Raw genomic sequence first — 57,030 nt, forward strand, 5'->3', positions numbered from 1 at the left:
GATTTGATAATAAGTAAGTTGCCGAATAAACCAGTCTAGCAGGGCCATGATTTTACGGGCCACCGGCTCTTGTGGCTGGGCGTGGGGCCGCGTGAGCTGGCGCAACAGATTCAGTCCGTAGCGGCTCAGGCTTGTGGCCCGGCAGCCGTGATTTTTGCGTGGAATGGCCTTGATTTTGCCGTGGGCCATCGTGCCCACGCCCAGACATAGCGCGTAGGCCAGGCTGACCAGAGCCACGAGCTTGCGCAGCTTCTGGTGGCAGCATAAGTGGGTGGCTTCCAGGTTAAAGCCGCGTCCTTTCAGGTTCTGAAAGCACTGCTCAATCGTCCAGCGGCTGGCGTAGAGGCCGCCCAGGTTGCGCAAGCCGGGCGCGGCGAAGAGAAACAGAAACTCCGTGTCGGCCAGCCGCTTGACCCAGACCTGTCCCCAGACCCCAGCCACTTGGCAATGCAGAAAATGCCGCTGCTGCCCTACGGCAAGGCCCAGGGCCGTGACGGCCTGCCGTCGGCCACTAGCAAAGGTGATTTGGTGGTGCTTGGGCAGGCGCATTACAAAAGGCAATTTATTCTTCCGTAGCCAGTTAAGCCAGACATGGCCCACAAACTCCCGGTCCCCCACCACCAGCCCGATGCGGTCGCGGCCCAGCACCTGTACGCAGATTTTGAGCAGGGCAATACGGTCGGCCGCACTGGAGTTCCCGCTGCGGTTGTCGAGCAGTTCCCAATAGAGCGGCAGTTGAAAGTCGCCTCGGCCTACGGTCACGAGCAGGATATTGACCTGGCAGCGGCCGAAGTCCCATTCGGTGCGGTCCAGGCACAGGCGCAGTTTGCCCGTGGCGGGCAGCAAGCGCAGCAGCAGGTGGGCCAGCACCAGATAATTCAGGTCCACCTGCCGAAAAAAGTCCTGAATGCGGGTTTCATTCGAAGCGATTTTCACCGCGTCATTCAGGTGCTGGGCTACCTCGCAAAATTGGACGTTGCGGCTTTTGAGCAGGGCGATAACAAACTGGCTGACAAACTTTTGCCGGGACAGATGGGGCACTAGCTGGACGCGACGCAAAAGCGTCGTAATTTTGGCAATGAGGCTTGGCTTCACGGGGCAGGACGGACAATGGTGTGTAGGAACCCCAAAGGTCGGACTGCCCCGTTTTTATGCCCTAAAGTTTAGTAGGGTAGAGTGCTGCTACGTATAACAAGCGGGCGCGCGTCTGCGACGTGCGCCCGCTCCGTTTTAGTGGTTAGTAGTTTTTAATTATCTGACCAACAACTAGAAAATAACAACCTGTTCGCTTTTGCACGACTACTTAAACTAGTGCGGCTCAAAACCCAATCAGTGCCCGGAATCCCAGTCGTAGCCCTTTTCGGCCCAATAATCATCGGGGCGAGTGTCGGAAAAGGCGATGGTTCCGATTCGCTTCAGGTGCTTGGTACCATACTTGAGCGGCGTTACGAGGCGGAGCGGGGCACCGTGCCCGGCGGTAAGGGGTTGGTCGTTCATTTCGTAGCACAGCAGGGTTTGCGGGTGCAGGGCACTGGGCATGTCCAGGCCCACGTAGTAGGCGTCGTCGGGGGTACGCAGGCCCACGTAGCTGGCCAGCGTTTCGGCTGCACCAGCACGGGCAGCCAAGGGGTAGCGCGCCAGAAAATCACTCAGCCTGGCACCGCCCCAGTGCACCACAATGCTCCAACCCTCTATGCACTTGAGCTCGGTGGTCATGGAGGTTTTGGGGAGGGCTTTGATATCGTCCAGGGTAAATTCCTGGGTGTTCCCGGTAGCAAAGTCCTGCACGCGCAGACGCCAGGTCACGGGGTTCAACTCAGATTTGAGACCCACCTTGCCATTGATTCGCGGCGCGCGGGCACGGCTGCGGGCGAATTCCGGAGCAAGCCGGGTTTCCTTGAAATAGGCGCCAGATAAGCGGCCGTTGGCGTCGAGCACCCGGCGGAGCGGTCCGGCGACGCCTGATTCCTTGGGCTGCGAAATCAGCCAGCTCCAGCCGCCGAGGCCCGCCAGCCCGGCCAGCCCCAGCCCGATAAATGCCCGGCGCGAGCGCTGCCGCGCTTCGGCCAGCACCGCAGCTTCGGGTTGCAGCGGCGCGGGTTGGTGGCCAACCGGATTGGGGGTTGATGATTCGTCAGACATATTTACGAAGGCTTAATTTGACGAGAGGGGGGCATCGGCGGCGGGCAGCGGTGGCGGGCCGGCCGGGAGCGGCTGGGAAGCGGGGTTCACTTCCACGATTTCAAACCCGGCCACCATGGCGCGGAAATTATTCCAGCCCGCCCGCACTACCTGCGCGATGTGCACGATGAAAAACAGCACGTAGCCGATGGTGAGCGCAAAATGGAGGATGCGGGCAAACTCGTAGCCGCCCAGCAGGCCCGTAAGCCAGGCAAACTGCGTGGGCTTGTAGATGGCTAGCCCAGTCAGTACCGACCCCACGCCCATGAGCACGACGCTGGTGTAGGCAATCTGCTGCGCGCCGTTGAACTTGCGCACCGGCAAAGGCCCTTTGCGCAAACCCAAATCGTGCAACGTAACCTGGATGGCTTCTTTGAAGGAGTGGCGGTTGGGCAGCAGGTAGCGCCACTCGCCCGAGAAAATGGTGTAGCCCACGTACAGTACCCCATTAAGGAAGAAAACCCACATTAGCACGAAGTGCCACGCCATGCCCTTGGCCAGCTGGAAAGGAACGTTGAAAGCCTCATAGAACGACTGCGGAAAGAATTTGAACAGCGTGGTATCGCCCCAGCCTAGCCGGTACACGTCGTTGGCCCAGTAAATCCAGAGGCCGCTCCATATCATCAGGCTCAGGACCGGGAAATTCACCCAGTGAAACCAACGAATTGCTAGGGAGTGTTTTTCGATAAGCTGCTTCATAATCAACGAAGTGAAACGTAAACGGACGCAAGGCACGCCTTCCCAAACCGGCTCCTTGTCCCGCTTGACGTTCTTGCTGCCCACTCCTTACACCAACAAAAAAAAGAGGCAACCCAAAGGGATGCCTCTTTCCGTACCAAAACACCTTAAAAAAACTATTCTTTCACGGGAGCAGTAACAACAACTGCGCCAAAAGATTCCTAAGTGGTCGGTTTTTCTTCGAAACCCTCTTGTAGTAAACCGCTTTAATCAAACACTTTAATCATCCGACACAGGCCGTTTTGGCCGTGCGCTTACTCCTTCGCAACCCGCGTCACCAACCTTGTGCTGCCCACTTCCAGGGTTAGCAGATAGATACCAGGGGCAGCGTTGGGCAGCGCCAGCGGCAAGGAATTGGCACCGGGCCGCACCACTACGGTTTGAGTGGCCACGGGCCGGCCCAGCACATCCGTGAAGCGGAGCAGGCCGGTGCCGGCCACGCGGGCCTCGAAAGCCAGGGTTAGGGCGGCAGCGAAGGGGTTGGGGACTACCCCGAAGGAGCCCGCCACCAACGTCACCGGCTGGGTCGACAGGATGGTCTGCAGGTTGCGAGCGCCGCGGAACACCTGCCCGCGGATTTCGCCGCTGGGATTAGCGGCCGTGTGAATGTTAAGGTACACGCTGTCGCGCCGGAACTGGAGCGAGCGACGGGCAGTGAAAGGAGCCGCGTTGTCGTTTTTCCAGTAGCCGTACAGGGCGGTGGGCGCGGTGGCGTTGTCGAAGAAAGGCGTTAGGTTGAAGACCACGCCGCCGGATTGCGTAGCCAGGCCGGTATGAAAGTGGCCCATGGTGGCGGGACCGCTCAGAGCGCCCCACACGCTCATGAAATGGGCGTTGGTTTGGTCGCGGTCGATGCTGACGGTGCCCACGCCGTAGCCGCTGCTCACCACGGGGTTGGGCCGTTCCTGTGCGCCGTTGAGGGAGAAGGTGTAACCTTCGCGCGCCAGGCGCAGCACTTGCCCGCGAATTTCGCCCGCTGGGTTGGCGGCCGTGGTAATCACCACGTTCAGGCCGGTATTGAGCAGGAGGTCAACTATGGCGGGCGTGAGCACAGGAGCCGCAATCCGGAAGAAAACGACATTACCAGTCGTGTTGCCAGCGGCACCCGAAACCACCGGAACGGTAGCCAGCAAATTGGCCACCGTATTAGCCTGGCCGGCCAGCGCGCTGTGAATATTGATGGCCACCGGCGGTCCGCTCAGGCCCGTGTAGGCGACCCGCATGTACACGGTATCGAGGGTGCCGACCAGCCGGCCGGTGGCTACCCCTTTGGCGGCAGAAGCGCTGGCGGGCACCATCTGCGCCCCGTCGAGGCGGGCGTCGAGCGCCAGGGAGTTGGAATCGTTCAGCAGCTGGCCCCGGATTTCGCCGCCACCGTTGGTGGCAGTGTGCACATTAATGTAGATGAGTCCTTGGGTGAGGGACGTGACCACCGCCGCCGTGGGCACAATTTCGCCCTCAATCACATTGCCCGACCGAAACGGCAGCAGGTCCACCACCACGCCGCCGTTGGTGCCGATGGCACCGGTGTGCAGGTGCGTCACGGTGAGGGCGCTACTCAGGTTGTCGAACACCACCTGGAACTTAAGCTTGTCCTGGCTTTGGCTCAACGAAAAAATACCCAGGCCGGTGGCAGGAGTGGTTACGGCCGGATTTTGCTGGCCGCCGGTGAGGTTGGCCACAAAGGCGGCGTCGGTTTCGAGCAAAATCTGGCCCCGAATTTCCCCGCCGGGGTTGGCCGCCGTGTGAATGTTGAGGTAGTAGAGCCCGCGCAGGTATTTGGCGATGCGGTCGGGCGCAATGTCGGCCCCGGTCAGGTAGCCCGAAAGCCGGTTGCCGCGCAGCATGAAGCGCAGGCTGGTCCGGACCGGGCCAGCCACGCCCGCGGCCCCTTCGTGCACGTGCGCATCGGTGATGGGGCCGCTCAGGCCGCTCGCAGCGGCCTGCACAAATAAGGTATCGCGCGTTGCGTTGAGAGTGAAACCGGCCACGCCCTGGCCGTCGGTGGTCACGGCCGGCACTTCCTGAGCCCCGCTCAGGCGGGCCGTGAGCAGCAAATGCGGGCGCAGATGGTCGGCCGAAGCCAGCAGCGGGGTGGCCAGCAGCGCAGCTGCCGAACACAGTCGGAGTATGGTTCTCAACATGATGATTTTGAAAATGGGTTGATGAGGATAACGAAGTCAACGTAGCATTTCATGGCACCACGTTGCCAAAAACTCGCACCTAAGCAATATGGAGGCACACCCTGTTGCTTAGGTACATAGCTAGGACCTCAGTAAGAGCAAAATGTTTGGCGACCCTCGCGCCTTCCCTTTCCCAAGTATTAGCACGGTCGCTGCGCCCTGAGGGCGGTAGCGTTGCTAAATAACTATTCCAAATTGCACACGCAATGCGTTTATCACAGCTTCCTGTTGGTGTGCAAAAAAGCCAATGGCTCAGTCCTTGGCCGCTTTTTGAGCAGATTTAAAACAAGCAGCCCGGACCATCTGGCTCTTGTTCTTACCCCAAAGCTTTTTCCGATTTCCCAGAAGTAACGCAAGGGCCTTTTTTTACTGGCAGCAACTGCCTGAAAAGTGGTAAAGCGGGTAGTCAACCGCGCAAAAAAAGCCCTTCCGACTACATGGTCGGAAGGGCTTTTGAGTTTTGGGTGAGGCAGGACCACGGGTCCGAACTTTTCATCCTTTATTGGCCGAGGCCCGTGACGGCGGCTTAGCGCATCATGCCGCCGGGGCCGCCTTTCATGCCACCCATCATTTTCTGCATCTGAGCCATGCCGCCCTTGGTCTGGCTCATCTTGTTCATGGTGCGCATCATTTTGCGCATGTCGTCGAACTGCTTCATCAGGGCGTTTACCTGCTGAATATCAGTGCCGGAGCCCTTGGCCAGGCGCTTCTTGCGCGAGCCGTTGATGAGGTCGGGATTGGCCCGCTCCTGCTTGGTCATGCTCTTGATGATGGCCTCGACGGGCTTGAAGGCGTCGTCGTCGATTTCCACGTCCTTCATGGCCTTGCTCATGCCCGGAATCATGCCCATCAGGTCCTTGATGTTGCCCATCTTCTTGATTTGCTCCAGCTGGGAGAGGAAGTCGTCGAAGTTGAACTGGTTTTTGCGGATTTTGGCGTTGATGCGCTTGGCTTCGTCGTCGTCGAACTGCATCTGGGCCCGCTCTACCAGCGAAATCACGTCGCCCATGCCCAGGATACGCTGGGCCATGCGGTCGGGATAGAACAGGTCGAGCGCGTCCATCTTCTCGCCCGTCGAGATGAACTTGATGGGCTTTTCCACCACGGCCCGGATGCTGAGGGCCGCGCCGCCGCGCGAGTCGCCGTCGAGCTTGGTGAGCACCACGCCGTCGAAATTCAGCCGGTCGTTGAAGGTTTTGGCGGTGTTCACGGCATCCTGCCCGGTCATGGAATCCACCACGAACAGGGTTTCGCTGGGGTTGATGGCCGCTTTCACGGCTTCAATCTCGCGCATCATCTGCTCGTCCACGGCCAGGCGGCCGGCGGTGTCGATGATGACGACCTTTTTATTGTTCTTCTTAGCGAACTCGATGGCGTTGCGCGAGATTTCGACCGGGTTCTTGTTCTCGACTTCCGAGTACACTTCCACGCCGATTTGCTCGCCCAGCACCTTGAGCTGGTCGATGGCGGCGGGGCGGTACACGTCGCAGGCCACCAGCAGCACGGTGCGGTTCTGCTTCTTCACGTAGTTGGCCAGCTTGCCCGCAAACGTGGTTTTGCCCGAGCCCTGCAGGCCTGAGAGCAGAATCACCGCCGGGTCGCCCTTGATGGTGATGTCCTTTTTTTCGCCGCCCATGAGCTCGGTGAGCTCATCGTACACGATTTTGACCATGAGCTGGCCCGGCGACACGGCCGTGAGCACGTCGCGGCCCATGGCGGCCTCTTTTATTTTATCGGTTACATCCTTGGCAACCTTATAGTTAACGTCGGCATCGACCAGCGCGCGGCGAATTTCCTTGATGGTGGCCGCGACGTTGATTTCCGAGATGCTGCCCTGGCCTTTGAGGGTCTTGATGGCCCGGTCGAGCTTGGTGGAGAGATTATCGAACATGAATCGCTGATTTGGCGCTGATTGAACGGATGAAGATAATTGGGAGACGGCCCGCGGCCGGGGAATCAGGCTGAAGCTGAACCTCAAAAGTAACCACAAATGCCCGAAAACCGGCAAGCGGCGTACCTTCGCGGTCTGCTTTCCGAACCCGCTTTCCGTGCCCGCTCCCGCCCCGCTCCGCCTGCTCGTCATCACCTACTACTGGCCGCCTTCGGGCGGGGCCGGCGTGCAGCGCTGCCTCAAGTTTGTGAAGCATCTGGGCCGCTTCGACGTGGAGGCCACCGTGCTGACCGTGGACCCGGCCCAGGCCACGTACCCGGTGCGCGACGAAAGCCTGCTGGCCGAGGTGCCCGCCGGCGTGCGCGTCATCCGCACCAACACTTCAGAGCCGTTTGAGAGCTACAAGAAACTGACCGGCCGGGCCGTGCCCTACGGCGGCTTTGCCAATGAGGGCAAGCCGGGTTTCATGCAAAAAGTCCTGCGCTTCGTGCGCGGCAACCTATTCATTCCGGACCCGCGCCGGGGCTGGAATCGCCACGCTCTAGCTGCCGTGGAGGAACTGCTGGCCGCCGGCGAAACCTTTGATGCCGTGCTCACTTCCTCGCCGCCGCACTCCACCCAGCTCATCGGCCTGGAGCTAAAAAAACGGTTCGGGCTGCGCTGGCTGGCCGACATGCGCGACCCCTGGACCGACATTTATTATTACAAAGACCTGCATCACACGCCGCTGGCCGCCTGGCTCGATGCCCGCTATGAGCAGCAGGTCCTCACCCAGGCCGATGCCGTGCTGGTGACCTCGCCCGAAACCAAGCGGCTGTTTCTGGCCAAGCTGCCCACGCTGCCCACCGCCAAGTTCCACGTGCTGCCCAACGGCTACGACGAGTCGGATTTCCAGGAGCAGTCCGCACCGCCCGCTGATTGCCTGCGCATTACTCACACGGGCACCATCACGGAACTGTACCACATTGGCCACCTGCTGGAAGCCCTGGCCGCCTGCGCGGCCCGCCACCCCGAAGTGCCGCTGCGCCTGCGCTTCGTGGGCCAGGTATCGGCTGGGCTGCGCGAGCAGGTGGAGAAGGCTGGACTCCTTGAGATGACAGAGTTTTTACCTTTTGTCCCGCACGACGAATCAATTCGGCACCTGCTGAGTGCCTCGGCCCTGCTGATGGCCATCCCAGACGTGCCGCGCAACTTCGGGATTTTGCCGGGCAAAGTATTCGAATACCTGGCCGCGAACAAGCCGATTCTCTGCGTGGGCCCGGCCGGGTCCGACGCCGACAACCTGCTCCAGGAGTGTGCCGCCGGACAGGCCCTCCCCTACGACGATTTCGCCCTGATGCTGGAGACCCTGGAAGGCCTCTTTGCCCAATGGCGCATCAACCCCAACCTGGACCTGCCGGCAATCAGCCACAAACGGTACTCGCGGGTGGAATTGACCGGGAAACTGGCGGAAATTGTGAGCGCCCGAAGATAGCAAGCCCGTTTCCCATCATGTAAACGCTGAAGTACAGCTACCAGAGCTTCTTCAAGTCCTCGGCCAGCTGCTGGCTGAATGCTTTGCTGGCGGCCTTTTGCAGGTGGTTACCATCGGTGGTGGCGTAGGGCTGCGCGCTGTAATCGAGGTACGGCACCGCCGAAGTAGCCGCCAGCCGCCGCATAAGCTGGTCGAAACCGGGCTGGTAGGTTTGCTCCAGTTGGAGCAGGCCGGGCCCCACCGGCAGGCGCACCACGTACACCCGGCCGTGCTGCTTCAGGAGCTGAATGGTTTGGCGCAGGGCCTGCAACCGGCCCGCCGAGAGGTGCTGCGCGGCGGCCAGGCGGCGGTAATCCAGCAGCTTGCGGGCGGTGCGGGCCCGTACCTGGGCACTGTCGGTGCCGATGTTCACTTCCAGCCAGCCGTCGGGGTGCAGGCGCTCGGTGGCAGTGGCATAGTCCAGTAGCAGGCGGTAGAGCGGTTTGGTCTGGAAGCGGGCCAGGTACGCCAGATTGGGATTTTGGCTCACCTCGTCGAGCTGACCGATGAAGGAATTATCTTCCGGGAAGGCACCTTCCGGGCCGGTCAGGGACAAGGACCACGGGTCGACGGCCACGATGAAAAGGCCATTTTTAGCATCGGGACGAAGCTTGAGCGTGATGCTGCGCAAATAAGCGGGGCCGTAGGGCGAGTGCGTGAGCGTGAAAGCATAATTCAGCAGCGGGCCCTCAAACCTACTGCCCAGTCCGGCTGCCAGCACGGCGGGCTGAATGCCCTGCGCAGCCCGCGATGTGCCAACGATGAGCCCGCCGGCCGGAGGGCTGGTAAAGCGGCCGTAAAACGCATCGACGCGCCCTCCCAGTACCACTGGCCCCAGCAAAAGCAGGCCCACGCCGCTCACCACCACCAGCAGCAGCAGGCGGAAAATCAGGCGCCATCCGGCAGGTGAGAGCGAGGGTTTCAGAACTGAAAGTAGATAAAGGAGGTGCTGTTGAAAACGCCCAGGTACAGCGTCAGGAGCGCGAGGGCCGCGTAGCCGGTCCAGCGCACGCCAAACGGCTGCGCGGCCACCCACGCCTGCAGGCTGCGGTGGCGGCCAAAGTACTCCACCCCCAGCATCAGGCAAACGGCGAAGGCTACGATTGCCAGCTCGGGGCGGTAGTGCTGCGAAAAGTCCAGCAGCAGCGTGGCCACCTGCCGCCCGTCGAGGCCGCCCCAGCCGCTGCCCAGGTGCTGGCTGATGAACACGGCATCAGCCAACGAATTGGCCCGGAAAAACACCCAGGCATACGCCACCAGCCCAAACGTGACCCCGACGCCCAGCACCCGCCGCAAGCCCGGCCGGGCCGCCAGCCCCGTAAGTTGGGCCAGCCACTCGCGAGCCGGCCGCGCCCAGATGCTAGCCACCAGATACAGGCCGTGCAAGCCACCCCAGACCAGAAACGTCCAGTTGGCGCCGTGCCAGAGGCCACTGATGAGAAAAACGGCCATCAGGTTGCCGTAGGCCCGGACCGGCGCCACGCGGCTGCCGCCCAGCGGAATGTACACGTAGTCGCGGAACCAGCCCGAGAGCGAAATATGCCAGCGCCGCCAGAATTCCGGCACCGAGGCCGACAAGTAAGGCTGCCGGAAATTGAGGTTAAAATCGAAGCCCAGCACGCGGGCCGCGCCACGGGCCATGTCGGTGTAGCCCGAAAAGTCGCCGTAAATCTGGAAGGTGAAGGCCAGCGTGGCCAGCAGCAGCACCGGGCCCTCGGGGTGTTCGCGCGGATTGTTGAACACCGGGTTGACCAGCAGCGCCAGCCGGTCGGCCACCACCACTTTCTTGAACAAGCCCCAGGCCATCAGGCGCAGGCCGCTCACCACCCGGCCGTAATCGAAGGGATGCGTGCGGCGGAACTGGGGCAGCATGTGGGTGCCGCGCTCAATAGGCCCGGCCACAAGCTGCGGAAAGAACGCCACGAACAGCGCAAACCGACCCAGATTCCGCTCGGCCTCCAGACGGCCCTGGTACACATCAATAATATAGCCCACCGACTGGAACGTGTAGAACGACACGCCCACCGGCAGCAGCAGCTCGAACGCCGGCAGCACCGTGGCCGGCAAATCCAGGGTCCCGGCCACTTGCACGGCCGTATCCCGAAAGAAATTGAAGTACTTGAAAACGAACAGCGTACCCAGGTTGCTCACCAGGCTCAGGTAGAGGTAGGGCCGGCGGGCCTGCTTGCTGGGCAACTGGCTCATGCGGTAGCCGCTGTAGTAGTCGACCAGCGTGGTGGCCAGCAGCAGCAGCGCGTAGGCCGCCCGCCAGCTCATGTAGAAATAGTAGCTGGCCAGCAGCAGCAGAGCGCCGCGCCAGCGCGGCGCCAGGCCATAATAAAGCCCGACGATTATCGGGAAGAACACCAGAAAATGAAGGGAATTGAATAGCATTCGAACGCGCGGAAGCAGCTCCGGGGGCCAAAGGTCGGGAGTAAGGGCCATTTCCGGGCTGGAATTAAGCAACCGACTTTCCGACGAGTTTTCTCGCAGAGGTTCGCGGAGGTAAAACGCAGAGGTCCGCAGAGATTGCTGTCTGTCCTCCGCGAACCTCTGCGTTTTACCTCTGCGAACCTCTGCGAGAAACAACCGTGCATAAGTCCTATCAGTGTATCGGCCGCCTCGTAGCCCCACATTCCACTACTTTTGCAGTCCTGTTTCGGCTTTTCTATTTTCATGGCGCTCGACCTCAACCACAAATCCATCCTCGTTACCGGCGGCACCGGCTCCTTCGGCAAGCAATTCGTCCGCACGGTTTTCGAGAAATTCCCAGAGGTAAAACGCCTCGTAGTGTTCTCGCGCGACGAGCTGAAGCAGTACGAAATGAGCCAGGAGTTCAGCCCCGCCAACTACCCGGCCATCCGCTATTTCATTGGCGATGTGCGCGATGAGCAGCGCCTGCACCGGGCCTGCGAGGGCATCGACATCGTGATTCACGCCGCTGCCCTCAAGCAGGTGCCCGCCGCCGAGTACAACCCGATGGAGTGCATCAAAACCAATATTTTTGGGGCCGAAAACGTCATTAATGCCGCTCTGGATTGCGGCGTGAAGGAAGTGGTGGCCCTGAGTACCGACAAAGCTGCGGCGCCCATCAACCTCTACGGCGCCACCAAGCTGTGCTCCGACAAGCTGTTTGTGGCGGCCAACAACATGAAAGGCAAGCGCGACCTGCGCTTTTCGGTGGTGCGCTACGGCAACGTAATTGGCTCGCGCGGCTCGGTGGTGCCGTTTTTTATGCAGCAGCGCAGCACCGGCGTGCTCCCCATCACCCACCCCGACATGACGCGCTTCAACATTTCGCTCGAAGAAGGCGTCGATTTGGTGCTTTATGCGCTGGAGCATTCCTGGGGCGGGGAGATTTTCGTCCCCAAAATCCCGAGCTACAAAATCACGGAAGTGGCCCGCGCCATCGGCCCGGACTGCGAACAAAAGATTGTGGGCATCCGCCCCGGCGAGAAGCTGCACGAGGCCATGATTACCGAAACCGACGCCCTGAGCACCGTCGAGCTGGACCGCTACTACGTCATCCTGCCATCGATGCCGACCTGGGACGTGGACAAATTCATTCAGCACTTCAACGGCAAGCGCGTGCCGCTGGGCTTCCAGTACGACTCGGCCAACAACGAAGAATGGCTGAATGCCGAGCAGATTCGCGAGGAAATCCGCCGACATGTCGATGCCGATTTCCAAGCATAATTTTTTCAAGCTATTTAGCTGACATCTGTTGGCTAATAGCTGTTTTCAAGTAACAAGCTAACAGCTACCAGCCAATGGCTAACAGCTTATCAATTCCCACCCGCCCCCTGCCCTACGGCCGCCAGCATATCACCGACGCTGATATTGCGGCGGTCACAGCCGCCCTGCAAAGTGATTACCTGACCCAGGGCCCGATAGTGGCCGAGTTCGAAAAGCAGTTTGCGGCCTACGTGGGCGCCCAATACGCCGTGGCCGTGAGCAACGGCACGGCTGCCCTGCACCTGTGCGCCCTGGCGCTCGATGTACAGCCCGGCCAGCGCGTTATCACCACGCCGCTCACATTTGCGGCCTCGGCCAACTGCGTGCGCTACTGCGGCGGCGAAGTGCACTTTGCCGACATTGACCCGGCCACGGGTCTGATTGATTTGGCCAAGGTTCGGGCCTTGCTCGAAACCCGCCCGAAGGGTTATTTTACGGGGCTGATTCCGGTGGATTTTGCCGGGCTGGCCGTGGATTTGGAAGCCGCCCGAACTCTGGCCGACGAGTTTGGTCTTTGGGTTATTGAGGATTCCTGCCATTCCCCCGGCGGTTTTTTCCTCGACTCCCAGGGCCGGGAGCAGCAGTGCGGCAACGGCAGCTTTGCCGATTTGGCCATCTTCAGCTTCCACCCCGTGAAGCATATTGCCACCGGCGAGGGCGGCATGATTACCACCAACGACGAGCGACTGTTTCAGCGCCTGCTGCGCCTGCGCACCCACGGCATCACCCGCGACCCGGCCGACCTGCTGCGCGAGGCCGACGGCGGCTGGTACATGGAAATGCAGGAGCTGGGCTACAACTACCGCCTGGCCGACCTCAACTGCGCCCTCGGCCTGAGCCAGCTCGCCCGCGCCGACCAAGGCCTGGCCCGGCGCCGCCAGCTGGCCGCCCGCTACGACGACGCCTTTGCCCAAACGCCCGGCGTAACGCCCCTCGCGCCCGGCCGCCCCGGCCACGCCTACCACCTCTACGTCATCCAGATAGCCGACCGCAAAGGTCTCTACGACTTCCTCAAAACCCGCCAGATTTTCGCGCAGGTGCACTACATTCCCGTGCACCGCATGCCGTATTACGAAGGACTAGGCTGGCGGGCCGGCGACTTCCCCGAAGCCGAAAAATACTACGCCCATTGCCTGAGCATTCCGCTCTTTCCCACCCTCACCGACGAGGAGCAGGACTATGTGGTGGCAAGCATCAACGAGTTTTCAACTCGAATCAAAAATTAAAAATGAAGAATTAAAAACCCGGAATTGCACCTTACGCACACTGGACCCACTCATTTTTAATTTTTAATTCTTAATTCTTAATTGACTTTGCACACCCAACAAGAAGACTTCTGGTCCGGCGATTTTGGCCGCGAATACACCGACCGTAACTCCCGCCCGCTGGACGAGTGGAACGCGTTTTACCGCGGCATTTTCGGGCACACCAAGCTGGAGATGAACGCCGAATTCCTGGGCGACCTGCCCCGCGACGCCCGGATTCTGGAAGTGGGCTGCAATACCGGCATGCAGTTGGTGGGCCTGCAAGCCGCTGGCTTTGACAACCTCTACGGCGTCGAGCTTCAGCCCTACGCCGTGGAGAAAGCCCGCGAGTTTGTGCGCGGCGTGAACATCCTGCAAGGCAGCGGCTTCGACTTGCCCTTCAAAGACAACTACTTTGATGTGGTATGCACCAACGGCGTGCTCATTCACATTGCCCCGGCCGACTTGCCCCGCATCATGGCCGAGATGGTGCGCTGCTCGCGCCGCTACCTCATGGGCTTCGAGTACTACGCGCCGGAAACCACGTCCATCCCCTACCGCGGCAACGAAGGCTTCCTCTGGAAAGCCAATTTCGCCCAGCTTTTCCTGGATAATTTCCCGGAGTTGCGTTTAGTGAAACAGCAGCTGTACCCCTACGTGAACGAGGCCGAGCGCGGCAACCAGGACGTAATGTTTATGCTCGAAAAAACGGTCTGATGCAGCGCGCCGGCATTATTTCGCAGGTGCGGATGGGCAGTACGCGGCTGCCGGGCAAGGTGCTGCTGCCCGCCGCCGGGCGGCCCCTGCTCGATTACCACGTGGCCCGACTGCGCCAAAGCGGCCTGCCCGTGCTGCTGGCCACCACCACCGAGCCGGCCGACAATGAGCTGGCCGCCTACGCCGAAGCGCACGCCCTGCCCTGCCACCGGGGCAGCGAAACCGACGTACTGGCCCGCTACTTCGAAACGGCCCAGCGCTTCGGGCTCGATGCCATCGTGCGCGTCACCAGCGACTGCCCGCTCGTGGACGGCCACCTGATTGGGGCCGCCGTAGCCCGCTACCTGGCCGAGGACAACCCACTGGCATACCGCTCCAATGCCATCGTCCGCACCTTTCCGCGGGGGCTTGATTTTGAGATTTTTTCCATGCAAATGCTGGCCGAGGCCCACGCCAACGCCACGTCGCCCTACGAGCGGGAGCACGTCACGCCCTACCTCAAGGCCAACCCGGCCACGGCCGGCCGCGTGGTTTACCGCAACGAGGTGTGGCCGGGCGGCGATTTCAGCCGCTTCCGCATCACCCTGGACACGGCCGAAGACTACGCCGTGCTGCGCGCCCTGATTGAGCAGCACGGAGCGGCTGATTTGGGCGCCGCTGACCTGCTCAGCCTGTTGGCGGCCCACCCCGAAATCATGGCTCTGAACGCCCACATCGAGCAAAAAACCGCATGACCTTGCCCGATTCCCTGCGCCTGAACACGTATGGTTTTTACGAAATCAGCGAAAAACCTGCGCCGGAAGCTTTGCAGAAATATTATGAGCAACGCTACTATCAGGAGGCGCTAACCACCTATACGTCAGTATATTCACCCGAAGAGCAGGAGCACTTTACTGGCATGCTGCGCCTGCGTCACTGGGTGCTGGAAAATCTACCCACGGCAGCCGCAATTCCGGGCGAACCGCTACCCAAGGCCGCATCCTGCTCGCAGCGATTTCTTGATATTGGCTGCGGGGAAGGCTGGGCGCTGGCTTATTTCAAGCATCAGCAATGGGAAGTAACCGGCTTGGATTTCAGCAACTTCGCCCTCGCGCAGTTCCATCCCGATTTACTACCCCACCTGCGCACCGGCGACTTATTTGAGAGCCTGCGTCAGCTCGTGGCGGAAGGGCAGCGCTTCGAGATATTATGGCTGGATAACGTGCTGGAGCACGTGCTGGAACCGGCCGAGCTGCTGCGCTTGTGCCGCCAGCTGGTGGCGCCGGGCGGAGCCCTATTGGTCGACGTGCCCAACGATTTTTCGGCCCTGCAACAGCATGCGCTCAGCACCGGAGCCATTGACCGCCCTTTCTGGGTGGTCCTGCCCGACCACCTCTCCTACTTTAATGCAAACGGCCTGCGCAACCTGGCCGAGGACACCGGCTGGCAGGTTGCCCGGCTGCTGGGCGACCACCCCATCGACTTCAACCTGCTCACTCCACACAGCAACTACGTGATGAACCGCGCAGTAGGTAAGGCGGCGCACCAGGCCCGCGTTGCGCAGGACAATTTCTTACTGCGTACGGCACCGTTGCCAGCCATTGCTACTTATTACGAAGCGCTAGCCGGTATGGGGATGGGCCGCAGCATTGTTGCATTTTTGCAGCCGGTTTAAAGTAGTGAGCCATGAGCTACAAGCTGCAATTCACAAGCTTTACTTTTGATTATCAATTGGTTGCCAGCCATCCAATGTATGTTTACTTTTGGCTGACTTCTTAAACAGGACTTACGCCCTCAGCCGCTGGCGCGCCTTTGACGCGTGGCTTGCTGGCTTGGCGTTTCCAAACGCCTCCGTTCGCCCCGGCTGGTCTCTTTGGCCCCGCGCGTCAGAGACGCGGAACCAGTGGGCAACGCGTCGGAGACGCGCGCCAGCGGCTGAGTGCGTAAGGCCTATCAAAGTAGCTAGGTAGCGCTTGATGCCCTTCAACAACTGCCTGCCTAACCTCATCAACCACTAACCACCACTATGTCCGCTATTTCCGTGCTCAGCGGGGCCTCGGCGCCCGAGCAGACCCGCCGCGAAGGCTTTGCCCAGACCCTGCGCGAGTCGCCCATTCCCAACGCCGAGCTGCTCAACAACCTGGGCCTGTATTTGAACCGCCAGACGTTTTCGCGGCTGCTGTTTTTCACCGAGCTCTACCAGCAAATTATCCCGGTGCACGGCGTGGCAATGGAGTTTGGCGTGCGCTGGGGCCAGAACCTGGCGCTGATGCACGCGCTACGCGGCATCTATGAGCCGTTTAACTACAACCGCAAAATCATTGGGTTCGACACCTTTGGCGGCTTCCCGTCCGTCGATGCCAAGGACGGCGACCGGGTGAAAGCCGGCGACTACGGCGTGACGCCCGAGTACCAGGAGTACCTCACCCAAATTCTGGCGCTGCACGAAGCGGACAGTCCCATTCCGCACAAGCGCAAGTTTGAGCTAGTGGCCGGCGACGCCTCCGAAACCGTCCCGCGCTACCTGCGCGACCATCCCGAAACGGTCATCGCCTTCGCGTATTTCGACTTCGACATCTACGCCCCTACCAAAGCCTGCCTCGAAGCCATTCGCCCCCGCCTCACCAAAGGTGCCATCGTGGCCTTCGATGAGTTGAACTGCCCGGAATTTCCCGGCGAAACCCTGGCATTTGATGAGGTATTTGGCGTGGCCAATTATGCCCTGCGCCGCAGCCCGTTGAATCCGCTGATTTCGTATCTGGTGGTGTAGAAACGCGCTTTGGCGCATAGAGTCGCATTATTTCCACTATCAGAACTTTAGAACTGCTTCCTAATAACCATATTCCCCGCAGAGTTGCGCAGAGGTTAAATCGCGGAGGTTCGCAGAGCCGACCGTAAAATTCTGCGAACCTCTGCGATTTAACCTCTGCGCAACTCTGCGGGAAACACTCGTACAATGGCCCCACGTAAGTCATGACAACCTATAAATGCCTGCTGCAGCGCGAATTTACCTGGGAAAACTACCGGCTGATTCCCATTCGCTACGACGACCGGGAGGCCATTCGGGCGTGGCGCAATGCGCAGCTGGACGTATTGCGCCAGGCCGCGCCGCTGACGGCCGCGCAGCAGGAAGCGTATTTCCAGCGCGTGGTGCTGCCGTTGTTCGACCAGGAGCAGCCGGGCCAACTGCTGTTCTCGCTTTTGCACGATGATGAATTAGTGGCCTACGGCGGGCTGGTGCACATTTCATGGCCCGACGGCCGGGCCGAGGTGTCGTTTCTGGCCGACCCTGTTCGGGCGGCCGAGCCGGCTACTTACCGGCAGGATTTTCGGGCGCACCTGCGGCTGCTGGGCCAGGTGGCGTTTGAGGCACTGCAATTCAACCGCTTATTCACTGAAACTTATGACATCCGGCCGGCGCACGTGGCCATTCTGGAAGCGGCCGGATTTCGGTTGGAAGGCCGCTTGCGGGAGCATGTGCAGCTAAAGCCGGGTACTTTTGCCGACTCACTGATGCACGGCCAGCTGGCCGCCGACTATGCCACAACCTTTGATTCTGCCCTTTAAACGAGTTTTCATCAGCGGCGGCGCCGGCGTGATTGGCCAGGAAATGGTGCGCTGCCTGGCCGCGCTGCCCGCCGATATTCAGGTGCTGGTGGGCGACCTTAAGCCCCGGCCGGCTGATTTTCCGGTCCGCTTCCAGTACCGCCAGGGCGACCTGAACCTACTGACCGAAGCAGAAATCGGCGCTTTTGCCCCCGACCTGTTCATTCACCTGGCCGCTACCTTCGAGCGTTCCACCGAAACCTACGGGTTTTGGGAGGAGAACTTTCAGCACAATGTGCGCCTCAGCCACCATTTAATGACGGTGCAAAAGGACCTGCCTTCGCTGCGGCGCGTGGTATTTGCCTCCAGCTACCTCATCTACGACCCGGCGCTGTACAATTTTGTCGAGGTGCCAGCCCAGCCCCGCAGCCTGCGCGAAGACGACCCCATTGCGCCCCGCAACCTCACGGGTATGGCCAAGCTGGCCCATGAAATTGAGCTGCGCTTCCTGCAAACCTTCCGGGCCGGGCAGTTCAGCACCGCCATTCCGCGCATCTACCGCGGCTACGGGCGCAACGGGCGCGACATCACCTCGCGCTGGGTGCGCATGCTGCTGGCCGGGGAGGAAATCACCGTTTATGGGGCCGAATCGTACTTCGACTACCTCTACGCGGCCGACACGGCCGAGGGCCTGCTCCGGCTGGCGGCGGCCGAAACCGTTACGGGCATCATCAATTTCGGTACCGGCATGGCGCGCCGCGTGGCCGATGTGGTGGAGGTGCTACGCCAGAATTTCCCCGACCTGCGCGCCAATTACGTGGCTTCCGACATTCCCTTCGAAGCCTCGCAGGCCGACATGACCCTGTGGAAAAGCCACGTCGACTGGCTGCCGCCCACGTCCTTGGAAATGGCCATCCCCGAAATCATTGCCTACGAAAAAAGCCGCGCAGCCACGGCCACAATAGCCCCGGTGCCCGGCCATATCCTCGTCAGCAGCGCGGCGGCCAAAGTGCCATTGGTGCAGGCCGTGCGTGCGGCGGCCCAGCGCCTGAACCCCGCGATAAAAGTGGTGGCCGGCGACCTGAACCCGGCCTGCCTGGCCCGGCACGTGGCCGATGCCTTCTGGCACATGCCGACCACGACCGACGAGCACCTGGCCAATATTATTGCCTATTGCCAGACGCACGGCATCGGCTACGTTGTGCCGACCCGCGATGGCGAGCTGCCTTTCTGGAGCCGGCACCGCGCCGCCCTGGCCGAGGCCGGGATTGCGGTGCTGGTGAGTGCGCCCGAGGCCGTGCAGCGCTGCCTCGACAAGCTGGAATTTGCCACGTTTGGGCGCGAAAACGGCCTCCCCGTTATTACCACTGCGCTCTCGCTGGATGGCCTGACCGATGGCGGGCGGCAGCCGGGCCTGGTGCCCGCCGGTTTCGTAGTGAAAGAACGCAACGGCGCCGGCTCCCTCAGCTTGGGTCTGAACCTGTCCGAAGCCGCCGCGCTGGCCCACGCACGAGGCCTTCAAGCTCCTGTCTTCCAGCCCTTCATCAAAGGTCAGGAAATCAGCGTGGATGCCTACGTGGGGCGCAACGGCCGCGTCCACGGCCTCGTGCCGCGCACCCGCGACGTAGTGGTGCGCGGCGAATCGCAGGTAACCACCACGCTCCCGGACGCAGCGCTCATCGCCCGCCTCGTGCCCCTCGTCGAAAAGCTGGGTTTGTACGGGCCACTGGTGCTCCAGGCCCTGCTCACCGACGATGGCGCGCTGCAAATCATCGAGTGCAACTGCCGCTTCGGCGGGGCTTCCACCCTGGGCATAGCGGCGGGGGTTGATTCGTTTTTCTGGTTTTTGCAGGAAGCCGCCGGGGCCGATTTACAATATTTCCCGTTCCGCCCGGCAGCGGGCCCGCTGCGTCAGGTGCGCATGGCTTCTGATTTAGTCGTCAGTTGTTAGCACTCAGGCGCCAACCTCACCCCCTAGCCCCCTCTCCCCAGGAGAGGGGGAACTAGTTTTTAGCTTTAGGCGCTGGTGACTAGTTTTTTAGAACTAGTGTTAGTTCCCCCTCTCCTGAGGAGAGGGGGTTAGGGGGTGAGGTTGGCGTCTGGGTGCGCCCATATGAATAACCAGAGACAACCAAACCCTGCTCAACCATGCCCGTTCTCGTTTTCGACCTCGACGACACGCTCTATCCCGAGCTGAGCTACGTGCACAGCGGGTTTCGGGCCGTGGCCGCCATGCTGAGCCCGCTGCTGGCAGTGCCGGCCGAAACCCTGGCCGCAAGCATGATAGCCGAAGAAGCCACGCAGGGCCGCGGCCAGGTATTCGACAACGTGCTGCGCCAGCACGACCGCTGGAGCAAAATTTTGGTGGTCACCTGCTTGCGCACGTATCGGCAGCACCAACCCACATTGGCCCTCTACCCCGATGCCGCGCGGTGCCTGGCCCGATTTGCGGCCGAGCCGCTCTACCTCGTCACCGACGGGCACAAGGAGGTGCAGGCCCGCAAAGTGGCCGCCCTGGACGTGCCCGCCCGCGTCCGCCACGCCTACCTCACCAACCGCTACGGCCGCCACCGGGCCAAGCCCAACCCGCACGTATTCCAACTCATTTGCCAGCGCGAGGACGTGGCGCCCGACCAGGTGCTGTACGTAGGCGACAACCCCCGCAAGGACTTCGTAGGCATCAAGCCCCTGGGTTTCAAAACCGTCCGCATCCTGCGCGGTAATTACGCGCATCTCGAAGCTGATGCCGCCCACGAAGCCCACCGCCGCATTCAAACCCTGGACGAGCTGACGGAGGAGTTTCTAACGTCGCTTTTCGCGCAGCCGGCGGGGTTGGTTGCGTGAGGTGTATGTTCGAATTACCGTTTTCGTAAACCCATGCTCGTATAGCCGACCAATGCTTATTGGATTTGGTATATCATTTCGTCCAAGGCCAGGCATACATTCTGTTTGCTGTCGGGCGATAACCGCAGGCTGTCTTGCAGGCAACCTATTTTCACCCTGTTGAGCACGCGAACCGCTTCTTCGTAGCTGCTGACTGCGAAAATGGTCGCATCCAGTCCCGGTCCGGGAGAAATCCTGAAATACAACGCTCCTTTCTGGTCTATGGGCGTGTAAGCCGTTGTCGTGAAGGGATGGCCAACCAGGCTCGTTTTCAAGAGGAAGGCAATAGAGTCGAACTCGGAACTGGACACGGTTGCCACCTCATCCAACGACCCTAAAAACAACTGGCTTCCGTTCCCACTGTGGACCACTATCCTTGCACCAATCCTCACACTTTGAGGGTCGCCTAAGATGAGGATGTACCGCTTATCCGTCTGCGATTGGCTTAGGGGTATGGTTCCTGCCTGTTTCGTCGCTTGGCAGCTAATAAGTAGGATGGCTATTATTACAGGGAGGGCACACCGTTTGGCCAGTGCTGTGCAAGCCCTAGACAGCGTGCGTAATAACATCTTAAAAGTTGGCGTTGAGTTCGCTAATGATACGAACAAAAACCCTACTTTCCCCAAACTACCAACAGCTGCCCAACCACAGGTACGTACAGGTTTAAGAAACCAGTCTACGAATCAAAGTTTACGAAACGAACCAACCAAATGATTTTTCAAAAACTTAAATAGGCAATTCTAACCACCTGCAACGGGACTGGACAGTTTTGGATTGCAGTTCAAAAGCCGTTTCCCGTACGCAGCGCCGCTGGGAAAACCCAGTCCCTACCTTTGCGGGCCTGATTGGCTTTCCCTGAACATGACTGAAATTACCATCGGCGGCCGGCCCGTCGGCCCCGCGCACAAGCCGTTTATCATCGCCGAAATGTCGGGCAACCACAACCAGAGCCTGGACCGCGCTTTGGCGCTAGTGGATGCGGCGGCGGCGGCCGGCGTTGATGCCCTCAAGCTGCAAACCTACACGGCCGATACCATCACGATGGACACCGGCTTTGCCATTGATGAGGAAGGGCAGTCGCTGTGGGAAGGCAAGAATCTGTACCAGCTGTATCAGGAAGCCCACACGCCCTGGGCATGGCACGCCGAGCTGTTTGCCCGCGCCCGGCAGCACGGCCTGCTGGCGTTCAGCTCGCCGTTTGATGAAACGGCGGTGGATTTTCTGGAGACGCTGGACGTGCCCGCCTACAAAATCGCCTCGTTTGAAAACGCCCATTGGCCGCTGCTGCGCAAGGTAGCCGCTACCGGCAAGCCCGTGATTGTGAGCACCGGCGCCGCCACCCTGGCCGAAATCGACGATGCCGTGCGGGTGCTGCGCGAAGCCGGTTGCCGCGAGCTGGTGCTGCTCAAATGCACCAGCACCTACCCCGCCTCGCCGGCCAACACCAACCTGCGCACCATTCCGGTGCTGGCCGAGACCTTCGGCTGCCCCATCGGCCTGAGCGACCACACGATGGGCGTGGGCGCGAGCGTGGCCGCCGTGGCCCTGGGCGCCTGCGTCATCGAAAAACACTTCACCCTAAGCCGGGCCGAGGGTGGCGTAGATGCCGCGTTTTCGCTGGAACCGCACGAGCTGAAAGCCCTGGTGGAGGAAACCGAGCGCGCCCATCAGGCCCTGGGCACGGTGCAGCTCTGCATCCAAACCGGCGAGGAGAAAAGCCGCCTCTACAAGCGCAGCATCTACGTGGCCAAACCCATTGCCGCGGGCGAGAAATTCACCGCCGACAACCTGAAAATCATCCGCCCCGGCGACGGCCTCTGGCCCCGCCACTGGGAAACCGTGCTGGGCCGCACCGCCACCCGCGACCTCAAACCCGGCACGCCGTTGACGTGGGAAGTGGTTTAGGGTAAGAGGGTAAGAGGGTAAGAGGGTAAGAGGGTAAGAGGGTAAGAGGGAGCTACTTTCAGCTGGGATTTTAGGTTTCGTACGCATGTCAACTTCACCAACGACGACAACTCCTACCTTCCCACCCTCATACCCCCAAACCCTAATCCCCCGCCTGCGCGACATTTTGCAGCTGCGGTTTACGGCCATTTTTGCCGCGTTGCCGCCGGCCGCGCTGGCTGGTATTTCGCCCGCCAACCCGGTGAAGCGCTTGGCGCGGGTGCTGGGCTACGCGGGCCTGCGGCTGGTGGGCAACGTGTTCCGGCCCGTGCATTGCCCCGAAAACCTGCGCGGCGCCGTGTGGCTCTACGTGGTGAGTGCCAACAACTACGACGCCCTGGAATTTATCCGTCAGGCCCGGCCCGATGCAGTGCTGGTAGCCGGGCAGGCGAAGAACATCGGGCGGTATAATGGTTCGGTAAACCGGCTGTCGCTGCGGCGCAAGCTGCTGTACTACTGGCAGTTTCCGGTTGCTTTTGCGGGCTTGCTGCAAACGGAGGGCAAGCGGGCGTGGCGGTTTTTTGATTTTATTTTTTACGCCATCGGCTACTACGAGGTGTACCGGCGGGCCCTGCGCCAGCACCGGCCCCGCGCCGTGGTGTTTTCCAACGACCACAACGACGACACCCGCTCGCTGCTGCTCGCCTGCCGGGCCGAAGGCGTGCCCACCGCCTACGTACAGCACGCCAGCGTAAGCGCCAATTTCCCGCCCCTGGGCTTCGACCTGAGCCTACTGGAAGGCCAGGACGCGCTGGACAAATACCGCCTCTGCGGCCCCGTACACGGCCGCGTCGAGCTGGTGGGCATGCCCAAGGCCGATGCCTACCTGGCCCGCCGCAACACCGCGCCCGCCGTGCGCCGCGTGGGCCTGGCCTGCAACATTCACGACCCGCTGCCGGCCCTCACGGCCGCGCTGGTGCACCTCACGGCGGCCCTGCCCGAACTCACCTTCACGCTGCGCCCCCACCCCAGCGACGGCCGCGACTTTGCGCCGCTCCGGCAGTTGCTGCCCGCGCTGGAATGGTCGGATGCGCGGCAGGAAAACGTGTTCGATTTCCTGCTGCGGCAGGATGCCTTGGTGGCCGCCGACACCTCCACGCACCTCGAAGCCACGCTGCTGAACGTGGCCAGCGTGTATTTCCGCTTCGGCACCAACCCGCTCACCGACGACTACTACGGCTACGCGGCCAGGGGCCTGGTAGCGCGGGCCGATACCCTGGAAGAGTTGGCCGACCAGCTGCGCACCTACGCCCGACACAAGCCCACCGACTTGTACCGCCGCGCCGCCTACTACAATGCTACCCTCGGCACCCCCGACGAAGGCCGGAGCCAGCCCCGCACCCTGGTCCTGCTCAACAACTGGCTCGAAAACCCGCAATAGCCCGCGTGAGGTCGGGCCGGCACCGCCGTACTTTTGCCGCTATGCCCGCCAATTCATCGCCTGCCGTTATACCGCCGCCAGCTGCCGCGCCCGTTTCCGGGGAAGTGCGGCTGGCGTACGTGCTCCGGCATTTCAGGCTGGCGTATGAGAACGTACCGGACGTGGAAATTGGCTACGCCGGGGCCGCTGCCATTACCATAGCGGATGGGGCAGCAGGATTTTTCCAGCAGCAAGCGCCCTATCCGCCCGCGCCCAATTTCCGCGAATGGGCCGGGCAGCTGGTGCCTTTCTTCTTCGATAACCAGCCGGAAGCCGTGCTTCTGGGAAAATCACCTGGCAAGGCTCGCATTGGAGTTGATGTCATCTCGGCGGCATTTTATCTGCTTAGTGGCTGGCAGGAATATTTCTCGGAGGCACGCGACCAGCACGGGCGGTTTCCCTACGCCGCCAGCGTGCAAAAGCAGTACAGTTTCGTGGCGCTACCCGTGGTCAACTATTACTTTGAGGTGCTGAAAACCGCCGTGGAGCACGTCACTGGGCAGGTACTACGGCCCAAAATTTGGCAGGAAGGCGCACCTTTCGCGGCCTTCGTCACGCACGATATCGACAACCTGCGGAGCGGCTGGAAAGCCCCGGCCAAAGCGGCTTTGCGGCGTGGGCAGCTCCTGAAATTCGGGCAGCTAGCCTGGCAGCATCTGACGCGGCCCGACGCCTGGGACAATCTGGAAGCCGTAGCGAATACCGTTGCAGCATACGAGGCCAAATCCACGTTTTTCATACTGCCCAGTCAGCAAACCGGTGCCAACGGCGTGCGGAATGCGGATTATCAGCTAACCCCACGGCTGAGGCGCCAGCTGCAAACCCTGGCGGCTCAGGGCTGCGAGCTGGCCCTGCACGGCAGCATCGGCACGGCTACTGATTTCGGTTCGCTACGGTCAGATTGGAAAAACCTGGGCGTGCCCAAGACCACCGGCAACCGCTTCCACTACCTGAGCTGGGAGCCGCGCCGCACGCCGGGCGTGCTGGAGGCCGCTCTGGAACTAGGCATCGGCTACGATACCAGTCTGGGTTTTGCCGAACATTTCGGGTTTCGCAATTCCTATTGCCACCCGTTCTATCCCTTCAATTTTCAAACCGGCACGGGGCATGGTTTCCTGGAAATTCCCCTCAACGTGATGGATGCCACACTGCACCACCCGAACTACCTGCAGTTGGCGCCCGATGCCATATTGCCCGCGTTGCGCCCCATGCTGGCCGAAGTGGAAAAGTTTGGCGGCGTGGCCACCATCCTCTGGCATAATGACCATTTCGACCCCGCCAACACCGCCACCGGCCCCCGCCAATTTGCCGAGCTGATGGACTACCTGCAACAACGAAAAGCGGCGTTTCTTACCGGCCGCGAAATCCAGCAGCAAATCACGCCGTAGCCCACTCAGTTACTCTATCACTCAGTCGCTCCTTCACTCCCTCACTCCGTCACTCTTTTGGGCATCGTTCAGCGCCAGGGCATCCGCAACACCCTGATTTCTTACGTCGGGCTGGCCATTGGCTTTGCCAATACCATCCTCATCCTGCCCCGGCTGCTGACGTCGAGCCAGATTGGCCTCACGGCGGGCGTGCTGGTGCCGCTGGCCACCATCGGGGCGCAAATGGCGGCCTTTGGCTTTGCCAGCGCGGGCATGCGCTACTTCCCGTTCTTCCGCAACCAGGGGCGCAACCACGGCGGGTTTTTTCCGCTGCTGCTGGGGCCGCCGCTGCTGGGGTTTTGCGTCGTGGCGCTGCTCATGTGGCTCGGTAAGCCGCTGGTGTTGCAATGGTACGCCAAAGGCGACGACGCCGCCCTGCTGGCGGCGCATTACGCGGTGGCCATTGGCCTGGCCGGCTGCATTATGCTGGGGTCGTTGCAGGATGCCTACCTGAAGTCGCTTTTTCACACCTCTTTCTCCTCTTTCGCCCAGGAAATTCTGCTGCGCCTGATGCTGGTGGGAGCCGCCGTAGCCTACAGCCAGCACTACATCAGTTTTCACGGCTTTGTGCTGGCCTACACCGGCGCCTACGCGGTGGTAGCGGTGCTGCTGGCCATTTACCTGGCAGCCATCGGCGAGCTGCACCTGCGGCCCACGCGGGCGGCGCTACGCATCAAACCCTTGGGCGAAATGCTAGGCTTCGGCGGCTTTATGCTGCTGAGCAATATTTCCGGCACCGTACTGCTCAACATCGACACCCTGTTGGTAGGCACCAAGCTGAGCCTGGCGGCAGCGGGTATCTACCTCATTGCCACCAACATCAGCACGGCGCTGGTCCTGCCCTTCCGGGCGCTCTATAAAACTGCTTTTTCGCTCATTGCCGAATATTGGAAAGAAGGCGACATGGCCAAAATGGCTGATTTCTACCGCCGCAGCACCCGCATCAACACCCTGTTGGGTTGCTATTTAGCCCTGGGCATTGGCCTGAACCTGGACTTCATCTACGGGCTGGTGCACCGGCCGGAATACGCGGCGGGGAGCGTGGCCGTGCTGCTGCTACTGGCTGGCCGGCTGGTCGATGGCATCACCGGGGTCAACGGCATTATTGTGGCCACCTCGCCCCGCTACCGCTTCGATTTGGTCTTCAATATCTCCCTTGCCGCCGCGGTAGTCGGCCTGAACTGGGTACTGATTCCGCGCATGGGCCTGGCCGGCGCGGCCCTGGCTTACTGCCTGGCCCTGGTCAGCATCAACGTGGCCCGCACCTGGTTTGTGTGGCGCTCCTACGGCCTGCAGCCGTTCGATGGCCGCATCCTGCGTATCCTGGCCGTGGCAGCGGTAGCCGGCACGACGGCCTGGCTAATGCCCGACACCGCCAATTCCTGGCTCAATCTGCTGCTGCGCGGCGGCACCCTAACGGTGTTGTACGCGGCCGGGGTTTTGCTCACCCGCACCGCACCAGAGCTCATCAGCCTGATTAAGGCGTTGAAAGCGCGGTGGAATGGCGCATAACAGGTGTAGGAACGCGCCAAGGCGCGTTCCTACAAAACATGACGCAGTGGGTTGGCACGCAACAGTACCTGTCTATCCGCACCAGAACCTAACAGCAGCTGCCGCCGGCCGCTTCGCCCGTGGCCTTGGCTGAGGCCGGCACCGGGCCGCAATCGAAGAGACCGAAGTGCTGGCTTTGGTCACCTACTACGTTGAAAAAGGTGGCGTAACGGGTGTCGCGCAGCATAGCGGCGGTGTTGCCGCACACCAGCACGGGCCGGCCGGTTTCAAAAGTATGGTGGTCGTCGAGCACGAATTGGGTGGGCTGGCCGGGCACGGTGCCCAGGTAAGTGGCCACCTGGCCGTGGTCCTCACACCGGTCCTCCAGGTCGAGTTTGAAAGCCCGTACTGTTAAGGAATAGAAACCAATATTGCCGACTTTGGCTTCGATTTCGGGGTTGTTGATGGTGAGGCGGCGGCTGGCAAACAGGCGGTAGTCGTGCACGCCCAGGCCCGTTAGCAGACGCCGAAAGTCCTCCGTATACAGGGCACCGCTCAGGCATTCGCCGTACAGAATAGGGTCCTGGCGCAGCGCTTCGGGCACGCGCCGGTCGGCAAAAACATCGGCGATAAAAAGCTCCCCGCCCGGCTTCAGCACCCGGAAAATCTCGCGGTAGGTGGCCTCCTTGTCGGTACTCAGGTTAAGCACGCAGTTGCTCACCACCACGTCCACGCTGTTGTCGGGCAGGCCGGCGGCGTGCAAATCCTCGATGTAGCCGTGGCGAAACTCCACGTTGGGCTGCGCAAAGCCAAACTTTTCGGTATGGAAACCGATGTTGCGTCGCGCCACGTCAAGTTGCTCCTCGGTCATATCCACGCCAATTACGCGGCCGGCTTCGCCCACCAGCTTAGAGAGCAGGAAGGCGTCGCGGCCCGAGCCGCTGCCCAAATCCAGCACTGTACAGCCCGCAATGGCTTCGGGAATGCACACGCCGCAGCCGTAGTATTTATCCAGAACCTCGGGCGCGAGCTGGGCCAGAATGCGGCGGTGCGCCAGCGGCACATCGTCGGTGCAGCAGGCGTTGGTGAGCAAGTCCTGGCTGGTTTGCAGCTGGATGCCGTAGTATTCCTGTACCTGGGCGTGGGTGTCGGTGGTGGGCATAAAAATAAGATTAGAAGCGGTACTGGTAACCGGTTAGTCCAGAGGTGTTCAACGTCGAGAAAGCAAATGCAGCGGTCACCGACCTCCGCTAATCGTCCTCATAATCCAGGCCCATGCAGGCATTGAGGGCCTGCAGCAGTTCGCTGGCAGCGTGCTGCTGGCCGGCTGAGCGGGCCACTTTCAGGCCGGTGCGGTAAACTTTTTCGGCTTCATCCGGCTTATTGAACTGCTCAAGCAGCTTGCCGGCGTGGTAGTAGGTGCCCACGTAGTCAGGGTGTTCGGTCAATAGTTTCTGATAATATTCCCAGGCGCGTTCCGGCTCCTGCGCCCGGTATTCGGTTGCCAGGGCGTAGATGGTGAAGGCGTCGGTCGGGTCATCTGCATAGAAAGCCAATAGCTGCTGCAAACGGGTGGGCGGGGTATTCATTAGGGCGAGAGTTTTGGTTACCTTTGGGGCAAAATTGCGGCTTTTCCGGCGTAACTCCCTTGTTGCCGTTTGCTGCCGAAAGCCGGTATTTCCCTATAGGTTGTTATGCATGCAGCCTTTTTCTGTGTTTTAGACCACCCAAACCCCGTTTAGATGAAGTTTCTGGTTTGTATTTCCAACGTGCCCGACACGACCACCAAAATCACCTTCACGCCCGATAACAAGGAGTTCAACAAGGCCGGTGTGCAATTCGTGATTAACCCCTGGGATGAGTACGCCCTCACCCGCGCCATCGAGCTGAAAGAGGCCTCGGGCGGCACCGTTACGGTGCTCAACGTGGGCGAAGCCGACACCGAGCCCAACATCCGCAAGGCCCTGGCCATTGGCGCCGACGACGCCATCCGCGTAAACGCCGCGCCCAAAGACGCCTTTTTCGTGGCCGAGCAGATTGCTGCCGTAGCCAAGGAAGGCGCCTACGACGTGATTTTGATGGGCAAGGAAAGCATCGACTACAATGGCTTTCAGGTGCACGGCATGGTGGGCGAAATGCTGGGCATTCCCACCGTGGCCCCGGCCATGAAGCTCGACCTGAGTGGCAGCACCGCCACCCTGGAGCGCGAAATCGAAGGCGGCAAGGAGATTGTGACCGTGAACGCCCCGTTCGTAGCCTCCTGCCAGCAGCCCATGTGCGAGCCCCGCATTCCCAACATGCGCGGCATTATGACGGCCCGCACCAAGCCCCTGAAAGTAGTTGAAGCCGTAGGCGGAGCGCCCCGCACGCAGGTTACCGAGTTTGCCTTGCCCCCCAAAAAAGAGGGCGTAAAGCTGATTCCCGCCGAAACCGCCGGCGACCTCATCAAGCTCCTGCGCAACGAAGCCAAAGTCATTTAGTGTTAATTAATAATTAGTAATTAAGAATTATCAATTGCGATAAGTTCTGGCAAATCATTCGCCAGAACATATTTCAGTCTTTAATTCTTAAATGCCGATTATTAATTCAGCAGTTAGGAATCAGCACAAGCTTCGTGCGATAATTCTTAATTACTAATTTCTAATTACTAATTACAAAACCATGTCTGTATTAATTGTAGTTGAGTGCGCCGAGGGCGAAGTGAAGAAGTCTTCGCTGGAAGTTGCTTCGTATGGCGCCGAAGTGGCGGCCATGCTGGGCACCACGGCCACGGCCATTGCCGTGGGCGAAGTCACGGAGGCCAATCTGGCCACGCTGGGCGAGCAGGGCATCACCAAAGTGCTCCATGATGCCGAGCCGCGCCTGAAGGATTTCGTCAACAATGCCTATACCAAGCTTATCGCCACGGCGGCCGAGCAGGAACAGGCTAAAATCATCATTCTGGCCAATTCCAACATTGGTGCGGCCGTGGGCTCGCGCCTGTCGGTGCGGCTGAAAGCCAGCCTGGCCACCAACGTGGTGGAGCTGCCCAAGCTCAACGGCGACCAGTTTGTGGTGCGGCGCGGGGCTTTCTCCGGCAAGGCGTTTTCGGACGTGGTGCTGAGCGGCGACCGCAAAATCATTGCCGTTAAAAAGAACTCGACCGAAGCCAAGCACGAAGCCGGCAAAACGGCCGAAGTGGCCAGCTTCTCGGCCCAGCTTTCAGACGCCGACTTTGCCGACGCTCCTTCCCAGGTTATCATGCAGGACCAGGCCGGCGGCATTCTGCTGCCCGAGGCCGACCGCGTGGTTTCCGGCGGCCGCGGCATGAAAGGCCCCGAAAACTGGAACCTGATTGAGGACCTGGCCAAAGCCCTGGGCGCGGCTACGGCCTGCTCCAAGCCGGTTTCGGACGTAGACTGGCGCCCTCACCACGAGCACGTGGGCCAAACCGGCATCACGGTTTCGCCGAACCTGTACATTGCCTGCGGTATTTCGGGCGCTATTCAGCACCTGGCCGGCGTGAACAGCAGCAAGGTGATTGTGGTCATCAACAAAGACCCCGAAGCACCTTTCTTCAAAGCCGCGGATTATGGCATCGTGGGCGACGTTTTTGACGTGCTGCCCAAGCTCACCGCTGCCGTAAAGGCGCTGGGTTAAGTTTTTTTTTGATTATTTGGGGACTTGGACGCTTGGATTTCGTAAGAAACCCAAGCGCCCAAGTCCCCAAATTCTTTTTCGGCGCGGCACGGCGGGCGCCATTGTGGCGGCAGATGGCCGGACTTTTCTTTATTTGCACGTCCATCCAGCTTCTCCCCGGCGCCGTACTTGTTTTCTAAGTTCCCAAGACCCCACTTCCCCAGTCCCTTGAAAAAAATCCAGCTTGAAATCCTGGGCCTTTCGTCCAGCCAGTCGCAGTCTGGCTCCTTTGCGCTGATTTTGGGCGAGCAAGGTGGCAACCGCCGCCTGCCCATCATCATCGGCATGTTCGAGGCGCAAAGCATCGCCATTCAAATCGAAAAAATCAGTCCCAACCGTCCGCTCACCCACGACTTGTTCAAATCATTTGCCGAGCACGTGCATGTGGTAATTCTGGAAGTAGTGATTTCTGATTTGAAGGAGGGCGTATTTTATTCGCGCATTGTGTGCTCCGACGGGGCCACCACGTTCGATATCGACGCCCGCCCCTCCGACGCCATTGCCATCGGCCTGCGTTTCGGCGTGCCCATCTTCACTGTTGAAACCGTGCTCAGCGAGGCGGGCATCATCCTCTCGGACCTCGACGAGGGCGAAAGCGACCCGGACGACGAAGACGAGGACGAGGATGACATCGATACGGACACGCCCCGACCCAGCAAGTCGCAGCCCGAGCCGCGCGACCCCAGCGGGCAGGTTTCGTTGGACGAGCTAACCAAAATGCTGGCCCAGGCCCTCGAAAAAGAGGACTATGAAAAAGCCGCTAAAATCCGCGACGAGCTGAACAAACGCAACGGCTAATCACGGATTTAGCTGGGCTCGGCTAATTTCACGAGTTATCAGTTGGCGGCTCTTTGGGCTGTTGAAACATCGAAGCGCCCCGGCTGAATTGGCCGGGGCGCTTTTCTTTGCGGGCATGAACGCCCCCGACGAGTCCCTCAGCTACCCCATTGGCCACGCACAGCTCCCCGATGGCCCCCTCACTCCTGCCGAACGCACGGCGTTGATTCTACAGCTAGCCGAGCTGCCCGCGCAGCTGCTGGCCACGGCCAAAGCAGTGGGCGGCGAGGGCCTGGAACGCCCGTACCGGCCCGGCGGCTGGAACGGCCGGCAGGTAATTCACCACGTAGCCGACTCGCACATGAACTGCTACTTCCGCTTTCGGCTGGCCCTGACGGAGGAAAACCCCACCGTGCGGCCCTACGACGAGCAAGCCTGGGCCGAGCTGCCCGATGTGGCCGCCACGCCCATCACGGTGTCGCTGGCGCTGCTGGAGGCCCTACACACGCGGTGGGTCACGCTGCTGCACCACCTAAGCCCAGCGCAGTGGCAGCGCACGTTTTACCACCCCGGTACCCGGCGCGATTTTACGTTGGACCAGGCGCTGGTTCAGTATGCCTGGCACGGCCAACACCATCTGGCCCATTTAAAATTGCTGCTGCCAGCTGAATAGATTCGGGGTCGAAAATTAATAAATATCCGCTGCGGGGCGGTTTCGGGGCATTTTGGGCTTTACTTGCGGCTTCCGCTTCAGCAGGCCCGGCTTGCGCTTATTGCAGTGAATTATGCCCCCGAAAAAGCACCAAACCTCCATCAAGGACCTCGCCCAACAGCTGAACCTATCGATTTCGACGGTTTCGCGGGCATTGGCAGACCACCGCGACATCAGCGAAGCCACCAAGCAGCGGGTGCGCCAGCTGGCCCAGGAGCTGAGTTTCCGTCCCAACCAGCTGGCCGCGGCCCTGCGCAAAGGCCACAGCAAAAACCTGGGCGTAATTGTGCCGCACATCAAGGGCTATTTTTTTCCGGCCGTACTCAACGGCATCGAGAAAGTGGCCACCCGCGAAGGCTTCAACGTGATGATGTGCCAGTCGAACGAGGACCTGCGGCGTGAAAAACGCAATATCGAAACCCTTCTCGACGCGCAGGTAGAAGGCATTCTCATGTCGGTTTCTGCCACCACGCACCCCGAAACCGAGCATTTTGAGCAGGTGCGGCGGCAGGGAATTCCCCTGGTTTTTTTCGACCGTGTGCCCGAGCTGCCGCAGAGCATGGCCGTGGTGCTCGATGACTTTCAGGGCGCTTACCAGGCCGTGTCGCACCTCATTGCGCAGGGCTGCACCCGCATTGCACACCTCGCCGGCCCCCAGCATCTCAACACCAGCCGCAACCGCTGCCTGGGCTACCTGGAGGCCCTGCGCGCCCACGGCATCACGCACGAAGAACAGTGGCTATACTCGCTGCCCACGCTAACCCACGAGGCCGGCCGCTTGGGCATGCAGCATCTGCTCGACGCCGCCCCGCAGCTCGACGGGCTATTTGCGGCCTATGCCATTCCGACGGTAGGCGCGCTGGAAGTACTGCGCGAGCAGGGGCGCCGCGTGCCGCAGGACCTAGCCCTGGCCTGCTTCAGCAACGAGCCCTTCACGGCCATGACCCAGCCCCAGCTCACGGTAATTGACCAGCGGGCCGAGCAGATGGGCGAAACTGCCGTTCGGCTTTTCCTGCAGCTACTGAAGCGGGGCCCGGTGTACGCCCCGCCTCACCTCGTGCTGAAGCCAGAATTAATCATTCGCAACTCCTCGCTGCACCGCTCGCAGGAAAGTCCCGTTGCCGGACGCTAGCCCGCAGCCGGGGGCAGCGGCACGCCATTTCAGCTATATTCCGCCGTTTTTTCCGCTTTATCCTATTCCTATGAAACCGGCATTGACAAAGGAGGCATTGTTTGAAGAAACAGCGCACCAGTTAACCAAACAGGGTTTTATCATCCGGCAACAGGACCAAAGTCGGCCTTGGGGTGGTTTTTTCGTCCTCGATGAGGCACAGGCCCAGCAATTTGCCAACCTTTATTTTGATGGAATTTTAATTGAGGAGCTGCGGATTTCCGGCAAGCTCAGCCCCAAGGTATTGCTGGTGGCGCCGCAGCAGCGGCTTTCGTGGCAGTACCACCACCGCCGGGCCGAAATCTGGAAAGTGGTGCACGGCCCCGTGGGCGTGGTAACCAGCCCCTGCGATGCCGAAGGAGAACTCAAAACCCATTTGCCAGGTCACACCATCAAAATTCAGCAAGGTGAGCGCCACCGGCTGGTGGGGCTCGAAGACTGGGCCGTGCTGGCCGAAATCTGGCAGCACACCGATGCTGAGAATCCCTCCAACGAAGAAGACATTGTGCGGGTGCAGGACGATTTTGGCCGGTAGTTTTTAAGCCGTTAGCTTCTTGCTAATGAATGCTGCGCCTAGCTGATAATTCACGCAGCGCGACAGATTAATGATGAGCTAACAGCTAGCAACTTAAATACCGCCGCCGTAGGTCACGTTATCCGTAATCGCGGCCAGGCCACCTTCCGATTCGTCGTCTACTTTTTTGGCGGCGCGCACCAAGCTGCTGCTGAAGATGAATTCTTTGAGTTCGGGGACTTCCGCGTTGAGAATTTCGTCTTTGGTACCGTCCCACAGTTTAAGGCCCTGGTGCAGGAAAATGATATGCTCCCCGATTTCAATCACGGAGTTCATGTCGTGGGTCACGATTACGGTAGTGATGCCGTATTCGTGGGTGATTTCGCGAATCAGCTCGTCGATTTTGATGCTGGTGGCGGGGTCGAGGCCGGAGTTGGGCTCGTCGCAGAACAGGTAGGTACACTGCGGCGCGATGGCGCGGGCAATGCCCACGCGCTTTTTCATACCACCCGAAATTTCGGCCGGCATTTTATCGCCGGCTTTTTCCAGCCCTACGCGCTTGAGGCAAAACTCCACCCGGTCGCGGCGCTCGGCAGGCGACATTTCAGGCGTGAGCATTTGCAGCGGAAACTCCACGTTCTGGGCCACCGTCATCGAATCGAAGAGCGCCGAACCCTGGAACAGCATCCCGATTTTACGGCGGATTTCCTGCCGGATATCCACCTTGCTGTTGGTAAAAATGGTGCCATCGAAGGTGATGGAGCCAATATCAGGCTTCATCAGGCCCACGATGCACTGGAGCAGCACGCTTTTGCCCGTGCCCGAACCGCCAAGTAGCAAGTTGCACTTGCCCGTTTCGAACACGCACGAAATGCCTTTGAGCACGGGCGTGCCGTCGAATGCCTTCTCGATATTAGATACTTCAATCATCTTATTGAGCTTCAAGCTTTCAGCTGCACGCTGCAAGCCTATTCGTAGTTAATTGAAAGTGTTGATTAGATACAGCAGCAACAGTTTACGCTTACTGCTTGCCGCTCTCAATAAATTAAAGCAGCAACGCTGCCAGGGCAAAGTCGGCGATGAGAATGGCAATGATGGAATTGGTGACGGCGCCGGTGCTGGCCGCCCCTACTTCCAGGGCGCCGCCGGTGGTAAAGTACCCTTTAAAAGAAGAAATACCCGATACCAGAAACGCAAAAACCACGGCTTTGATAAGGGCAAAGAGGATATTGTAGGGAATGAATTCGGAGCGAATGCCTTCTATGTAAGCCTGAGCCGTCATTACGCCGGTGAGCGTGCCGGCCAGGTAACCGCCCAGGATGGACAACGCCATGGCCAGAATCACGAGCAGCGGGAACATAACCAGAGCCGCAATGATGCGCGGCAGCACCAGGTACGAGGTCGAATTGATGCCCATCACTTCGAGCGCCGATACTTGCTCGGTGATGCGCATGGTGCCCAGGCCGCCGGCAATACTGCTGCCCACCTTGCCCGCCAGCACGATGCTGGTGATGGTGGGAGCTAGCTCCAGAATGGTCATTTCGCGCACCATGTACCCAATGGTGGACTGCGGAATGAGCGGGTTGGTGAGGTTATAGGCAATCTGGACGCAGGTTACAGCCCCGATAAAGGCCGAAACGATGGAGACGATTAATATCGAGTCAACCCCGATGAGCATGGCCTCGTCGATGGTGCGACGCCAGAGCACGCTGAAACGTTCGGTGCGCGTGACCATGCCGCGCAGAAAAATAAGGAACGTGCCGAAAGTTTTGAGCATGGAACGGTAGTAAGAAATTAAAAACCGAAGTTTGGACGGGCGTGTTGCTACCGACGAGTGGCTGCATGCCGCGCCACCTTACGTAAAATGACGTGCTGACAGTGCAAACGAACGAAAAAATTATTGTCGTGACCGGCGGCAGCAAAGGTATTGGACGGGCCGTAGTGTCTCGCTTTTTGCGTGCTGGCTATCCCGTTGCCACCTGCGCCCGCTCAGCGGCCGATTTAGCCACCCTCACAACCGAGATGCGGGCCGAAGTTCCCGGCGCGGTATTGCACACGCTGCCCGCCGACCTGAGCGTAGCCGAAGACTGCGCCCGTTTCACCGCCTTTGTGCTGGCGCTGGGCCGGCCGGTGGAAGTGCTGGTGAACAACGCCGGCGCCTTCATCCCCGGCCGGCTGCAGGACGAGCCCGCCGACGGCTCCCAGCTCCGCCAGATGCTGGCCGTGAACCTGCTCAGCGCCTACGACGTGACCCTGGCGTTGCTGCCGGGCTTCATTGCCCAGGGCCACGGCCACATTTTCACCATCTGCTCCACGGCCAGCATCACGGCTTATCCCAACGGCGGCTCCTATGGCATTGCCAAGCATGCCCTGTTGGGTTTCACCCGCAACCTGCGCGAAGAGCTGAAAACCAGCGGTGTGCGCGTTACGGCGGTGCTGCCCGGCCCCACCCTCACGGCTAGCTGGGCCGGCATAGACCTGCCCGCCGACCGATTTGTGCAGGCCGAGGACGTGGCGGAAGCCGTATTTTCGGCTTATTCGCTCTCCCCGCACGCCGTGATTGAGGAGCTGTTGATACGGCCGCAACTGGGGGATTTGGGGTAGAGTTGATACGGGCTAGAACTTCTAAACTCTGGGGCACTTACCCGGTCAAGCAGTCCCCCTTATTCGGGCTTGGCGCTGCCTTTACCGGTTACTTTGATGTCGACTATGTTCGGCGCCCCGCCGTAGTAGAACGTCCCCACACCGGCCACCAGTCCCCCAACGGCTTCGGTGGCGCGGATGAAGGCGTCACCATCGCTGAAGCGGTCAAGGGTGAAGTAGCAGCGGCGCGAGTCCAGGTTGCGGGCAAACAGGCGCCCACCGCCGCCCAGGATAAAGTTGAAGCCTTCGGTGGTGCCGCGGATATTTATGTCGCCCACTTCGTACAAATCGAGGTACACCTGGCGGGCTTTCACGTTCAGGTCGAAGTCGCCGGCACCGGTAAGATGGAAGAAAATGGTGTCTTGCTCAAACTGCCCGGCGGTGCTCACGTTACCCTGGCCGCGCAGAAATACGTCGGTAATGGTGGGCAGGTGCAACGTCACCTCGCGGGGGGTGTCGTAGCTGCGGGCCCAGTTGCAGCTGCTGGTGTTGGCAATTTCAAGGCTGGTGCCTTTGCGGGTGAGTTCAATATCGCCAATCAGGTTTTCACCGGCCCGCACTTCGGCATACGTTTCAGTGTCCTGCACAATGCGCACGTCCACGTTATCGAGCGCCGTGATGGAAATTAGCCCCGGCGCCACGTCACGCCGTTCGGTGATGACCTTGCCGGTGCTTTTAAGACAGTCGCCGCCGTGGCCGGGCTGGCAGGTGCTCAGGCCCACTACCAGGCCCAGGCCCAGGCCGGCGCGCACCAGCCCGGCCAGCATCCCAAACCACCCCTTGCCGCTAACTTGCGGCCGCAAACTCGTATTGCACATTTGCCTTCTTACTTTTTTCAAAGATAAATGGACCTCACTGGTAAAGTTGCCATCGTTACCGGCGCGAGCAAAGGAATTGGGCGTGCCACGGTAGAAGCCTTGCTGGCGCGCGGCGCGGCCGTGGCCGGCTGGGGCCGCACCGCCCCCGAGGGCTTGGTCCACGACCGTTTCAAGTTTTTTGAGTGTGACGTACGCGATGAAAATGCAGTATCCGAGGCACTTACCAGTACCCTACGCGAGTTGGGGCCCGACGTTCAGGTGCTGGTCAACAATGCCGGCCTGGGCATTGCCGGCCCCGTCGACGGCTTCAAAACCGACGATTGGAAGCTCATATTCGACACCAACGTGCACGGCACTTTCTTCTGTTCGCGCGCCGTGCTGCCCCACATGAAACGCCAGCAAGCGGGTCACATCATCAACATTGCCAGCATTGCGGGCACTACCGGCATCGAAAATATGGCCGGCTACTGCGCCAGCAAATTCGCGGTGCGCGGCTTTTCGCAGTCGTTATTTAAAGAGGTGCGCAACGATGGCATCAAGGTAACGTGCATCAGTCCCGGCTCGACGCAAACCAACTTTTTCGATGACATTCCCGGCACCACGGCCAACGACTCGATGATGAGCCCGGCCGACATTGCCGGTTTCATCATCTATTCCCTGGAAACGCCCTTCAACTTTCACGTCGTGGAAGTGGAAATGCGCCCGTTGCAACCCAAAAAGTAGGCACGCGCCTTGGCGCGTTCTCGTCCATCAGTTTGCGCCCGGCTTGCTGTGCGATTTCACCCGGCGGCCAATCTTTACGCCGAACGCGCCAAGGCGCGTTCCTATACCTTTCGTATTTGGTCGTCCACCGATTACAAATAATCACCCCTGCCGTTGAGCGCTTATGGTTGAAATAGAAAACCTGACCAAAACCTACGGCACCCAAAATGCCGTGGACAACATCAGCTTCACGGCGGGTAAGGGCGAAATCGTAGGCTTTCTGGGGCCGAATGGCGCGGGTAAAAGCACGACCATGAAAATTGCCACCGGCTACCTCCCTCCCACCGCCGGCACGGTGCGCGTGGCCGGGTTCGATGTGCGCACCCACAGCCTCGACGTGCGACGGCGTGTGGGCTACCTGCCCGAGCACAACCCGCTTTACCTCGATATGTATGTGCACGAGTACCTCGAATTCATCGGGTCGGTGCACGGGCTGCGAGGCGCGGGCCTGCGTAACCGCGTGGGGGAATTGGTGCGCCGCGTGGGCCTGAGCCGCGAGCAAAACAAGCAGATTGGCGCGCTCAGCAAAGGCTACCGGCAGCGCGTGGGCCTGGCCCAGGCCCTCATTCACGACCCCGACGTACTCATTCTGGACGAGCCCACCACCGGCCTCGACCCCAACCAGATTCTGGAAATTCGCCAGCTCATCCGCGAGGTAGGCGAGGATAAAACTGTAATTTTCAGTACCCACATTCTGCCCGAAGTCACGGCGCTGTGCTCCCGCGTACTCATCATCAGCCGGGGCAAGCTGGTGGCCGACAGCCCGGTGGCCGAGCTGGCCGCCCGCGCCGCCGGTGAAACCGTCGTCCGTGCCGAGTTTGAAGGCCCCGTGGACCTCGCCAAGCTGGCCCAGCTGCCCAACGTGCGCCACGTAGAGCTAGCGCCCGATGGCGCAGCCCTCCTCCGCACCGCGCCGGGCACCGACGTGCGCGCCGCCGTGTCGCGCCTGGCCGGACAAGAGGGCTGGATTCTGCTGGGCCTACGCCAGGAGCAGCAGAGCCTGGAAGAAGTGTTTGGGGAACTGACGAAGTAGTGCCGCATGGAAGATTCCAGCAGAGTAAGGGAATGGATAGAAGCTGGCAAGCAAGTCGGCAAATATGATTTTATAGGCGAGGGAGATGAGAGATACTTGCTATCAATTGGAGTGCAGAAATGGGAAGGTGAATACAAGCTTTATTTATTCAAAGCCAATGAGGTTAAACTGCGAGACATTGATTACTACGATTTTGAAGGCACAATCAAAGTGACGCATTTAGAAGAGCTTAAACACTTGATTAGTGTATTATGTCCATTCAATTTTAGTGAGCTTACACCTATAAAAGGTCAGAAAATATTCAATCCGGCATTCGACTAGATTTCCGCCGTGTTAATACATTTATTCCGTTCGCTTGCATGTTAACCATCCTCCAAAAAGAATTCAATGCCTTCCTGAACTCCCCCGTGGCCTACGTGGTGCTGGGGGTTTTCCTGATTGCGACGGGTCTGTTCGTCTGGGTTTTTCCCGATAGCAGCGTGCTCGATTACGGCTATGCCGATTTGCAAACGCTGTTCAACCTGGCCCCATGGATATTCCTGTTCCTGATTCCGGCCATTACCATGCGCACGTTTGCGGAGGAGAAAAAGGCCGGCACCATCGAGCTGCTGCTCACGCGCCCGCTCACGGATGGGCAGATTATCGGCGGGAAGTACCTGGCGTGTTTCCTGTTGGCGCTGCTGGCGCTGGTGCCCACGCTGCTCTACTACTATTCGGTGTATAAGCTAGGCAGTCCCGAGGGCAACATCGACTCGGCCGCGACGGTGGGCTCCTATTTGGGGCTGGCGCTGCTGGCGGCGGTGTTCGCGGCCATTGGTGTGCTGGCCTCGGCCCTCACCCGCGACCAGATTATTGCGTTTCTGGTGGCCGTGGTGGGATGCTTTCTGGTGTATTCGGGCTTCGATTCGCTGGCCTCGGTGCTGGATGGCAGCGCCGCTTATTACGTGGGCCAGATGGGCATCGCAGCCCACTACCGCGACCTGAGCAAAGGCCTGGTGGACTCGCGGGATTTGGTGTATTTCTTTAGCGTGGTGGCTGTGGCGCTCCTGGCCACGCGCCTGGCCCTGCGCAGCCGGAACTGGTAGTTTCTTAGCTGTTAGCTAACAGCGTTAAGTTTTAAAGTCGTCTTGTGGAAAATACTCCTAATGAGCTAGCCGCTAATAGCTCACGGCCAGCCGCTAAAAAACGTGACCTGCTTTCGTTTGCCGCCATTGTCGGCTTGCTGCTGCTGTTCAATTTTGTGGGCCAGCGCTTCTTTTTTCGGCTCGATTTGACCGAGGAAAAGCGCTACACCATGTCCGACGCCACCAAGAAGCTGCTGCGCGACCTCAAGCAGCCGGTCACCGTCACGGTGTACCTCACCGGCGACTTCCCGCCCGCTTTCCGCCGGCTGGAGCAGGGCGTGCGCGAAACCCTGACCGAATTTCAGGTTTACGGCGGCGCTAATCTGAATTACATTTTCATCGACCCCAGCGCCGGCAGCACCGAAGCCGCCCGCAACGCGTTCTACACCACGCTCTTCAAGAAGGGCTTGAAACCCACCAACCTGGGCGCGACCGAAAACGGCAAGCGCGTGGAGAAAATCATCTTTCCCTACGCCGTAGTCAGCGTCGGCGGCAAGGATAAGTCCGTGCTTTTATTGCGCGGCAACCAGGCCGCTCCGGCCGAAGTACGCCTCAACCAAAGCATTGAGGGTCTGGAATATGAGCTAGCCAGCACCATCCGCACGCTGGTACCGGGCCTGCGCAAGCGCATTGGCGTGGTGGAAAACCACGGCGAGCTGACCAACGTGCAGGCCGGCGACATGCTGGGCACCTGGCAGCAGCAGTACGACGTGTTCCGCGTTACGCTGAGCCAAGTAAAAGACTTGAGTTCCCTCGATGCGGTGGTAGTGGCCCAGCCAAAAACGCCTTACACCGAGGACGAAAAATTCAAGCTCGACCAGTTTATCACGCAGGGCGGCCGGGCGCTGTTCTTCATCGATGCCCTGCGCGTGGACCTCGACAGCGTGGCCCGAAATGGTGTTGCTTTGGCCACGCCCTACGAACTCAACCTCGACGACCTGTTCTTCAAATACGGCCTGCGCCTGAACCAGAACCTGTTGCTCGACCTAAACAGCGGCCAGATTCCGCTCGTGACCGGCATGGACGGCAACAAGCCCAAAATTGAGCCTATGCCCTGGCAGCTCTACCCACTCATCAACAAGTTCAGTGCTCACCCCATCACCCGCAACCTCGATGCGGTGTACCTGAAATTCACGGGTAGCATCGATACCGTGAAGGCCACCGGCATCCGCAAAACGGCCCTCATGAGCACCTCGCGCTACACGCGCGCCCTGCCCGCCCCCGTGCCCATCAACTTCAACGACGCCCGTCTGGAGCCCAACCCCAAGCTTTACCAAAAAGGGTTTCAACCCGTAGCGTATCTGCTCGAAGGCCAGTTTCCGTCGCTATTTGCTAACCGCGCCCGGCCCGGCACGCTGCAATTTCAGCCCGAAAAGCCAGCCAATGCCAAGCCCAGCAAAGTCCTCGTTATCTCCGATGGCGACTTCATCCGCTCCGAAATCGACTCCAAAACCGGCAACCCCTACCGCCTGGGATTCGACCGCCTCGCCAACACGGAATTCGCCAACCGCGAGCTGGTTCTCAACGCCACCGACTACCTGCTCGACGAAACCGGCCTCATCGCCGTGCGCGGCAAGCAAATCACCCTCCGCCCCCTCGACAAAGTGAAGCTGGCCGAAGAGCGCCGCCGCTGGCAGCTCCTGAACCTGGGCGCGCCGCTGGTGCTGCTGGGGCTATTCGGGGCCGTGCGGGCGTGGCGGCGCAAGCGGCGCTACGCGGGGTTTGGAGGGTAGAAGCAGTATTTTAGCTCCGCACATTAAATTAGAAAGTGCAGTAAAACGGGAGGTTTTTTAGACGGTATCATTGAAGAAATAATCACCAATGTACCGTTGACTCCGGTGGGCTTTGGGTATTTATGGCTACGGCACCGGAACAAAGCGCAAGTGAAAGAAGCTCTCGCCAAAGAGTACGGGAACAGCTACGCAAACGCAGGAAGTGCTGTAGTACTCAATCTCGTAGCAGCTACAGGAATAGTGTTAGTACTTGGATTACTAGCTGCGCCGCTACTTCATTGGCTGAAGAACTAGATTTTCTCCAATTGTTGAGCGCTGTGAAATATTCGGGCGATTTCAACTTTGTCGGTTTGTTCCAGCCGGTAAATAATTCGATAATTACCCGACTGAACTTCTCTTAACTGTACATCTTCGAATTCTGGAACCGTGCGTCCGCTTTGCGGAAAATCAGCCAGCATCCGGGTACGGCTAATTAGCTGGTCCATCAGCTTCTCCGCGAATCTTGGAGAAGCTGACTCGAAATACTCTCGCAGCCGCTGCAAGTCATCAATGGCTGCGTTGGCCCAAATTACTTGCGCCATGACTTCACCAACTGTTCTACTTCTTCCTGCGTTCTGGATTCGCCTCGGTCAAGCTGGGCTAACCCCTCTTCCACTTTCTCAATAAAAATCAGGCGCTCGACCAATGCGTCCAAATCAAAGTTTGGAGGCAACGAGCTAATGGCTTGGTTTACGGTTTCTCGGGTCATAGCAGTCAGCGTTAAACGTGTTAAATATACGGCCTGTCCTCAAAGAAACGGCATTACCGGAATAGCCGTTCACAAATCCCGGCCGCCCTTCCAAAGCCCGCCCGCGCCCCCTATCTTTGCCCTCCGCCAACCCCCATCCCCTAGCCTCGCCCCATGAAATTCATTGTATCCTCCTCCGCGCTGCTCAAGCAGCTGCAAAGCATCAACGGCGTGGTTACGAACAACCCCGTGGTGCCCATTCTGGAGAACTTTCTCTTTGAGATTGAGGCCGGTAAGCTCACCATCACCGCCTCCGACCTGGAGACGAGCATGATTACCGAACTGCCCGTGGAGGCCCGCGACACCGGCCGCATTGCCGCGCCGGCCCGCATCCTGCTCGATACCCTCAAGAACCTGCCCGACCAGCCCGTGACCTTCACGCTGGACGAGGAAACCTACACCATCGAAATCAGCTCGGCCAACGGGCGCTATAAACTGGCCGGCGAGAATGCCGCCGACTTCCCCCGCGTGCCGGTGGTGAAGGGCTCGGCCCCGATTGAGATGCCATCCTCGTCGCTGGCGCGGGCCATTAACAAAACCATATTTGCGGTGAGCACCGACGAGCTGCGCCCGGCCATGACCGGCATTCTGGTGCAGCTGGCCGACTCACAGGTAACTTTCGTGGCCACCGACGGGCACCGCCTGCTGCGCTACCGCCGCCAGGACGTGGGCGCCGGCCAGACCGCCAACCTCATTATCCCGCGCAAAGCCTTCAATCTATTGAAGGGCACGCTGCCCTCCGAGGCCACGCCGGTGAAAATGGAGTTCAACCAGAGCAACGCCTTCTTCTCCTTCAACCAGATGCGCCTCGTGTGCCGCTTGATTGACGAGCGGTACCCGGACTACGAAAACGTGATTCCGGTGAGCAATCCCAACAAGCTCATCATCAACCGCGCCGAGCTGCTGAATTCGGTACGCCGCATCAGTATCTACTCCAACAAAACCACCCATCAGGTGCGCCTGCGCCTGGCCGGCTCCGAGCTGGTAGTTTCGGCCGAAGACCTGGATTTCAGCAACGAAGCCAAGGAAACCCTCACCTGCCAGTACGACGGCGAGGACATGGAAATCGGCTTCAACGCCCGCTTCCTCCTCGAAATGCTCTCCAACATTGACTCCGAGGAAATCACATTGGAGCTGAGCACGCCCAACCGCGCCGGCCTGCTCATGCCCACCACCCCCGACGACAACGAAAGCATCCTGATGCTGGTGATGCCGGTAATGCTAAATAATTACGTCTAAATCGCTGATTTTCGCTGATTAGCCGTGATTTCGCTGACTGAGGTCAGCACGTAGGTAGCGGCTATCGAATCTAGCAGTAGCATTGCTGCACAAAAAGAAATCAGCGAAATCACGGTTAATCACATAAAAATCAGTGATGAAAAAATCAGAAATTCGTTTCAGCATTGCGCTGGATGCCAATAAAGTACCCGAGGCTATCAGTTGGACGGCCACCGATGCCGGACCGGATATTCACTTTGCCAAGGCCATCAATATCGCGCTATGGGACCGGGAGCAGGTGGGCACCATGAAAATTGACCTCTGGACCAAGGACATGCCCGTGGACGAGATGAAGCGCTTTTGCGTGGATAACATCGGCTCGATGGCCGAGAACATCGTGACGGCGACCGACGACAAGGAAATGGCCGCCAAAATGCGGGCCTTGTGCAAGGAGCTATCCGATTACCTGGACAAGCAGGAACAGGGTCAATAGGCCTTTAAGGCACGAAAAAGCCCCGTCGCGCAATGCGTGACGGGGCTTTTTCGTGATGTAAATTTTTGGCAGCTTGCCGCGTAAAGTTAGCGGGCGCTTTTTCCCAGGTTGCCGGTGGGCTTGCTTACTGGTTTTGCCTTTGCTGGTCCTACCACTGCATCATTGGCACGAGCCGGAGTAGGATTCTGCACAGCATCGGCTAGCAGAATGCTGGACGAGTTGGACGCGTAGTCTCTGTCAAAGTTGATGAAAGTAGCGCGCGAACCGTAATAGCTGCTGTACTGGTCGTTGCTGAGCACGGCTAGCAGTTCGCGGTCCCGCTCTTTGCACACGCCGTTGCACTGCTCATCGATAAGCTTTTGGTTGCCGGCATTCTTTTGCTCAATGGCCGCCATTTTGGCAACTTTGTCGGCGTTAATAGCGCGGAGCTTACTGGCCTGGTAGCCGTTGAGCCGGAGCGTGTGCACCATGTGGTTGCTCAAACGGTCGGCACGGGCGGCTATTGGATTCAGGCGGGGGCTGGCCTGGGTTTTGTCACGAAGCTGCACGGTAGAAACCTGCGGCGCCTGCTGCGCGGAGGCAGCACCGGCCAGAAAAGCAAGAGTAAGGGCAACAAAAGTGGTTTTCATAGTCATCGTCGTAGGGTTTTGGTAACACTTACGCAAGGACCAGGCCAATCGAAAGTGGCTTGGTTGGCTTGTTTAACGATGAAAACCCGTTTTCGGTTCGGGATTACCGTCCCCAGATAGCGTTTGCCGAATATTCTACCAGCGGTTTTTCCACATCATCGACTCGACCGGTTTGTCGGTGCGGTCGTTGTATTTGGCGCTCTGTTTACGGTTGTAGAAAGTCGTCACATCCCCCTGCACCAGGAAATAGATGAGCTGGCCGATGGGCATGTGCCGGTACACCCGCACGGGCATCGACACGCTGATTTCCAGCGTCCAATGATTACAAAAGCCCACATCGCCTTTGCCCGCCGTGGCGTGGATATCAATTCCCAGCCGGCCCACGCTGCTCTTGCCTTCCAGAAAAGGCACGGTGGCGTGAGTTTCGGTATACTCCTGCGTCGCGCCCAAGTATAATTTGCCCGGCTGAAGGACGTAGCCTTCAGTTTCGTGAATTTCGAAGGTGTCGATTTCGTTGTGCTTGCGGGCGTCCAGCACTTCGTCGCGGTAGGTGGCGAGGTAGCGGCCCAGGTGCACATCGTAGGAATTGGTACCCAGGCAGCTGCGGTCGTAGGGCTCGATGATGATGGTGCCTTTTTCGATTTCCGCGAGGATTTGCTGGTCGGTAAGAATCATTTGGGGAACGGGCTGGAACTGGAATTTGAAGGCTGAATTACGCCGCGGGGGCAAATTCAGTAATTAATCGTCGTCGTGGCCACGGGCCCGGCCGGTGGGTTCGTAGTCGTCCTCATCCTCCTCGTAGCGGTCTTCGCGCAGCTCCTGCGAGCGGTCGGGACGTAAGCGGCTGGCCAAAGTGCGCGGTTCGGGCTCCGGCTCTGGGTCGGCGGCGAGGTTGTTGATGCGGCGGCTCATGGTGGGCAGCACGTTAGTCATCAGGTACAGAAGCATTACCACGCTGGCCACGCTGCACAAAAGCGTGAAGTAGTCAACCCAGTCGTGGCGCGGCCCGGGGCCGGCATCCGCTGTAGGGGCAGCGGCGGTTGTGAGCGGCTCTTCCTCCGTTGATGAAGCGGTGGTTTCATCGTCGTAGGTGGTTAGCGGGGCCGCCAGGGCGGTTTCGGGTTGGGCATCAGCAGTGGGCACGGCGGCGGCGTTGGCGGCCGCTCCGGAAGCATTGAACTGCGCCGAGGCCTGCTGAATCAGGCGCTGCTCGGCCCGCACCAACGCCACCCGCTCGTCGCGGGGCAGGTTGTGAATAAAGAACTCGAAGTTGCGGTCCAGCAATACGGAGTTCAACTGCTTTTCGAACTCCGCCAGCGTGTTGGGACCATTGCCGAAGCGGTTTTTGTAGCGTTCAGCAATGCCGTTATAGTTCATAAACAGCTGCTTGAGTGCAGCGTTATTCCCAAACTCGTCGAAGCCGCGCCGCGCTGCTGCCGTCCGCAGCGTAAGCGGAAACTTGCCGCGGGTGAACGACTTGTCGTACACCGTTTCCATGGTGCGGAAGTTCAGCTCGTCGATGGTTTTATCGAAAAGACGCTTGTTGGCTTCAGCGGGCGTTTGAGCGTAGGCGAGCCCCGTGAGGAGCAGAAAGAAGCTTAGCAGGCGAAGTTTTAGCATGGGGCAAAGGTATAGCGCAAGGTTTCACGAAATTGAAAAATTAAGTTTCGCAAAGGCTAACGACTGCTCCGGTCCACAAAGGCCGGTAGTGGCGGGCCTTTGCGAAACTTAATTTTTCAACTTCGCGCTACTTGGCGCGGTGGGCTTCCACCAACGATTCGCGGCAAGCTTTCAAATACATTTCCACCAGCTCGTCGGTGATGGCCGTGGACACGAATAGCGCTTCGAACTGCGAGGGCGCCAGGTAGATGCCGCGGTTGAGCATGGCGTGAAAGTACCGGCCGAAGGCGGCGGTATCGCACTTTTTGGCATCGTCCAGGTTCACTACCGCGTCGCTGGTGAAGAACAGGCTGAACATGGAGCCCACGCGGTTCACGGTGTAGTTCAGGCCGAGCTCGGCGGCAATGGCGCGGGTGCCGTCGGCGAGGCGGGCACTGCTTGCTTCCAGGTCGCGGTACAGCTCGGGATGCTCGTGCAGGTAGCGGAGCTGGGCCATGCCGGCCGCCGTGGCCATGGGATTGCCCGAAAGCGTGCCGGCCTGGTACACCTTGCCGGCCGGCGCCACGCAGTTCATAATGTCTTCGCGGCCGCCATAAGCGCCCACGGGCAGGCCGCCACCGATGATTTTGCCCAACGTGGTGAGGTCGGGCCGGATGCCGTAGAGCTGCTGCGCCCCACCCGGCGCGAGGCGGAATCCGGTCATCACTTCATCGAAAATAAAGACAATGCCGTGGGCCGTGCATAAGTCGCGCAGCCCTTGCAGGAAGCCCTCGGCGGGCACTACGAGGCCCATGTTGCCCACTACGGGCTCGAGTATCAGGGCGGCAATCTGGCCGGGGTTGGCCGCAATCAGGGCTTCGACGGCGGGCAGGTCGTTGTAGGGCGCGGTGAGGGTGTCCTGGGCCACGCCGCGCGTCACGCCGGCCGAGTCGGGCTCGCCAGCGGTGAGGGCGCCGCTGCCGGCGGCAATCAGAAAGGCGTCGCCGTGGCCGTGGTAGCAGCCTTCAAACTTGATAATTTTGGCGCGACCGGTGTAGCCGCGGGCCACCCGCACCGCCGACATGCAGGCCTCGGTGCCGGAGTTTACCAGCCGCACTTTTTCAATACTAGGCATCATTTCCCGAATCAACTCGGCCATTTCCACTTCGCGGTGCGTGGGCGCCCCGAAGCTGAGGGAATGCGGCAGCGCCTGGCGCACGGCGTCGAGCACGATTTCGGGCGCGTGGCCCAGTATCATCGGGCCCCAGGAATTGATGAAATCGACGTAGCGGTTGCCGTCCACGTCGGTAACCCAGGCGCCCTGGGCGCTGTGCATGAACACCGGCGAGCCCCCCACCGAGCGAAAAGCCCGCACCGGCGAATTCACGCCCCCCGGAATCAGCGTTTTGGCACGTTCGAAAAGGGCCGCGGAAGTTGACAGATTGAGCATTGGCGAAGTTGTATTCATTAATTTGATTTCGATAGCCAATCCCAGAAACAATTATCTGGCGGGGAATGGCACACAGGCGGCTCCAAGTAACCGTATTTCATTTTGTCTCTCATGCTGAGCTTGTCGAAGCATCTCTACCGCTTCGTTGAGACCATCCAACGGTGCGGTAGAGATGCTTCGACAAGCTCAGCATGACACCTTTTCTACTGCGGTTACTTTTGCACTAATGCTTGAAAGCCAGCCGCAGTCCGGGCCGACTCAGCGCAACACCTGCGTTTCGAGGTTGGTGAGCTTGACCACGGGCACCACCTGGTTATCATGCGCCCCGCCCACGTAGCTCTGGCCCTCAAACACCGCACCCGGCATTTGGGGCGCGCTGGCCAAGCCTGCCTGAAACGCCGGGCCGTACTGAAACAGGGCCGAACCGAAGTACAACAGCATTTCAAACCCTTGGTTGGCAAAAGCGGAAGGCGGCACGCGCTGGCGCTGCAGATACAGCTGGCGAAACCGCCGATAACCGGGAGCCTGGTCATCGAAATACCTGGGGTACATGAGGTACACGTTCGCATTGTTGAACTGCTGCACGTCCAGGCGCACGTTTCCGAGCCAGGAACCGGGACACAGCAGCGGCGGCCGCTTGGCGGCCGGCTGCTGCTGCATGATACTCAGAGCATAGGGGCCGGTGCGGCGGTTTTCGGACATCACCACCACATGCCCAGCACCGGGCAGGTCGAGCCCAGTAAAAGCCGTGTTCAGGCTTTCGTCCACGTCGGGGTTGAAGCGGCGCAGGAGTCCGATTTTACCACCCTGGGCTTCGAAAGCAGCTTTGTAGGCGGCGGCAAACGCGGCATCGTCCCGATTGTCTTCGTGCAGCAAAACGCCGGGCCGGCTGGTGCCGAATGCGCTGGCCGCAAACTGCGCTGCCAGCCGGCCCTGGGTGGTCGCACTGGGGCTAAACAGGTAGTGCCAGGGGTTATCAAGCACCAAATCACCGTCTTGCGACAGGGGGTTCACGCACACAATCTGGTGCTCGCGGGCGTAGCGGGCCAGCAGCCGGGCCCCGGACTTATACACCGGGCCGATGAGCAAATCCATGCCGGCCAGCTCGGGCTGCGCCAGCACTTGCTTCAGGGCCAGGGTATCGGCACCGGTGTCGTAGGCAAACAGCTGCAGAGTGCGCCCCGCGCGCTGCAGACTGTCCTGGGCCAGGCGTAGGCCGGCGTACAAGTCGGTCACGAACTGGTTTTTGCGCTGGGTTTGCCAGCTAGGGTCGTTAAGCTCAAAAGGCAGCAGCACGCCCACGTTATAGGTGCTTTTTTTGGCTACGCGGGCCGGGGGGCTGTAGCGGTTGCGGTCGAGGGCAAACCGGGCCACCAGCGCATCGAGCTGAGCCCGGTCGGCTTCGCTGAAGGCGCCGCCGAACACGAGGCGGTCGGCGTAGGCCCGGCCCAGGGTAGCATCGGCGGGGTAGCGGCGCAGCAGCCGCTGCCAGGTGCCACGGTCGGTGAGGCGCGGCAGGTACTGGGCCTTCATCAGCTCCCGCTCGGGGGTGAGGCGGGCGTCGGGCAGCAGCGCCAGCGTTTTAAAGGCGGTGTCGAAATCGTCCTGCTCAAAAGAAACCTGCCCTTGCAGAAAGAGCACATCGGGCAGATTGGGGTAGGTCGGATATTCGGTCCGGAGCAGGTTCAGCAGCTGTTCAGCCTCGGGCCAGGCCTTGAGGCGGGCCGCCGCCACGGCGCTGAAGTAGGCGGCATCGGCGGCGCGCGCGAAGCGGGCTGCGGGCTGGGCCAGCGGCTCCAGCTCTTTCAGGGCCGCCGGGTACTTGCCCTGGTCGAGCAGGGCTTTGCCGTTGCGGTAGCGCGCATCGGGCGACGCCGCGCTGGTGGCCGGCCCGGTTGCTTTCGGCTTGGCAGGCACCTGGGCCCGCGCGGGGCCCGCCATTACCAACATCACCGCCAACCCGGCCAACACAGAGGATATATGATTCATCTAAAAAACCCAAAAAGCCAGACTTAGCCTTATTCGCACAAAGGTACGCGGCACAACCAGCCGACGGTGCGGCAAATTTCGCACCCGGTTTGCCCGGTAGGTTGGCCAAATGCACGTTCGGGGCGTGGTTGCGGCTATCTTCGCTCACCATGGCCATCTCTTCGCTGGCGCTGCGCCGCCGCCTGCCGCTGTTCTTCGTGCTGGCCCTTTCGTTGGGGCTGAGCTTCGCGCTGATTGGGGTGCGGGTGCTGCTCACGGGCAAGCTGCAGTTCGTTTTTCTGCTCTGGAACCTGTTTTTGGCGGCCCTGCCCTTCGGCCTGAGCGCGGCCCTGAGCGTGGCGGCCAAGCCGCCCCGGCCCTGGCTGCTGCTGGTGGTGGGTGCCATGTGGCTGCTGTTTTTCCCCAACGCCCCCTACATCGTCACCGATTTATTTCACCTCGAAAGCCGGCCCGGCGTCCCCTACTGGTACGACCTGGCCCTGATTCTGAGCTGCTCCTGGAACGGGCTGATGCTGGCCTACGCTTCCCTGCTCGACATGCACGCCCTGGTGCAGCGCCGGCTGGGCTGGTGGCCCGGCTGGACGTTTGCCACGGTGGCGCTGCTGCTCAGCAGCTTTGGCATCTACCTGGGGCGCTTCCTGCGCTTCAATTCCTGGGACGTGCTGGCCAATCCGCTCACGCTGTTTTACGACATTCTGAACCGGGTGGTCAATCCCCTCAGCTATCCGGGCACCTGGGGCGTAACGGTGGTTTTTGGCGTGTTTTTGTTGATTGGCTACGCCACCGTGCGGCTGCTGGGCCGTCCGCCCGATGAGTAATTTCGGCGCACGCTGGCAACTTTATTTCTCCTTTTAGAAGGTATAAACGAATTCCAAATAGCCGTCTGGCAACGCTGCTACCTGCCGAAAATTAAGCCCTTGCAGCAGTCGGATGGCCGGGAAGTTATTATTGCCTGTTATCGACACAATTCGCTGTAGGGCCAGCTCGGTTTTGCCGAATGCGACGGCCAGCTGCAGGGCTCTGGCCATGTACCCGCGGCCCCGAAACGGCGCCAGCAGCACGCACCCCAATTCGCCCTGCTCCTGTTCAAACCCTCGGTAGTAGCCGCAGGTGCCCACGAGCTGATGGGTGGCTATGGCCTCGATTCCCCAATGAATGGTATTTCCGGCGCGGTAGTCTTCGTCGATTCTTGCCAGCATGGCAGCCGCCTGGGCCTGGGTTGTGGCCGCCACGGCATCGTAGAATGATATGTCGATAAGCTGTGCAACCTCATGCGGCGCGATTTGGCGCAGCAAAACGGTGTCGTCCGACAACTGCGGGTACAACGCGAAAGGGGGCCGTGGCATTAGGTGGCGACAATTGAATTTACGATAGCCCGATTGGGGAAGAACAAGGTAGGGCAACGCCACTACCCGGAACCGAACGGCCGGATTGGTTCGTGGGCGCGCCGTAGCTTCGTGGCTGGAGCGCGGCGCTACTACCGCCTCCCTGCTTTCAACATGACAAAACGGATTCTTTTGGGGCTGCTGGCCCTGTTGCCCGGCCTGGCCCTGGCCCAACCCGCTAAACCTGCCAAACCTGTCCGCCCCTCTTCGGCGCCCTACTTCCAGCAGGAGGTGAACTACGCCATTGATGTGACGCTCGATGATAAGACGCACCAGCTCACGGGCCGCGAGGAGCTGACCTACGTCAACAACTCGCCCACAGCGCTGGCCTTCATCTGGTTTCACCTCTGGCCGAATGCCTACCGCGACAATACCACGGCCTTTGCCAAGCAGCAGCTGCGCAACGGCGAGCGCAAGTTTCAGTTTGCCAAGCCCGAGGACCGGGGCTTTATCGACGGGCTCGATTTCAAGGTAAACGGCCAGGCCGCGAAGCTGGAATTCGACCCGCTGAACCCCGATATCGCCAAGCTGGTGCTGCCGGCCCGATTGGCGCCCGGTGCCAGCGCCACCATCAGCACGCCGTTTCGGGTGAAGCTGCCGGCCTCGTTTTCGCGCCTGGGGCACGTGGGCCAGAGCTACCAGATTACGCAGTGGTACCCCAAGCCGGCCGTGTACGACCGGCGCGGCTGGCACCCCATGCCCTACCTCGACCAGGGCGAATTCTACTCCGAATTCGGCTCCTTTGATGTGACCATTACGCTGCCCAGCAACTACACCGTGGGCGCCACCGGCGAGCTGCAAAACCCCGACGAGCTGGCACGCCTCGATGCCCTGGCCACCGCCACGGCCGCCAAAAAAACCGCCCAGGATTTCGGCAAAGACCTCGCCTTTCCGGCTTCGGAGCCCACTACCAAAAGCTTGCGCTACCGGCAGGACCGCATCCACGACTTCGCCTGGTTTGCCGACAAGCGCTTCAACGTGCTCAAGAGCGGCGTGACGCTGCCTTCGGGCCGGGCCGTCACCTCCTGGGTTATGTTTACCAACAGCGAGCCGGAAAAGTGGATAAAGGGCCTACAGGACGTGAACGATGCCCTGACCTACTACTCGCAGTGGGTGGGCGAATACCCGTACTCGGCCGCCACGGCCGTGGATGGGGCCCTGAGCGCCGGCGCCGGCATGGAGTACCCGATGGTGACCGTGACCCAGCCGGATGCCATCGTGCACGAGGTAGGTCACAACTGGTTTTATGGCATTCTGGCCAGCAACGAGCGGGATTTTCCCTGGATGGACGAGGGCCTGAACAGCTACCTGGAAACGCGGGTAGATGGCCGCGAGAATCCGCAGTCCAGCATGTTTAAAGACATCTACAAGAGCCCCAGGGCCGCTTCGTCGCTGGGCATTGAGAACCTGCCCGGTGCCGCCCTCAACCAGCTGCCCTACCAGGTGATGGCCAGCCGCGGGCTCGACCAGCCCGTGCAGGGCCCCGGTTCCGGCCAGTTTGGCAAGGTAAACTACGCGGTGATTGTGTACCTCAAAACGGCGGCGCTGTTTAAGTACCTGGCGGGCTACCTGGGCCAGGAAAAGTTCGATGCTGCGATGAATGCCTACTACACCAAGTGGCAGTTCAAGCACCCCTACCCCGAAGATTTGGAGGCCACTTTTGAGGAAAGCACGGGCCAGAAGCTGGACTGGTTTTTCCGCGAGATGCTCACCAATACCCGCGAGTACAACGCCGATATCTTTGCCCTTCAGCAGATTGGCGACGTGGTGAAGGTACTGGTACGGACCGAGTCGCCGGTGCAGTGGGCCGTGCCCGTTTCCACCGTCGATGCCCAGGGCAAGGTGCTCGAAACCCAGTGGACGCCGCCCTTCGGCGACCCCGAGGATGATGCCGAAACCCAGCTCAACTTCCGCCTCGCCAACGTGGCGGCCGTGGTGGTGGATGCCGAATACGTAACGCCCCAACTCAACCGCCGCGACGACCGGCTGGCCCTGGGCGGTGGCAATTTCCGCCGCTGGGAGCCCGTGCGCCTGCAACCCCTGCTCAGCGTGGAGCGCTGGGACCGGTCGGCCATCAACTGGCTGCCGGTGCTGGGGGCCAATACCTCCGATAAGTTTATGCTGGGCGCGGCCTTCTACAACGGCTTGCTGGCGCCCAAAAAGGTGCAGTACCTGGCCATGCCCATGTACAGCTTCAACCGCAACGAGCTGAACGGCATTGCTTCCCTCAACCTGAACGTGCTGCCCGCCCGGTTCAGCCGGCAGGTGATTACGGGTTTCACGCTCCAACGCTTTGAGCGCTATCTGAAGCTGGAGCCCAGCGTAACCATCATCTTCCCCCACACCGCCTACGACTACCCGCAGCAGCAGGTGAAACTGGCCCTGACTTCGGTCGAAGACCAGGACCGCGGCCTCACCAACGTGCTCACGGCCGAGTACGGCGTGCGGGGCGGCAATGCCCTGCAAAAATGGACGGCCCACGTCGAAATCAACAACCTCGAAAATCTGCCCGGCGGAGAACAGGTGAGCGGCACTGCGCTGCTGGTGCGGGCCAATGCCACGTACGAGCGGTTTTACGCGCCCAAAAAGCGGGTGAGCGCCCGGCTGTTCGGGGGCCGCTTTGCGTTGCAGTCCGACAACAAAACCTTCCTCATCGGCCTGAGCGGCAGCCCCGACTACCGCCGCCAAACCGCTTTCCTGGACCGCCAGCTGATTTCCAATTCCCTCAAAGCCCAGGTGCATCAGACCGATAACCGCGACGGCGCCTTCAAGGCGTTTATCCCGGCTTCCAGCACCAATTGGGTCAGTACCCTCAACCTGCAGGCCGATTTGCCCATTACGGGCCTGGCCGTGTTCGCCGATTTGGGCGCCACCGCCGAGCGGCAGTTCGCGAACAGCGGCGCCTCGCAGCAGCGGCTGTTCTACGACGCCGGCTTCGTGGTGCCGATGGTGCGCGGGTTGCTGGAATTCTACGTGCCCGTAGCGGGCTCGCAGTTTGACAACGGCCTCCCCCGCAACTTCTCCGATTTCACGGACCGCGTTCGGTTCGTGCTGAACTTGAACCAGGCCAATCCCTTCAAGCTGCTGGGCGAGAAACTGGCGCAGTAGCTGCTGGGCCACCGCCTTTCTTTCCGTCGATTACTTTCCCGAAACGCTCCGTTATGGCTTCTATGCACTGGCCCCGGCTGCTTTCGCAGCGCCGCTTTCCCGACCAGCAGCTGCCGCCGGCCAACGCAGCGCCCGTACGCGGGGCCTTCGTAGCCGACTACGACCGGGTGGTGTTCAGCTCCGCTTTCCGGCGCCTGCAGCGCAAAACCCAGGTGATGCCTCTGCCCGAAACCGACTTCGTGCACACCCGCCTCACCCACTCGCTCGAAACCGCCGTGGTGGGCCGCTCGCTGGGCCGGCTGGCCGCCCGCCACGTGCTGGAAGCCGACGCGGAGCTGGCCCAGCTGCTGCCCAACCTCGACCAGGACTGCGGTGACATCGTGGCCGCCGCCTGCCTGGCCCACGACATCGGCAACCCGCCCTTCGGCCACTCCGGTGAAGACGCCATTAGCAGCTATTTCGAGAGCGCGGCGGCGGCTCCGTTTCTGGCACAGCTCACCGCCGCCCAAGTTGCCGATTTGCAGCACTTTGAAGGCAACGCGGCGGGGTTTCGAATTCTCACGCACACCTACGCCGCCCATAGTACCGGCACGGCCGGCCTGGGCCTCACCTACGCCACGCTGGGCGCCTTCACCAAGTACCCCAAGCCCAGCATCGTGCCCACCGGGGCCCGGACCGGCGGCGCTTCGGAGAAGAAATACGGCCATTTCCAGACCGAAAGCGCCCGTTTTCAGCACGTGGCCAAGGAGCTGGGTTTGCTGGCGAAAGATGCCGCTGCCGGTTTCTACCACCGCCACCCGCTGGCCTTTCTGGTCGAAGCGGCCGACGACTTGTGCTACCGCATCATCGACTTTGAAGACGGCCTGAAACTGGGGCTAATTGCGCCCGAAACGGGACTGCCGCTGCTCAAACGCATGCTCAACGACCCGGCCGGCCGCGTGGGCAGCGTGCAGTGGCACGACTGGCGCGAGGAGCTGGGCTACATCCGCGCCCGCCTCATCGGCAAGCTGGTGGCCGAGCTGGCGGGGCTGTTTGCGCAGCACACCGCCGCCATCCTACGCGGCGAGTACGACCAGTCGCTCATCAAAGAGCTGGCCTGCTGGGCCGATTTGCAGGAGGTGCAGCGCCTGAGCATCGAAAAGCTCTACCGCAGCCGCCCGGTCCTGGAGATTGAAGCCGCTGGCTTCGACGTGCTCGGCGGCTTACTCGATGCTTTCCTAACTGCCATTTTCGACGCCGGCCAGGGCCACCGCAGTCGCAAGCTGCTCCTGTTGCTCCCCGCGCAGTTCCGCGCCGAAGGGCAGCAGGCGGGGGTGTCGGAGTACGAGAAAATCCTGCTCCTCACCGATTTTGTGGCCGGCATGACGGACCAGAACGCGCTGAGTCTGTACAAGACAATTAAGGGAATTGAGTTGCCGAAGGGGTTCTAGAATCGCCTGTTATGCTGAGCGCAGCGAAGCATCTTATCACGCCATAACAAGTCCTTTAGCGGTGATGAGGTGCTTCGCTGCGCTCAGCATGAAAGGCGATTTTTAATCAGCTAATTTATTTCCCCCTCGTGCAACGCCACCATGTTCGCCAGCAGCGACTCCAGTAGCTTGCGCCCCTTCCAGACCGATTTCAGCCGGGGCCGAATCTGCTCAGCCGTTTGCACGAATTCCTGTTCTTCCGCCTGCTCGTGGCCTTCGAGCAGCATGAGCTGCTCCACCATTTCCACCGTCATTTCGGGGTGAAACTGCAGACCGATTACGCCATCGCCCCACACAAAGCCCTGCGTGGCCGTGGCCGCCGACATACCCACCCGCATGGCGCCCGGCGGCACCGTAAACGTATCGTGGTGCCAGTGCAGCAAGGCCGCCTTCTCGGGCCAACCACGCAGCAGCGGATGCTCCAGCGACTTCACCGAAAACCGCACCGTCCAGAACCCGATTTCCGGGGCGTGGTTGGGCCGCACCTCGCCACCCAGTGCCTCGGCTACCAATTGCGCGCCCAGACAAATGGCCAGCGTAATCTTGCCCGCCCGCAACGCTTCCCGGATGAAGGATTTTTCTGCCACCAGCCACGGAAAAGCGGCCTCGTCGTGCACGCTCATAGCCCCGCCCAAAATCAGCAGCCCGTCGAAATCCGCCAGCACCGGGAATACTGGGTTCGGTTCGAATAGCTTGGTGAATGTGAGCGTATGTCCGTGCGCCGCCAGCCAATCGGCCGCGTGGCCGGGGCCTTCGTCGGGCATATGTTGGAGGCAATGTAAGCGCATGTTGCAGAAAATTGAGAGATAAATAAAGAACGTCATGCTGAGCTTGCTGAAGCATCTCTACCCCGCAAGTAATCTATTTACCATTGCAGTAGAGATGCTTCAGCAAGCTCACCATGACGTTCTTTTAGTTATTGACCCAGGCTTTACTCCCACTCAATCGTAGCGGGCGGCTTACTCGAAATGTCATACACCACGCGGTTGATGCCGCGTACCTGGTTGATGATTTTGTTGCTCACCTCGGCCAGGAAATCGTAGGGC

General features: G+C 60.3%; 54 protein-coding genes (1 of these 54 only partly in view). 31 read left to right on the forward strand and 23 right to left on the reverse strand.

All coding sequences use genetic code 11. From position 1 onward, the window contains the following. The 5 genes from GM79_RS19130 to ffh form a co-directional block, all read right to left on the reverse strand. On the reverse strand, window positions 1–1,095 hold a 1,095-nt coding region (locus GM79_RS19130; RefSeq protein WP_035562703.1), incomplete at its 3' end, for an IS4 family transposase. A 234-nt stretch (window positions 1,096–1,329) separates the two neighbouring features. After that, on the reverse strand, window positions 1,330–2,142 hold the full coding sequence (locus GM79_RS19135) for a molybdopterin-dependent oxidoreductase (protein ID WP_051719078.1): 813 nt from the start codon (window positions 2,140–2,142) through the stop codon (window positions 1,330–1,332). 12 nt (window positions 2,143–2,154) lie between these two features. Then, window positions 2,155–2,880 (reverse strand): cytochrome b/b6 domain-containing protein, encoded by a 726-nt coding sequence (locus GM79_RS19140; RefSeq protein WP_081867879.1) that lies wholly within the window; start codon window positions 2,878–2,880, stop codon window positions 2,155–2,157. A gap of 293 nt (window positions 2,881–3,173) precedes the next feature. Next, complete coding sequence (locus GM79_RS19145) at window positions 3,174–5,063, reverse strand: CHRD domain-containing protein (protein ID WP_035567137.1); 1,890 nt, start codon at window positions 5,061–5,063, stop codon at window positions 3,174–3,176. Between the two features lie 565 nt (window positions 5,064–5,628). Then, on the reverse strand, window positions 5,629–6,993 hold the full coding sequence (gene ffh / locus GM79_RS19150) for a signal recognition particle protein (protein WP_035567138.1): 1,365 nt from the start codon (window positions 6,991–6,993) through the stop codon (window positions 5,629–5,631). 157 nt (window positions 6,994–7,150) lie between these two features. Between ffh and GM79_RS19155 the strand changes: the two genes are divergently transcribed. Beyond that, window positions 7,151–8,467 (forward strand): glycosyltransferase family 4 protein, encoded by a 1,317-nt coding sequence (locus GM79_RS19155; RefSeq protein ID WP_235184118.1) that lies wholly within the window; start codon window positions 7,151–7,153, stop codon window positions 8,465–8,467. A gap of 37 nt (window positions 8,468–8,504) precedes the next feature. On the opposite strand, the gene GM79_RS19160 is transcribed toward GM79_RS19155, so the two are convergent. Beyond that, on the reverse strand, window positions 8,505–9,374 hold the full coding sequence (locus GM79_RS19160) for an SGNH/GDSL hydrolase family protein (protein WP_035567139.1): 870 nt from the start codon (window positions 9,372–9,374) through the stop codon (window positions 8,505–8,507). 53 nt (window positions 9,375–9,427) lie between these two features. Then, the gene (locus GM79_RS19165; protein ID WP_035567140.1) at window positions 9,428–10,900 is read right to left on the reverse strand and encodes an MBOAT family O-acyltransferase; all 1,473 of its coding nucleotides are present in this window, start codon (window positions 10,898–10,900) and stop codon (window positions 9,428–9,430) included. A 282-nt stretch (window positions 10,901–11,182) separates the two neighbouring features. Here GM79_RS19165 and pseB point away from each other — a divergent pair, with 282 nt between their 5' ends. The 9 genes from pseB to GM79_RS19210 all read left to right on the forward strand — a co-directional run bounded on the left by pseB (window position 11,183) and on the right by GM79_RS19210 (window position 20,571). After that, the gene (gene pseB / locus GM79_RS19170) at window positions 11,183–12,202 is read left to right on the forward strand and encodes a UDP-N-acetylglucosamine 4,6-dehydratase (inverting) (RefSeq protein WP_035567203.1); all 1,020 of its coding nucleotides are present in this window, start codon (window positions 11,183–11,185) and stop codon (window positions 12,200–12,202) included. Between the two features lie 74 nt (window positions 12,203–12,276). Beyond that, entirely contained in the window at window positions 12,277–13,467 is a 1,191-nt protein-coding gene (gene pseC / locus GM79_RS19175; RefSeq protein ID WP_035567141.1) for a UDP-4-amino-4,6-dideoxy-N-acetyl-beta-L-altrosamine transaminase, read from the forward strand. 87 nt (window positions 13,468–13,554) lie between these two features. Next, entirely contained in the window at window positions 13,555–14,202 is a 648-nt protein-coding gene (locus GM79_RS19180) for a pseudaminic acid biosynthesis-associated methylase (RefSeq protein WP_035567205.1), read from the forward strand. Beyond that, window positions 14,202–14,936: a cytidylyltransferase domain-containing protein gene (locus tag GM79_RS19185; RefSeq protein WP_035567142.1), complete on the forward strand. Its 735-nt coding sequence runs from the start codon at window positions 14,202–14,204 to the stop codon at window positions 14,934–14,936. The genes GM79_RS19180 and GM79_RS19185 overlap by 1 nt, the downstream gene beginning before the upstream one ends. Beyond that, window positions 14,933–15,856 carry a class I SAM-dependent methyltransferase gene (locus tag GM79_RS19190; protein ID WP_035567143.1) on the forward strand — a complete coding sequence of 308 codons (924 nt, stop codon included), beginning with the start codon at window positions 14,933–14,935 and terminating at the stop codon, window positions 15,854–15,856. The genes GM79_RS19185 and GM79_RS19190 overlap by 4 nt, the downstream gene beginning before the upstream one ends. A 351-nt stretch (window positions 15,857–16,207) precedes the next feature. Further along, window positions 16,208–16,951: a crotonobetainyl-CoA--carnitine CoA-transferase gene (locus GM79_RS19195; protein WP_035567145.1), complete on the forward strand. Its 744-nt coding sequence runs from the start codon at window positions 16,208–16,210 to the stop codon at window positions 16,949–16,951. A gap of 203 nt (window positions 16,952–17,154) precedes the next feature. Next, the gene (locus tag GM79_RS19200) at window positions 17,155–17,748 is read left to right on the forward strand and encodes a GNAT family N-acetyltransferase (protein WP_035567147.1); all 594 of its coding nucleotides are present in this window, start codon (window positions 17,155–17,157) and stop codon (window positions 17,746–17,748) included. Continuing rightward, a complete protein-coding gene (locus GM79_RS23350; protein ID WP_051719079.1) occupies window positions 17,732–19,678 on the forward strand; it encodes an NAD-dependent epimerase/dehydratase family protein in 1,947 nt (648 codons plus the stop codon). Before GM79_RS19200 ends, GM79_RS23350 begins: the two co-directional genes overlap by 17 nt. Window positions 19,679–19,875: 197 nt before the next feature. Next, the gene (locus GM79_RS19210; protein ID WP_035567148.1) at window positions 19,876–20,571 is read left to right on the forward strand and encodes an HAD family hydrolase; all 696 of its coding nucleotides are present in this window, start codon (window positions 19,876–19,878) and stop codon (window positions 20,569–20,571) included. Between the two features lie 56 nt (window positions 20,572–20,627). Here the strand turns inward: GM79_RS19210 and GM79_RS25120 are convergent, their stop codons facing one another. After that, the gene (locus tag GM79_RS25120; protein ID WP_152560092.1) at window positions 20,628–20,885 is read right to left on the reverse strand and encodes a hypothetical protein; all 258 of its coding nucleotides are present in this window, start codon (window positions 20,883–20,885) and stop codon (window positions 20,628–20,630) included. A gap of 586 nt (window positions 20,886–21,471) precedes the next feature. Between GM79_RS25120 and pseI the strand changes: the two genes are divergently transcribed. From pseI to GM79_RS19235, 4 genes are all read left to right on the forward strand, one after another. Next, window positions 21,472–22,515 (forward strand): pseudaminic acid synthase, encoded by a 1,044-nt coding sequence (gene pseI, locus GM79_RS19220; protein ID WP_035567152.1) that lies wholly within the window; start codon window positions 21,472–21,474, stop codon window positions 22,513–22,515. A gap of 85 nt (window positions 22,516–22,600) precedes the next feature. Then, window positions 22,601–23,935, forward strand: coding sequence for a hypothetical protein (locus GM79_RS19225; protein WP_235184119.1), 1,335 nt, complete (start codon window positions 22,601–22,603; stop codon window positions 23,933–23,935). Between the two features lie 41 nt (window positions 23,936–23,976). Beyond that, the gene (locus tag GM79_RS19230; RefSeq protein WP_035567154.1) at window positions 23,977–25,362 is read left to right on the forward strand and encodes a DUF7033 domain-containing protein; all 1,386 of its coding nucleotides are present in this window, start codon (window positions 23,977–23,979) and stop codon (window positions 25,360–25,362) included. Window positions 25,363–25,419: 57 nt separating this feature from the next. After that, complete coding sequence (locus tag GM79_RS19235) at window positions 25,420–26,913, forward strand: polysaccharide biosynthesis C-terminal domain-containing protein (protein WP_051719080.1); 1,494 nt, start codon at window positions 25,420–25,422, stop codon at window positions 26,911–26,913. 88 nt (window positions 26,914–27,001) lie between these two features. On the opposite strand, the gene GM79_RS19240 is transcribed toward GM79_RS19235, so the two are convergent. Further along, complete coding sequence (locus GM79_RS19240) at window positions 27,002–28,054, reverse strand: methyltransferase domain-containing protein (protein ID WP_035567156.1); 1,053 nt, start codon at window positions 28,052–28,054, stop codon at window positions 27,002–27,004. A gap of 88 nt (window positions 28,055–28,142) precedes the next feature. Beyond that, window positions 28,143–28,481 (reverse strand): tetratricopeptide repeat protein, encoded by a 339-nt coding sequence (locus GM79_RS19245; RefSeq protein ID WP_035567157.1) that lies wholly within the window; start codon window positions 28,479–28,481, stop codon window positions 28,143–28,145. A 153-nt stretch (window positions 28,482–28,634) separates the two neighbouring features. On the opposite strand from GM79_RS19245, the gene GM79_RS19250 reads away from it, so the two are divergent. From GM79_RS19250 to GM79_RS19275, 6 genes are all read left to right on the forward strand, one after another. Beyond that, the gene (locus GM79_RS19250) at window positions 28,635–29,372 is read left to right on the forward strand and encodes an electron transfer flavoprotein subunit beta/FixA family protein (RefSeq protein ID WP_035567163.1); all 738 of its coding nucleotides are present in this window, start codon (window positions 28,635–28,637) and stop codon (window positions 29,370–29,372) included. Between the two features lie 181 nt (window positions 29,373–29,553). Further along, complete coding sequence (locus GM79_RS19255) at window positions 29,554–30,531, forward strand: electron transfer flavoprotein subunit alpha/FixB family protein (protein ID WP_035567164.1); 978 nt, start codon at window positions 29,554–29,556, stop codon at window positions 30,529–30,531. A gap of 207 nt (window positions 30,532–30,738) precedes the next feature. Further along, entirely contained in the window at window positions 30,739–31,368 is a 630-nt protein-coding gene (locus GM79_RS19260) for a bifunctional nuclease family protein (protein WP_035567165.1), read from the forward strand. Window positions 31,369–31,483: 115 nt separating this feature from the next. Then, entirely contained in the window at window positions 31,484–32,020 is a 537-nt protein-coding gene (locus GM79_RS19265; protein ID WP_035567212.1) for a YfiT family bacillithiol transferase, read from the forward strand. 112 nt (window positions 32,021–32,132) lie between these two features. Beyond that, entirely contained in the window at window positions 32,133–33,191 is a 1,059-nt protein-coding gene (locus GM79_RS19270) for a LacI family DNA-binding transcriptional regulator (RefSeq protein WP_035567166.1), read from the forward strand. A gap of 70 nt (window positions 33,192–33,261) precedes the next feature. After that, entirely contained in the window at window positions 33,262–33,765 is a 504-nt protein-coding gene (locus GM79_RS19275) for a phosphoheptose isomerase (protein WP_035567167.1), read from the forward strand. A 93-nt stretch (window positions 33,766–33,858) separates the two neighbouring features. Here the strand turns inward: GM79_RS19275 and GM79_RS19280 are convergent, their stop codons facing one another. Continuing rightward, window positions 33,859–34,674: an ABC transporter ATP-binding protein gene (locus GM79_RS19280; protein ID WP_051719088.1), complete on the reverse strand. Its 816-nt coding sequence runs from the start codon at window positions 34,672–34,674 to the stop codon at window positions 33,859–33,861. Between the two features lie 115 nt (window positions 34,675–34,789). Then, window positions 34,790–35,521 (reverse strand): MlaE family ABC transporter permease, encoded by a 732-nt coding sequence (locus GM79_RS19285; RefSeq protein ID WP_035567168.1) that lies wholly within the window; start codon window positions 35,519–35,521, stop codon window positions 34,790–34,792. Between the two features lie 128 nt (window positions 35,522–35,649). On the opposite strand from GM79_RS19285, the gene GM79_RS19290 reads away from it, so the two are divergent. Further along, on the forward strand, window positions 35,650–36,348 hold the full coding sequence (locus tag GM79_RS19290; RefSeq protein ID WP_316930139.1) for an SDR family oxidoreductase: 699 nt from the start codon (window positions 35,650–35,652) through the stop codon (window positions 36,346–36,348). 59 nt (window positions 36,349–36,407) lie between these two features. Here the strand turns inward: GM79_RS19290 and GM79_RS19295 are convergent, their stop codons facing one another. Continuing rightward, window positions 36,408–37,190, reverse strand: coding sequence for a GIN domain-containing protein (locus GM79_RS19295; RefSeq protein WP_161787222.1), 783 nt, complete (start codon window positions 37,188–37,190; stop codon window positions 36,408–36,410). Between the two features lie 42 nt (window positions 37,191–37,232). Between GM79_RS19295 and GM79_RS19300 the strand changes: the two genes are divergently transcribed. The 5 genes from GM79_RS19300 (at window position 37,233) to gldG (ending at window position 41,857) form a co-directional block, all read left to right on the forward strand. Then, window positions 37,233–37,928: an SDR family oxidoreductase gene (locus GM79_RS19300; protein ID WP_035567170.1), complete on the forward strand. Its 696-nt coding sequence runs from the start codon at window positions 37,233–37,235 to the stop codon at window positions 37,926–37,928. Between the two features lie 163 nt (window positions 37,929–38,091). Then, window positions 38,092–39,000, forward strand: a complete 909-nt coding sequence (gene gldA / locus GM79_RS19305; protein WP_035567172.1) for a gliding motility-associated ABC transporter ATP-binding subunit GldA — start codon at window positions 38,092–38,094, stop codon at window positions 38,998–39,000. Window positions 39,001–39,006: 6 nt separating this feature from the next. Continuing rightward, entirely contained in the window at window positions 39,007–39,321 is a 315-nt protein-coding gene (locus GM79_RS19310) for a hypothetical protein (RefSeq protein WP_035567173.1), read from the forward strand. A 38-nt stretch (window positions 39,322–39,359) separates the two neighbouring features. Further along, entirely contained in the window at window positions 39,360–40,085 is a 726-nt protein-coding gene (gene gldF, locus GM79_RS19315) for a gliding motility-associated ABC transporter permease subunit GldF (RefSeq protein WP_035567175.1), read from the forward strand. Window positions 40,086–40,129: 44 nt separating this feature from the next. Further along, the gene (gene gldG / locus GM79_RS19320; protein ID WP_035567177.1) at window positions 40,130–41,857 is read left to right on the forward strand and encodes a gliding motility-associated ABC transporter substrate-binding protein GldG; all 1,728 of its coding nucleotides are present in this window, start codon (window positions 40,130–40,132) and stop codon (window positions 41,855–41,857) included. 290 nt (window positions 41,858–42,147) lie between these two features. Here the strand turns inward: gldG and GM79_RS19325 are convergent, their stop codons facing one another. Beyond that, entirely contained in the window at window positions 42,148–42,438 is a 291-nt protein-coding gene (locus tag GM79_RS19325) for a type II toxin-antitoxin system RelE/ParE family toxin (RefSeq protein ID WP_035567178.1), read from the reverse strand. Next, a complete protein-coding gene (locus tag GM79_RS19330) occupies window positions 42,426–42,605 on the reverse strand; it encodes a hypothetical protein (protein WP_035567179.1) in 180 nt (59 codons plus the stop codon). Before GM79_RS19330 ends, GM79_RS19325 begins: the two co-directional genes overlap by 13 nt. Window positions 42,606–42,758: 153 nt before the next feature. Here GM79_RS19330 and dnaN point away from each other — a divergent pair, with 153 nt between their 5' ends. Both dnaN and gldC read left to right on the forward strand, forming a co-directional pair. After that, on the forward strand, window positions 42,759–43,883 hold the full coding sequence (dnaN, locus tag GM79_RS19335) for a DNA polymerase III subunit beta (protein ID WP_035567181.1): 1,125 nt from the start codon (window positions 42,759–42,761) through the stop codon (window positions 43,881–43,883). A gap of 136 nt (window positions 43,884–44,019) precedes the next feature. Further along, a complete protein-coding gene (gene gldC, locus GM79_RS19340; RefSeq protein ID WP_035567183.1) occupies window positions 44,020–44,355 on the forward strand; it encodes a gliding motility protein GldC in 336 nt (111 codons plus the stop codon). Window positions 44,356–44,441: 86 nt separating this feature from the next. Here the strand turns inward: gldC and GM79_RS23355 are convergent, their stop codons facing one another. The 5 genes from GM79_RS23355 to GM79_RS19365 all read right to left on the reverse strand — a co-directional run bounded on the left by GM79_RS23355 (window position 44,442) and on the right by GM79_RS19365 (window position 50,022). Further along, a complete protein-coding gene (locus tag GM79_RS23355) occupies window positions 44,442–44,984 on the reverse strand; it encodes a hypothetical protein (RefSeq protein WP_051719081.1) in 543 nt (180 codons plus the stop codon). 135 nt (window positions 44,985–45,119) lie between these two features. Beyond that, window positions 45,120–45,659 (reverse strand): dCTP deaminase, encoded by a 540-nt coding sequence (gene dcd, locus GM79_RS19350; protein WP_035567219.1) that lies wholly within the window; start codon window positions 45,657–45,659, stop codon window positions 45,120–45,122. Window positions 45,660–45,722: 63 nt separating this feature from the next. Continuing rightward, on the reverse strand, window positions 45,723–46,604 hold the full coding sequence (locus GM79_RS19355) for a hypothetical protein (protein WP_035567185.1): 882 nt from the start codon (window positions 46,602–46,604) through the stop codon (window positions 45,723–45,725). A gap of 127 nt (window positions 46,605–46,731) precedes the next feature. Beyond that, complete coding sequence (gene hemL / locus GM79_RS19360) at window positions 46,732–48,033, reverse strand: glutamate-1-semialdehyde 2,1-aminomutase (RefSeq protein ID WP_035567186.1); 1,302 nt, start codon at window positions 48,031–48,033, stop codon at window positions 46,732–46,734. 258 nt (window positions 48,034–48,291) lie between these two features. Then, the gene (locus GM79_RS19365; protein WP_081867881.1) at window positions 48,292–50,022 is read right to left on the reverse strand and encodes an ABC transporter substrate-binding protein; all 1,731 of its coding nucleotides are present in this window, start codon (window positions 50,020–50,022) and stop codon (window positions 48,292–48,294) included. Between the two features lie 149 nt (window positions 50,023–50,171). On the opposite strand from GM79_RS19365, the gene GM79_RS19370 reads away from it, so the two are divergent. Beyond that, window positions 50,172–50,840, forward strand: a complete 669-nt coding sequence (locus tag GM79_RS19370) for a DUF1361 domain-containing protein (RefSeq protein ID WP_051719083.1) — start codon at window positions 50,172–50,174, stop codon at window positions 50,838–50,840. Window positions 50,841–50,873: 33 nt separating this feature from the next. On the opposite strand, the gene GM79_RS19375 is transcribed toward GM79_RS19370, so the two are convergent. Further along, window positions 50,874–51,368, reverse strand: a complete 495-nt coding sequence (locus GM79_RS19375; RefSeq protein WP_035567188.1) for a GNAT family N-acetyltransferase — start codon at window positions 51,366–51,368, stop codon at window positions 50,874–50,876. 153 nt (window positions 51,369–51,521) lie between these two features. Between GM79_RS19375 and GM79_RS23360 the strand changes: the two genes are divergently transcribed. Both GM79_RS23360 and dgt read left to right on the forward strand, forming a co-directional pair. Continuing rightward, window positions 51,522–54,515, forward strand: a complete 2,994-nt coding sequence (locus GM79_RS23360; RefSeq protein ID WP_152560093.1) for a M1 family metallopeptidase — start codon at window positions 51,522–51,524, stop codon at window positions 54,513–54,515. Between the two features lie 53 nt (window positions 54,516–54,568). Further along, window positions 54,569–55,945 (forward strand): dGTP triphosphohydrolase, encoded by a 1,377-nt coding sequence (dgt, locus tag GM79_RS19385; RefSeq protein ID WP_051719085.1) that lies wholly within the window; start codon window positions 54,569–54,571, stop codon window positions 55,943–55,945. Between the two features lie 110 nt (window positions 55,946–56,055). Here the strand turns inward: dgt and GM79_RS19390 are convergent, their stop codons facing one another. Both GM79_RS19390 and guaA read right to left on the reverse strand, forming a co-directional pair. Continuing rightward, window positions 56,056–56,748 carry a type 1 glutamine amidotransferase gene (locus GM79_RS19390; RefSeq protein WP_051719086.1) on the reverse strand — a complete coding sequence of 231 codons (693 nt, stop codon included), beginning with the start codon at window positions 56,746–56,748 and terminating at the stop codon, window positions 56,056–56,058. Window positions 56,749–56,915: 167 nt separating this feature from the next. Then, window positions 56,916–57,030, reverse strand: the final stretch of a protein-coding gene (guaA, locus tag GM79_RS19395) for a glutamine-hydrolyzing GMP synthase (RefSeq protein ID WP_035567190.1). It continues 1,421 nt past the right edge of the window; the window shows 115 of its 1,536 coding nt (coding positions 1,422–1,536); its start codon lies beyond the right edge, outside the window — the gene reads right to left on this strand; it ends in the stop codon at window positions 56,916–56,918.

The organism is Hymenobacter sp. IS2118 (assembly GCF_000715495.1).
Classification (GTDB): domain Bacteria; phylum Bacteroidota; class Bacteroidia; order Cytophagales; family Hymenobacteraceae; genus Hymenobacter.

Excerpts from the sequence above, each read along its gene's own strand:
- GM79_RS19135 (WP_051719078.1), bottom strand. The coding sequence starts at position 2,142 with ATGTCTGACGAATCATCAACCCCCAATCCGGTTGGCCACCAACCCGCG.
- GM79_RS19140 (WP_081867879.1), bottom strand. The coding sequence starts at position 2,880 with ATGAAGCAGCTTATCGAAAAACACTCCCTAGCAATTCGTTGGTTTCAC.
- GM79_RS19145 (WP_035567137.1), bottom strand. The coding sequence starts at position 5,063 with ATGTTGAGAACCATACTCCGACTGTGTTCGGCAGCTGCGCTGCTGGCC.
- ffh (WP_035567138.1), bottom strand. The coding sequence starts at position 6,993 with ATGTTCGATAATCTCTCCACCAAGCTCGACCGGGCCATCAAGACCCTC.
- GM79_RS19165 (WP_035567140.1), bottom strand. The coding sequence starts at position 10,900 with ATGCTATTCAATTCCCTTCATTTTCTGGTGTTCTTCCCGATAATCGTC.
- pseB (WP_035567203.1), top strand. The coding sequence starts at position 11,183 with ATGGCGCTCGACCTCAACCACAAATCCATCCTCGTTACCGGCGGCACC.
- pseC (WP_035567141.1), top strand. The coding sequence starts at position 12,277 with ATGGCTAACAGCTTATCAATTCCCACCCGCCCCCTGCCCTACGGCCGC.
- GM79_RS19185 (WP_035567142.1), top strand. The coding sequence starts at position 14,202 with ATGCAGCGCGCCGGCATTATTTCGCAGGTGCGGATGGGCAGTACGCGG.
- GM79_RS19190 (WP_035567143.1), top strand. The coding sequence starts at position 14,933 with ATGACCTTGCCCGATTCCCTGCGCCTGAACACGTATGGTTTTTACGAA.
- GM79_RS19195 (WP_035567145.1), top strand. The coding sequence starts at position 16,208 with ATGTCCGCTATTTCCGTGCTCAGCGGGGCCTCGGCGCCCGAGCAGACC.
- GM79_RS19200 (WP_035567147.1), top strand. The coding sequence starts at position 17,155 with ATGACAACCTATAAATGCCTGCTGCAGCGCGAATTTACCTGGGAAAAC.
- GM79_RS19210 (WP_035567148.1), top strand. The coding sequence starts at position 19,876 with ATGCCCGTTCTCGTTTTCGACCTCGACGACACGCTCTATCCCGAGCTG.
- pseI (WP_035567152.1), top strand. The coding sequence starts at position 21,472 with ATGACTGAAATTACCATCGGCGGCCGGCCCGTCGGCCCCGCGCACAAG.
- GM79_RS19225 (WP_235184119.1), top strand. The coding sequence starts at position 22,601 with ATGTCAACTTCACCAACGACGACAACTCCTACCTTCCCACCCTCATAC.
- GM79_RS19230 (WP_035567154.1), top strand. The coding sequence starts at position 23,977 with ATGCCCGCCAATTCATCGCCTGCCGTTATACCGCCGCCAGCTGCCGCG.
- GM79_RS19240 (WP_035567156.1), bottom strand. The coding sequence starts at position 28,054 with ATGCCCACCACCGACACCCACGCCCAGGTACAGGAATACTACGGCATC.
- GM79_RS19245 (WP_035567157.1), bottom strand. The coding sequence starts at position 28,481 with ATGAATACCCCGCCCACCCGTTTGCAGCAGCTATTGGCTTTCTATGCA.
- GM79_RS19250 (WP_035567163.1), top strand. The coding sequence starts at position 28,635 with ATGAAGTTTCTGGTTTGTATTTCCAACGTGCCCGACACGACCACCAAA.
- GM79_RS19255 (WP_035567164.1), top strand. The coding sequence starts at position 29,554 with ATGTCTGTATTAATTGTAGTTGAGTGCGCCGAGGGCGAAGTGAAGAAG.
- GM79_RS19265 (WP_035567212.1), top strand. The coding sequence starts at position 31,484 with ATGAACGCCCCCGACGAGTCCCTCAGCTACCCCATTGGCCACGCACAG.
- GM79_RS19270 (WP_035567166.1), top strand. The coding sequence starts at position 32,133 with ATGCCCCCGAAAAAGCACCAAACCTCCATCAAGGACCTCGCCCAACAG.
- GM79_RS19275 (WP_035567167.1), top strand. The coding sequence starts at position 33,262 with ATGAAACCGGCATTGACAAAGGAGGCATTGTTTGAAGAAACAGCGCAC.
- GM79_RS19280 (WP_051719088.1), bottom strand. The coding sequence starts at position 34,674 with ATGATTGAAGTATCTAATATCGAGAAGGCATTCGACGGCACGCCCGTG.
- GM79_RS19285 (WP_035567168.1), bottom strand. The coding sequence starts at position 35,521 with ATGCTCAAAACTTTCGGCACGTTCCTTATTTTTCTGCGCGGCATGGTC.
- GM79_RS19300 (WP_035567170.1), top strand. The coding sequence starts at position 37,233 with ATGGACCTCACTGGTAAAGTTGCCATCGTTACCGGCGCGAGCAAAGGA.
- gldA (WP_035567172.1), top strand. The coding sequence starts at position 38,092 with ATGGTTGAAATAGAAAACCTGACCAAAACCTACGGCACCCAAAATGCC.
- GM79_RS19310 (WP_035567173.1), top strand. The coding sequence starts at position 39,007 with ATGGAAGATTCCAGCAGAGTAAGGGAATGGATAGAAGCTGGCAAGCAA.
- gldF (WP_035567175.1), top strand. The coding sequence starts at position 39,360 with ATGTTAACCATCCTCCAAAAAGAATTCAATGCCTTCCTGAACTCCCCC.
- GM79_RS19325 (WP_035567178.1), bottom strand. The coding sequence starts at position 42,438 with ATGGCGCAAGTAATTTGGGCCAACGCAGCCATTGATGACTTGCAGCGG.
- GM79_RS19330 (WP_035567179.1), bottom strand. The coding sequence starts at position 42,605 with ATGACCCGAGAAACCGTAAACCAAGCCATTAGCTCGTTGCCTCCAAAC.
- dnaN (WP_035567181.1), top strand. The coding sequence starts at position 42,759 with ATGAAATTCATTGTATCCTCCTCCGCGCTGCTCAAGCAGCTGCAAAGC.
- gldC (WP_035567183.1), top strand. The coding sequence starts at position 44,020 with ATGAAAAAATCAGAAATTCGTTTCAGCATTGCGCTGGATGCCAATAAA.
- GM79_RS23355 (WP_051719081.1), bottom strand. The coding sequence starts at position 44,984 with ATGAAAACCACTTTTGTTGCCCTTACTCTTGCTTTTCTGGCCGGTGCT.
- dcd (WP_035567219.1), bottom strand. The coding sequence starts at position 45,659 with ATGATTCTTACCGACCAGCAAATCCTCGCGGAAATCGAAAAAGGCACC.
- GM79_RS19355 (WP_035567185.1), bottom strand. The coding sequence starts at position 46,604 with ATGCTAAAACTTCGCCTGCTAAGCTTCTTTCTGCTCCTCACGGGGCTC.
- hemL (WP_035567186.1), bottom strand. The coding sequence starts at position 48,033 with ATGCTCAATCTGTCAACTTCCGCGGCCCTTTTCGAACGTGCCAAAACG.
- GM79_RS19365 (WP_081867881.1), bottom strand. The coding sequence starts at position 50,022 with ATGAATCATATATCCTCTGTGTTGGCCGGGTTGGCGGTGATGTTGGTA.
- GM79_RS19370 (WP_051719083.1), top strand. The coding sequence starts at position 50,172 with ATGGCCATCTCTTCGCTGGCGCTGCGCCGCCGCCTGCCGCTGTTCTTC.
- GM79_RS19375 (WP_035567188.1), bottom strand. The coding sequence starts at position 51,368 with ATGCCACGGCCCCCTTTCGCGTTGTACCCGCAGTTGTCGGACGACACC.
- GM79_RS23360 (WP_152560093.1), top strand. The coding sequence starts at position 51,522 with ATGACAAAACGGATTCTTTTGGGGCTGCTGGCCCTGTTGCCCGGCCTG.
- dgt (WP_051719085.1), top strand. The coding sequence starts at position 54,569 with ATGGCTTCTATGCACTGGCCCCGGCTGCTTTCGCAGCGCCGCTTTCCC.
- GM79_RS19390 (WP_051719086.1), bottom strand. The coding sequence starts at position 56,748 with ATGCCCGACGAAGGCCCCGGCCACGCGGCCGATTGGCTGGCGGCGCAC.